General features: G+C 35.3%; 58 protein-coding genes and 1 CRISPR repeat array (1 of these 59 running past the window's edge). Of the genes, 24 read left to right on the top strand and 34 right to left on the bottom strand.

Going from position 1 to position 57,671, the window contains the following annotated elements; genetic code table 11:
• Window positions 1-5, top strand: the final stretch of a protein-coding gene (locus B5D30_RS07015) for a glutamate synthase subunit beta (RefSeq protein ID WP_078807349.1). The gene continues 1,426 nt to the left of window position 1, outside the view; the window shows 5 of its 1,431 coding nt (coding positions 1,427-1,431); its start codon lies off the left edge, out of view; its stop codon occupies window positions 3-5.
• Between the two features lie 224 nt (window positions 6-229).
• Here B5D30_RS07015 and B5D30_RS07010 read toward each other — a convergent pair whose 3' ends face one another.
• The 26 genes from B5D30_RS07010 to B5D30_RS06890 all read right to left on the bottom strand — a co-directional run bounded on the left by B5D30_RS07010 (window position 230) and on the right by B5D30_RS06890 (window position 25,202).
• Window positions 230-1,492: an ISL3 family transposase gene (locus B5D30_RS07010; RefSeq protein ID WP_078807348.1), complete on the bottom strand. Its 1,263-nt coding sequence runs from the start codon at window positions 1,490-1,492 to the stop codon at window positions 230-232.
• A gap of 396 nt (window positions 1,493-1,888) precedes the next feature.
• Window positions 1,889-2,956, bottom strand: a complete 1,068-nt coding sequence (locus tag B5D30_RS07005; RefSeq protein WP_078807347.1) for a phage tail tip lysozyme — start codon at window positions 2,954-2,956, stop codon at window positions 1,889-1,891.
• 44 nt (window positions 2,957-3,000) lie between these two features.
• Entirely contained in the window at window positions 3,001-5,007 is a 2,007-nt protein-coding gene (locus B5D30_RS07000; RefSeq protein WP_078807346.1) for an AEC family transporter, read from the bottom strand.
• A gap of 10 nt (window positions 5,008-5,017) precedes the next feature.
• Entirely contained in the window at window positions 5,018-7,528 is a 2,511-nt protein-coding gene (locus tag B5D30_RS06995; protein ID WP_078807345.1) for an ATP-binding protein, read from the bottom strand.
• 34 nt (window positions 7,529-7,562) lie between these two features.
• On the bottom strand, window positions 7,563-7,949 hold the full coding sequence (locus B5D30_RS06990) for a TcpE family conjugal transfer membrane protein (protein ID WP_078807344.1): 387 nt from the start codon (window positions 7,947-7,949) through the stop codon (window positions 7,563-7,565).
• An 11-nt stretch (window positions 7,950-7,960) separates the two neighbouring features.
• Window positions 7,961-8,194, bottom strand: a complete 234-nt coding sequence (locus B5D30_RS06985) for a hypothetical protein (RefSeq protein ID WP_078807342.1) — start codon at window positions 8,192-8,194, stop codon at window positions 7,961-7,963.
• A gap of 32 nt (window positions 8,195-8,226) precedes the next feature.
• On the bottom strand, window positions 8,227-9,312 hold the full coding sequence (locus B5D30_RS06980) for a conjugal transfer protein (protein ID WP_078807341.1): 1,086 nt from the start codon (window positions 9,310-9,312) through the stop codon (window positions 8,227-8,229).
• 29 nt (window positions 9,313-9,341) lie between these two features.
• Window positions 9,342-10,430 (bottom strand): hypothetical protein, encoded by a 1,089-nt coding sequence (locus B5D30_RS06975; protein ID WP_078807340.1) that lies wholly within the window; start codon window positions 10,428-10,430, stop codon window positions 9,342-9,344.
• Between the two features lie 9 nt (window positions 10,431-10,439).
• Window positions 10,440-11,747, bottom strand: a complete 1,308-nt coding sequence (locus B5D30_RS06970; RefSeq protein WP_144399521.1) for a replication initiation factor domain-containing protein — start codon at window positions 11,745-11,747, stop codon at window positions 10,440-10,442.
• Between the two features lie 320 nt (window positions 11,748-12,067).
• On the bottom strand, window positions 12,068-12,439 hold the full coding sequence (locus B5D30_RS06965) for a hypothetical protein (RefSeq protein WP_078807339.1): 372 nt from the start codon (window positions 12,437-12,439) through the stop codon (window positions 12,068-12,070).
• A 25-nt stretch (window positions 12,440-12,464) separates the two neighbouring features.
• Complete coding sequence (locus B5D30_RS06960) at window positions 12,465-14,027, bottom strand: hypothetical protein (protein WP_078807338.1); 1,563 nt, start codon at window positions 14,025-14,027, stop codon at window positions 12,465-12,467.
• On the bottom strand, window positions 14,002-14,409 hold the full coding sequence (locus B5D30_RS06955) for a hypothetical protein (protein WP_144399520.1): 408 nt from the start codon (window positions 14,407-14,409) through the stop codon (window positions 14,002-14,004). Before B5D30_RS06955 ends, B5D30_RS06960 begins: the two co-directional genes overlap by 26 nt.
• Window positions 14,410-14,437: 28 nt before the next feature.
• Window positions 14,438-14,758 (bottom strand): hypothetical protein, encoded by a 321-nt coding sequence (locus tag B5D30_RS06950; protein WP_078807335.1) that lies wholly within the window; start codon window positions 14,756-14,758, stop codon window positions 14,438-14,440.
• A 73-nt stretch (window positions 14,759-14,831) separates the two neighbouring features.
• Window positions 14,832-15,602 carry a hypothetical protein gene (locus B5D30_RS06945; RefSeq protein ID WP_078807334.1) on the bottom strand — a complete coding sequence of 257 codons (771 nt, stop codon included), beginning with the start codon at window positions 15,600-15,602 and terminating at the stop codon, window positions 14,832-14,834.
• A gap of 67 nt (window positions 15,603-15,669) precedes the next feature.
• Entirely contained in the window at window positions 15,670-16,128 is a 459-nt protein-coding gene (locus B5D30_RS06940; protein ID WP_078807333.1) for an antirestriction protein ArdA, read from the bottom strand.
• Between the two features lie 27 nt (window positions 16,129-16,155).
• The gene (locus B5D30_RS13185) at window positions 16,156-16,791 is read right to left on the bottom strand and encodes a Phi-29-like late activator (protein WP_144399519.1); all 636 of its coding nucleotides are present in this window, start codon (window positions 16,789-16,791) and stop codon (window positions 16,156-16,158) included.
• 139 nt (window positions 16,792-16,930) lie between these two features.
• Window positions 16,931-21,181, bottom strand: a complete 4,251-nt coding sequence (locus tag B5D30_RS06930) for a SpaA isopeptide-forming pilin-related protein (protein ID WP_078807332.1) — start codon at window positions 21,179-21,181, stop codon at window positions 16,931-16,933.
• 203 nt (window positions 21,182-21,384) lie between these two features.
• Window positions 21,385-21,699 carry a type II toxin-antitoxin system RelE/ParE family toxin gene (locus B5D30_RS06925; RefSeq protein ID WP_078807331.1) on the bottom strand — a complete coding sequence of 105 codons (315 nt, stop codon included), beginning with the start codon at window positions 21,697-21,699 and terminating at the stop codon, window positions 21,385-21,387.
• Window positions 21,692-21,907 carry a hypothetical protein gene (locus B5D30_RS06920; RefSeq protein WP_078807330.1) on the bottom strand — a complete coding sequence of 72 codons (216 nt, stop codon included), beginning with the start codon at window positions 21,905-21,907 and terminating at the stop codon, window positions 21,692-21,694. The genes B5D30_RS06925 and B5D30_RS06920 overlap by 8 nt, the downstream gene beginning before the upstream one ends.
• Window positions 21,908-21,953: 46 nt before the next feature.
• Window positions 21,954-23,123, bottom strand: coding sequence for a hypothetical protein (locus B5D30_RS06915; protein WP_078807329.1), 1,170 nt, complete (start codon window positions 23,121-23,123; stop codon window positions 21,954-21,956).
• 19 nt (window positions 23,124-23,142) lie between these two features.
• Window positions 23,143-23,661 carry a hypothetical protein gene (locus B5D30_RS06910; protein ID WP_159443250.1) on the bottom strand — a complete coding sequence of 173 codons (519 nt, stop codon included), beginning with the start codon at window positions 23,659-23,661 and terminating at the stop codon, window positions 23,143-23,145.
• Window positions 23,618-23,809: a hypothetical protein gene (locus B5D30_RS06905; RefSeq protein WP_078807327.1), complete on the bottom strand. Its 192-nt coding sequence runs from the start codon at window positions 23,807-23,809 to the stop codon at window positions 23,618-23,620. The genes B5D30_RS06910 and B5D30_RS06905 overlap by 44 nt, the downstream gene beginning before the upstream one ends.
• A gap of 283 nt (window positions 23,810-24,092) precedes the next feature.
• Complete coding sequence (locus B5D30_RS06900) at window positions 24,093-24,293, bottom strand: hypothetical protein (RefSeq protein ID WP_078807325.1); 201 nt, start codon at window positions 24,291-24,293, stop codon at window positions 24,093-24,095.
• Window positions 24,294-24,309: 16 nt separating this feature from the next.
• Window positions 24,310-24,474 (bottom strand): hypothetical protein, encoded by a 165-nt coding sequence (locus B5D30_RS13640; RefSeq protein ID WP_159443249.1) that lies wholly within the window; start codon window positions 24,472-24,474, stop codon window positions 24,310-24,312.
• Window positions 24,475-24,508: 34 nt separating this feature from the next.
• The gene (locus tag B5D30_RS06895) at window positions 24,509-24,910 is read right to left on the bottom strand and encodes a hypothetical protein (protein WP_078807324.1); all 402 of its coding nucleotides are present in this window, start codon (window positions 24,908-24,910) and stop codon (window positions 24,509-24,511) included.
• Window positions 24,903-25,202, bottom strand: a complete 300-nt coding sequence (locus B5D30_RS06890; protein ID WP_078807323.1) for a hypothetical protein — start codon at window positions 25,200-25,202, stop codon at window positions 24,903-24,905. The genes B5D30_RS06895 and B5D30_RS06890 overlap by 8 nt, the downstream gene beginning before the upstream one ends.
• Window positions 25,203-25,780: 578 nt before the next feature.
• Between B5D30_RS06890 and B5D30_RS14295 the strand changes: the two genes are divergently transcribed.
• The 10 genes from B5D30_RS14295 (at window position 25,781) to cas2 (ending at window position 35,263) form a co-directional block, all read left to right on the top strand.
• Window positions 25,781-25,915, top strand: coding sequence for a Panacea domain-containing protein (locus B5D30_RS14295; RefSeq protein ID WP_268802103.1), 135 nt, complete (start codon window positions 25,781-25,783; stop codon window positions 25,913-25,915).
• A gap of 282 nt (window positions 25,916-26,197) precedes the next feature.
• On the top strand, window positions 26,198-26,944 hold the full coding sequence (gene cas6 / locus B5D30_RS06885) for a CRISPR-associated endoribonuclease Cas6 (RefSeq protein WP_078807322.1): 747 nt from the start codon (window positions 26,198-26,200) through the stop codon (window positions 26,942-26,944).
• Between the two features lie 14 nt (window positions 26,945-26,958).
• Window positions 26,959-29,268 (top strand): type III-A CRISPR-associated protein Cas10/Csm1, encoded by a 2,310-nt coding sequence (gene cas10 / locus B5D30_RS06880; protein ID WP_234984637.1) that lies wholly within the window; start codon window positions 26,959-26,961, stop codon window positions 29,266-29,268.
• 37 nt (window positions 29,269-29,305) lie between these two features.
• Window positions 29,306-29,707: a type III-A CRISPR-associated protein Csm2 gene (csm2, locus tag B5D30_RS06875; protein ID WP_078807357.1), complete on the top strand. Its 402-nt coding sequence runs from the start codon at window positions 29,306-29,308 to the stop codon at window positions 29,705-29,707.
• On the top strand, window positions 29,704-30,375 hold the full coding sequence (gene csm3 / locus B5D30_RS06870; RefSeq protein WP_078807321.1) for a type III-A CRISPR-associated RAMP protein Csm3: 672 nt from the start codon (window positions 29,704-29,706) through the stop codon (window positions 30,373-30,375). The genes csm2 and csm3 overlap by 4 nt, the downstream gene beginning before the upstream one ends.
• Window positions 30,365-31,267, top strand: coding sequence for a type III-A CRISPR-associated RAMP protein Csm4 (csm4, locus tag B5D30_RS06865; RefSeq protein ID WP_078807320.1), 903 nt, complete (start codon window positions 30,365-30,367; stop codon window positions 31,265-31,267). Before csm3 ends, csm4 begins: the two co-directional genes overlap by 11 nt.
• Complete coding sequence (csm5, locus tag B5D30_RS06860; RefSeq protein WP_078807319.1) at window positions 31,264-32,568, top strand: type III-A CRISPR-associated RAMP protein Csm5; 1,305 nt, start codon at window positions 31,264-31,266, stop codon at window positions 32,566-32,568. The genes csm4 and csm5 overlap by 4 nt, the downstream gene beginning before the upstream one ends.
• Complete coding sequence (gene csm6 / locus B5D30_RS06855) at window positions 32,565-33,824, top strand: type III-A CRISPR-associated CARF protein Csm6 (RefSeq protein WP_078807318.1); 1,260 nt, start codon at window positions 32,565-32,567, stop codon at window positions 33,822-33,824. The genes csm5 and csm6 overlap by 4 nt, the downstream gene beginning before the upstream one ends.
• Window positions 33,825-33,933: 109 nt before the next feature.
• Complete coding sequence (gene cas1 / locus B5D30_RS06850) at window positions 33,934-34,950, top strand: CRISPR-associated endonuclease Cas1 (protein ID WP_078807317.1); 1,017 nt, start codon at window positions 33,934-33,936, stop codon at window positions 34,948-34,950.
• Window positions 34,937-35,263, top strand: a complete 327-nt coding sequence (gene cas2 / locus B5D30_RS06845) for a CRISPR-associated endonuclease Cas2 (RefSeq protein ID WP_144399517.1) — start codon at window positions 34,937-34,939, stop codon at window positions 35,261-35,263. The genes cas1 and cas2 overlap by 14 nt, the downstream gene beginning before the upstream one ends.
• Window positions 35,264-35,374: 111 nt before the next feature.
• Window positions 35,375-36,190: direct repeats of the CRISPR family, unit length 36 nt; unit sequence GTTAAGAACCCTTAAACCCCGAGAGGGGACGGAAAC.
• A 102-nt stretch (window positions 36,191-36,292) separates the two neighbouring features.
• Here cas2 and B5D30_RS06840 read toward each other — a convergent pair.
• Window positions 36,293-37,033: a sortase domain-containing protein gene (locus tag B5D30_RS06840; RefSeq protein WP_078807315.1), complete on the bottom strand. Its 741-nt coding sequence runs from the start codon at window positions 37,031-37,033 to the stop codon at window positions 36,293-36,295.
• 205 nt (window positions 37,034-37,238) lie between these two features.
• Here B5D30_RS06840 and B5D30_RS06835 point away from each other — a divergent pair, with 205 nt between their 5' ends.
• The gene (locus tag B5D30_RS06835) at window positions 37,239-38,753 is read left to right on the top strand and encodes a helix-turn-helix domain-containing protein (RefSeq protein WP_159443248.1); all 1,515 of its coding nucleotides are present in this window, start codon (window positions 37,239-37,241) and stop codon (window positions 38,751-38,753) included.
• A gap of 428 nt (window positions 38,754-39,181) precedes the next feature.
• Window positions 39,182-41,116 (top strand): ABC-F family ATP-binding cassette domain-containing protein, encoded by a 1,935-nt coding sequence (locus tag B5D30_RS06830; RefSeq protein ID WP_078807313.1) that lies wholly within the window; start codon window positions 39,182-39,184, stop codon window positions 41,114-41,116.
• Window positions 41,117-41,157: 41 nt separating this feature from the next.
• Here the strand turns inward: B5D30_RS06830 and B5D30_RS06825 are convergent, their stop codons facing one another.
• Both B5D30_RS06825 and B5D30_RS06820 read right to left on the bottom strand, forming a co-directional pair.
• Window positions 41,158-41,964, bottom strand: a complete 807-nt coding sequence (locus tag B5D30_RS06825; RefSeq protein WP_078807312.1) for a hypothetical protein — start codon at window positions 41,962-41,964, stop codon at window positions 41,158-41,160.
• Window positions 41,961-42,293, bottom strand: a complete 333-nt coding sequence (locus B5D30_RS06820) for a PadR family transcriptional regulator (protein WP_078807311.1) — start codon at window positions 42,291-42,293, stop codon at window positions 41,961-41,963. Before B5D30_RS06820 ends, B5D30_RS06825 begins: the two co-directional genes overlap by 4 nt.
• A 357-nt stretch (window positions 42,294-42,650) precedes the next feature.
• On the opposite strand from B5D30_RS06820, the gene B5D30_RS06815 reads away from it, so the two are divergent.
• Window positions 42,651-43,367 (top strand): GntR family transcriptional regulator, encoded by a 717-nt coding sequence (locus tag B5D30_RS06815; protein ID WP_078807310.1) that lies wholly within the window; start codon window positions 42,651-42,653, stop codon window positions 43,365-43,367.
• Window positions 43,368-43,471: 104 nt separating this feature from the next.
• Here the strand turns inward: B5D30_RS06815 and B5D30_RS06810 are convergent, their stop codons facing one another.
• Window positions 43,472-44,416, bottom strand: coding sequence for an acetylxylan esterase (locus tag B5D30_RS06810; protein ID WP_078807309.1), 945 nt, complete (start codon window positions 44,414-44,416; stop codon window positions 43,472-43,474).
• 285 nt (window positions 44,417-44,701) lie between these two features.
• On the opposite strand from B5D30_RS06810, the gene B5D30_RS06805 reads away from it, so the two are divergent.
• The 10 genes from B5D30_RS06805 (at window position 44,702) to B5D30_RS06765 (ending at window position 55,253) form a co-directional block, all read left to right on the top strand.
• Window positions 44,702-45,649 carry a glycoside hydrolase family 113 gene (locus B5D30_RS06805; RefSeq protein ID WP_078807308.1) on the top strand — a complete coding sequence of 316 codons (948 nt, stop codon included), beginning with the start codon at window positions 44,702-44,704 and terminating at the stop codon, window positions 45,647-45,649.
• 63 nt (window positions 45,650-45,712) lie between these two features.
• Window positions 45,713-47,467 carry an ABC transporter ATP-binding protein gene (locus B5D30_RS06800; RefSeq protein WP_078807307.1) on the top strand — a complete coding sequence of 585 codons (1,755 nt, stop codon included), beginning with the start codon at window positions 45,713-45,715 and terminating at the stop codon, window positions 47,465-47,467.
• Window positions 47,464-47,589: a hypothetical protein gene (locus B5D30_RS14290; protein WP_268802102.1), complete on the top strand. Its 126-nt coding sequence runs from the start codon at window positions 47,464-47,466 to the stop codon at window positions 47,587-47,589. Before B5D30_RS06800 ends, B5D30_RS14290 begins: the two co-directional genes overlap by 4 nt.
• A gap of 585 nt (window positions 47,590-48,174) precedes the next feature.
• Window positions 48,175-49,479 (top strand): ABC transporter substrate-binding protein, encoded by a 1,305-nt coding sequence (locus B5D30_RS06795; RefSeq protein ID WP_078807306.1) that lies wholly within the window; start codon window positions 48,175-48,177, stop codon window positions 49,477-49,479.
• A gap of 76 nt (window positions 49,480-49,555) precedes the next feature.
• Entirely contained in the window at window positions 49,556-50,434 is an 879-nt protein-coding gene (locus B5D30_RS06790; RefSeq protein WP_078807305.1) for a carbohydrate ABC transporter permease, read from the top strand.
• On the top strand, window positions 50,431-51,258 hold the full coding sequence (locus B5D30_RS06785) for a carbohydrate ABC transporter permease (protein WP_078807304.1): 828 nt from the start codon (window positions 50,431-50,433) through the stop codon (window positions 51,256-51,258). Before B5D30_RS06790 ends, B5D30_RS06785 begins: the two co-directional genes overlap by 4 nt.
• Before the next feature lie 2 nt (window positions 51,259-51,260).
• Complete coding sequence (locus B5D30_RS06780; RefSeq protein ID WP_078807303.1) at window positions 51,261-51,791, top strand: hypothetical protein; 531 nt, start codon at window positions 51,261-51,263, stop codon at window positions 51,789-51,791.
• Between the two features lie 80 nt (window positions 51,792-51,871).
• Window positions 51,872-52,864: an L-glyceraldehyde 3-phosphate reductase gene (mgrA, locus tag B5D30_RS06775; protein WP_078807302.1), complete on the top strand. Its 993-nt coding sequence runs from the start codon at window positions 51,872-51,874 to the stop codon at window positions 52,862-52,864.
• Between the two features lie 90 nt (window positions 52,865-52,954).
• The gene (locus B5D30_RS06770; RefSeq protein WP_078807301.1) at window positions 52,955-54,382 is read left to right on the top strand and encodes a glycoside hydrolase family 1 protein; all 1,428 of its coding nucleotides are present in this window, start codon (window positions 52,955-52,957) and stop codon (window positions 54,380-54,382) included.
• Between the two features lies 1 nt (window position 54,383).
• Window positions 54,384-55,253, top strand: a complete 870-nt coding sequence (locus B5D30_RS06765) for an ROK family protein (protein ID WP_078807300.1) — start codon at window positions 54,384-54,386, stop codon at window positions 55,251-55,253.
• Window positions 55,254-55,316: 63 nt separating this feature from the next.
• Here B5D30_RS06765 and B5D30_RS06760 read toward each other — a convergent pair whose 3' ends face one another.
• Genes B5D30_RS06760 through B5D30_RS06745 form a run of 4 tightly spaced genes read right to left on the bottom strand, consistent with a single transcriptional unit; the run spans window position 55,317 to window position 57,561 of the window.
• Window positions 55,317-56,297 carry a polyprenyl synthetase family protein gene (locus tag B5D30_RS06760; protein WP_078807299.1) on the bottom strand — a complete coding sequence of 327 codons (981 nt, stop codon included), beginning with the start codon at window positions 56,295-56,297 and terminating at the stop codon, window positions 55,317-55,319.
• 1 nt (window position 56,298) lies between these two features.
• Window positions 56,299-56,874, bottom strand: coding sequence for a Gx transporter family protein (locus tag B5D30_RS06755; protein WP_078807298.1), 576 nt, complete (start codon window positions 56,872-56,874; stop codon window positions 56,299-56,301).
• The gene (locus tag B5D30_RS06750; RefSeq protein WP_078807297.1) at window positions 56,874-57,278 is read right to left on the bottom strand and encodes a NusG domain II-containing protein; all 405 of its coding nucleotides are present in this window, start codon (window positions 57,276-57,278) and stop codon (window positions 56,874-56,876) included. The genes B5D30_RS06755 and B5D30_RS06750 overlap by 1 nt, the downstream gene beginning before the upstream one ends.
• A gap of 4 nt (window positions 57,279-57,282) precedes the next feature.
• Entirely contained in the window at window positions 57,283-57,561 is a 279-nt protein-coding gene (locus B5D30_RS06745) for a hypothetical protein (protein WP_144399516.1), read from the bottom strand.
• Between the last annotated feature and the right edge of the window lie 110 nt (window positions 57,562-57,671).

Genomic DNA, 57,671 nt, shown 5'->3' with positions numbered 1-57,671 from the left:
GGTAAAAAGAGGAATAATAAACCGCACGAGACTTTTGTTTTGTGTGGTTTTTTGGCTCTTTGTCAACCAATAAGGATAAAAATTTCTATTACAATTCCGTTAAATCCATGTAACGAAACAATTACAAAGAGTAGTAAACATTCTGTTGTCTACTCTCTTTTTTGTTTTGTAAGATTTTTTAATATTTTTGGGCATGACAAAGAAAGGCTTACACCTATTTTTTTTAATATCATGAGTTATTTAATATTAAAAAGATTCTCTTTCTAAAGTTTGCGAAGTTCCGAAAACCAAAAGAGAAACGCTTAATACTCTTGATAATATTGTTTGTTGCCTCTAATGAACCATTAGAATAAGGAAAAATCAAAGCGTTGTGTATCTGTTTCTTATAATAGCGATATGTTCTTATGACTGTTTGAAATCTATTGTTGAATTGATTCACATTCTCTTTGATTAATTCATCAAAGAGTTCTATATCCTTTGTTTTGATTGCTCCTAGAATTTCTTGATAATATTCATAGTGTTGTTTTAATTCTGGTGAATAACTTAACATTTCATCTATCATCGCTTTTTGACTTAGTTGTTTCCATGAGAAAGATTGTCTTGGTTTCCAATCAGAATAATTCAATTTGTCACTATCCATTTGTAGTAATTTCCAATTGTTTTTTAGTCGTCTATATTTCTTAGGTTCATTCTTTCTGAAAGTATTCATCACTTGTATTCTTGTTTGATTAAATGCTCTATTGATATGTTGCACTATATGAAATCTGTCTATGCTTATTTCTGCATTGGGAAAACATTTCTTTATGATGTTTAAATAAGGTTTGTACATATCCATAGTGATTAATTTAACGTTTAATCTTGCTTTTCTATCATATTGTAAAAAGTATTTGATAATGTTGTCTTGATGTCTGTTTGCGACAATATCAATGATTTTTCTTTCTTTTGTGTCTTGAAAAATAAAACTCATTTTTGTTTCTTCTCTGTTCGTACTGTGAAACTCATCAATACTTAAAATCTCTGGTAAGTAATGATAATTCACTTTGTGATATATTGCCAGTTCTTCCAATACACGATATACAGAAGAAGTAGATACTTCACATAATTTTGAAATTAGAGTTAAGTCCATTTTTAATTTAAGATACTTTGCGATTTTTAACTTTACAGCTTGCGTAATCTGACAATTCTTTTGAATGATTTCAGATTGGGCGACAAATGTTCTTTTGCACGCTTTACACAAAAACACGCGTTTTTTTAATTTTAGAAACGTTTTGTATTCTGATACTTGATTTATTTGAATGGTTACATCTTTCCCTATCCAACCATTACGTACAATGCTTTTTTGATTCTCTTTTCGGCAGTGTACGCAATATGTTGGTTGATAGTCTAATGTACCAGTATAAACAAGACAAATTTGTTTCCCTAAACGTTCTTTTCGTACGTTTTCCTCAATTGTGATATGTTCATCTTGAATAGCAAGTATTTCTTTATACATTCTAACAACTCCTCTTTTATCAGTTGTCTAAAGACTAACAAAAAGAATAGGTGTTGTAAATAAAAATAACTATTTTCTTATTTTTTGATTATTTTCTTCTTTAATAAAGCATGCCCCCCTTTTTTTTTCACTTTCTTTTTTCGTGTTCCTTATTTTGCTCTACCATAACAAAAATTTAGATTGTTTTCTAAAATATCTAATGAAAAGAAAGCTCACAAAATCGTCAAATTTAAATTGAATTTCTATGTTTTGTTCTCCCTCTCAATCTTTTTCTCTCTATCCCTTGCGTTTTTTGTATAGAATCGCTCCTACAATAGAACCAACACTTACTGCTAAAACAACTAAAAAGATAGCTCCTAATGTTAAAATCGCATCTAATGACAACATATTCATTCCTCATTTCTTTCTGACTAGGCTTGTTACATTGGGAAATTCTACACCCCATGTTCTCGCATAATAATTTACCATTTTTCCCTCGGCATTTTGTTCATACGTGAAAAAACGATTGTTTTTGCCTACATCTGCTACAATACCTGTATGTCCGTATTCTGTTTTTGCATATCCTCCCATGCCCCAGTTGATAATATCACCTTTTTTCACTTCGCTAAATTTAGGGTTGTGTATCACTTGCCAACCGTGCTTTTCCCAAAGGTAAGCTTTGCCAATATTCCATGCACTCACTGTATCGCTCCCTGTTGTTTCAGTTAAACCATGAGGAGAACCACTCCCAAGATGAATCGGTGTATTGAAACTGTCCACATAAAACGCAGTCAATCCATAACATTGCCCATTATAAACAAAACTTCCTACTTTTTCTTGCAAAAATTTGATTTGTCCACCACTCGCTCCACTTTTGCCACTTGAAAACAACGCAAACCACTTTTGAGCCGAACTTGTTCGTTTGTTTTGTTCTTCTCTGTTATTTTGCGTACCTGCACGTTCCCAATTTTTCAATAAATCAAGTGTTGTTTCTGTCATGTCTTTTCGTGTTGCGTATTTCTTTAAAAGCTCGTTGTCTGGTTTATCAAAATTCCAAACCCACTTGAGCTGAAACTCAATATCTTGCCAATTTTTCTTTTCTTCAGTCGCTTTTTTCAACATAGCAACTCTCCGTCCACCGTCCATTTGAAATAGTCCTAACGCATAGCCATTGACATTTTCGTCCGTAGCCCACGAATTATTGTAAGCGAAACCTCCTTGAATACAATCTGCCTTTAGTCCACTCTCGCCCTCAGCGTTCCCAATCCATGCACACGCAAATTCTAATGTGCCATTTTGAGAAAGAACATAATCTTTGATTGCGACAGCCACTTTTTCTTGTTCAGTACTTGGTGTGAAATTCCCACCGTCTGCCGTTTTATTCATAGAAGTCGCAAGAAAACCACCTCCTAAAAACAAAATCATCAATAACGGCAAAAGAGGTAAAACAAGTAGAAGTAAAACGACAAACATTCCTTTTTTCATTTTCACACCCTCTTTCTAAAAAGAAAAGATAGAGAGTCTCCTCCCTATCTCTTTAAACTATCAGCTTTTTCTTTTGTTGCTTTTTCTACTCCCTTTTTAAGTGAAGAAGTCGTCAATCCTCTGTTTACATCTCCGTAATCATAATTTCGATTGAACGTAGAGAAAGAAAAGAATTTTTTCGCAACAGCTACATTGTCTTGCAAGAGCGTTTGTACTTGCCATTCATGAGTTACTTTATTATTTATTTTTTTCACTTTTCTCTTAGAGAGAGGTTTTGGAGGACTGAATTTTTCCGTGTGTTCCTCTTTCAATCGTTCTAAGTCTTGCCACGTAGACACTTCACCACTTACTACTTTATCCAGGAACTCAACTTCAGATACCCCTGTTTTTCGCCTTTCTCTTTGGAAGAATTTTTCTTTTTCAAGTTCGGTCATTTGTTCAAAATTAAACGAGCGAATATTCCTTTGTCTATCCGTTACATTGAATCGTTCATAAGTAGAAGATTGAGGAGGAGTGTTTCCTTTGTAACGATTTTGAGATTGTAATTCTCCATTTTCATTCCACAATCCCGTTCCTTTTCGTTCTTCTTTTTTTTCTTTCGTTTCTTCAGTTGGTTTTTTCGTGTCTTTCGTGTGCGTTGCATTAGTTAAACTTTGATTGTTCATCAATATTTCGCCTTTTTGTTTTAAAGCAGTAGCACTTGTGCCGAATTGATTCAAAGCCATGTTCGCTCCTTCCATAACTAATTGAGGGTTCGCAAGAGCAACACCTGCACCTGTCATGACTGCACCACTTAAGACTTTTACTCCTTGCGTTGCTTTCTCGTGAATTTTCTGCTCCAATACATTCCCCTCCACCTTGTTGTCTGTAAACAAACCTAAAATCTTATAACGATTTTTAAAGAACACCACAAGAACAACAAATTTAATTAAGAAAATTGTAAATGCAGATACAACCACACCTTGCCCACCTGTTAAAAATGTTGAAATCGAACCTGTAATAGAGAAAATAGGTTTCAATACTGTATCAATCAAATGGTTTATCCATAAAAAACCTGCCAAAATAATGCTCAGAATCAATGGAAAAAACAACAAACTAAATGTCATTTTAAGTGCTCGGAACACCACATTTTGTAACCTAGGGAAAAACGAAAACGATACAAATACAGGAAACAATAAAATCATCATCAACACCACTACTTCCACAAGAGAAGTCATCACATTAATATATGCCACAGGCAAACCCACGACACTTAAATTCGCAAACCCTAAAGAAATTACTGCACTTTTTTCCATGGTCTTATCAAGATTTTGCCTAAAATAAGGATTGTCCTCGACAAGAGAATTGATGTATTTGTGCCGTTCTTCATCAAATTTCTTTCTGTCCTTTTCATTCAACGGCATAATCAATTTAGTACTATCTAACACACCACTACCAAAATTGCCGTCTGTACTCCCACTATTGATTAAGTAGAAAGTTTCTTTAATAACAGAAGAAAACAACGCATTTTCCTCTAAATTCTCACTTGAAAAATTATTGTCACCACTCAATGTAGACAAACTTTTGTTCATTTCACGCTTGAAATCATTCGACAATGTCCGAACGGAAGTAATCAAAAATTCCCCTCCTGTTTGGCTCTTATTGTTTACATTGACTCCCGTTGAAAACCAAAATTGAAACACGAACACCACAAGTAAGGCATGGATACATTTTCGACCAAATTGTCTGTTTTGAAAAAAGAATAAGTAGCCCAAATACAACCCCAACAAACTAAATAGAAATGCAATCAAAGAACCATTTTTCATAGTTGCTCCACCTAGATTGTTAAAAATTTCTACTCCTCTATCAAACGCATTGCCTTGTTGATTGATAAACAAATCAGAGAAATTAAGTTTTTCCAAAATGCTCTCTAAAATATAAAAATTGAAGCGCAAAATAGAATACGGCAAATCTACAAACACCCAATTCACTAATTCTGGCAACTTATCCCAGTTTCCATTCTCAAAATATGGCTTGTAGCTTTCAATATCCATTTTTGTTAGTTCATCCATACTCCACCTCCTAAAAAGATGTGCCTACTTGCAAACTCGCTTTTGTGTCATCAACCGTTTTAAAGAGCAACAAGTATTCTTCAAACAAAATATGAATCGCTATACGATTGATATTAAAAAACATATCTCTGAAAATACATTGCCCTTGTGCCATGTTGCTTACCCATTTTATCGAATTTTCATCAATCGGAATTTCCATAAAGTCTAAAATCTTCTCTGGTTTTTTCTCGCTGAAACAAATCACCTCGCCAAACTCCATACCCTCCTCTTTCGAAAATCTCAAATCGTCCACCGATTGAGAAATAAAGTATAAGAAGTTGTTCATAGAGCGACCGACACGCAACATAGATTTCAAAACTTTCTTCCCGCTATCGCTTGTCAAGAAAATCCAAGCCTCATCAAAGAAGATAACCGTTTCCTCTGTCCTATCTCGTTTTCCAAAATACTCGCAAAATGTACCTAACGCAAACATCAAAGCCACCGACAAACGCTGATTATCACTAATATTATCTTCACGCTCTTTTGGCAAATCAAGGTTTTCAATTTCTAAGACCGTTGCTTGTTCATCAAAAGATAAACCTTTCACATCTCCATAAGAGAAGCACAACTCCAATACAGAACCTTGTACCATAGAACGAATATAACGACCTAAAATTTGTATTTCTTCATCTGTATCTTGCATAAGCAAATCCACAACATGCCACAACCCCACTTTATCGCCGTCTTGTCTTGCTTGTATCACTTGAGCAATTGTTTCATACAAAACAGCACTTTCTTTTCTCGTGTAAGGGCTACTCGGTGGAGTAATATAAGTCAAAATAGATTTTGTTACTTCTAAAGCTTTTTCTCTTTCAAACATCACAATAGGGTCAAGAACTCCTAAGTTTGATTTTTCAGTATTGTCAAGTGTAACAAAGTTGATTTTCTCAATCAATTCAACCATTTCTGGATACTTGTATTGAAAATCTTTGTTTTGTGAGTTGTAGATAAACTCTTTCCGCATTTCTTTTTTAGGGTCGATATAGAGAGCTTTTGCTCCTAGTTTGATAACTTCAATAAAATCACGTTTACACATCACCGATTTTCCTCCTCCAGTAACACCTGTTACTGCAACGTGAGGGTTATTTGTGCGTTTTCCTCTGATTTTATTTTTATTAGACAAGAGGAAATTTCGAAAGATTAATTTGTTTGAGCGTTGCACAATCGCATTGACATTTATTTTTTCGGATAAATCTAAGTCTACTCGCCCAAAATAGTAGCCAATATCATTTCCAGCACGTTGTGTTGTGAAAAAATCCATTCTCGCAAAACTTTTCACCGTTGAGGTGTGTCGCCATTTTTTATTTTCCGATAAAAGAAATTGGCCGTACAGCGTTTGTTGAAATAGATAAGGATTGTCAAACGTTGCTCGATACAAACTGATTTTATTATTGTGAAAAGAATTGAGTAACGCTTTTCGTCTATCTCTACACTCGGCTTTTGTACGACCTGCAATAATGAAATACCCAGACCAATCCAAAACAGGTTCATTGTTGTCTATTTGTTCGTCAAGGTCATTCAATGTTAACATGGAGGAAATGATTTTTTTCTTTTGCACTCCACCACTCACTTCTGTTTCTTCGGCAATTCCTTTCAAACGTGATTTTCCACGTGCTGAACGACCCGCCAAGGCTAACGCTCCTTTTTTCTCTGCAAATTTCGCTTGAAACTTCGCATGAATAGGGAAATCAAATAGTTGTAAATAGCTTAATACGTTGGCATTGCGTAAATCAAAGCCCATATCTCCTAAAGGGAGAATATCTACATAACTCACTCCATTAGCATGTTGCATTTCCAACATACCATTGAATTTCACCTCAATTTTTGTATCAAGTAAATTGTCAAGTTTGCCAACACTTAAAATATCATCTGCACTATGAGGAATGTAATTGACAAATTGTTCGCCTTGTATTCTCTGTATTTCACTCTCTGTTAACCTTTCAACATGAAACTCATTCAGACTTTGAAAAACTTCTTTTTCTTTGTACAACAATTCTTTTTCCCAATCTTTCTCTAAGGCGACTTCGAGACCAAACCCATTGACAAAGCTTTCTACCACTTCATCATATTTATTTTTCATGCTTTCTTTAAAATCGGCTGAAAGCTCTGTTTTTGGCAACGGTACACTCAGTATCCATTTGTATTCATACGGTTGAATCAATTCTTGAATAAGCGATTGTTCTGTACGCATGGCATGGTTCAAAACAATGTTTTCATGTTGAGGATCTGAAATTTCAATGAGTTTTTCCATTTTTTCATGTAAATCTAAATCGAACGGTACTAAGTCGATTTCAAACCCTTTATTCACTTCAAACTTTTCAAGCACCAAACCAACTTTATGTTTCACTCTCTCTGCCTTTTCAAAGTCAACCAATGTCAGACTTTCACTTTCTATTTTGTAAAAAGCTAGAGGTGTTTTATCCGTTGTTAACGCAATATTCCCCTTAATTTCTTTCCTCAATGGGTAAGCGAACGTTGTCATTTTCTCCCACCTTTCCTTTTTTGTTGCTTGTTTCTTAACGTTTAAATGAAAATTCTTTCACCTGTTTCACTCGTTCAAAACGATACATTTCTCGTTTGTCTAAAACAAAATCAATAACAAATTTCAACATATCTTTTAGATACTGAAAACAATTCTTGCCGTCAATTTCTGTTTTCACATATTGATTCGCTAAATAGTATGAACTTGCCATTTCTAAAGCGATTTTTGCCCCAAGCATTTGTCCATTATTTACAAACAATTCTTTTAGTAACCTAAACAACAAAACGAATGCCACGAGAAAACACCCAAAGAACGCTAAAGAAACAGGTTGAGCGAATACCCAAATAATATGTTTTCTTGTACGTAAGACTTGAATAGAATAAGGAGCATTTAAGCCCCTTGAATAATCATAATAATTCATGTTCTTTCCTCTTATTTAAATGTTCCACCAGAAATAGTATTGATTACTTTTGCAAGTAAATCACGTGTAGCCTGTCCTTTGTTCGTTGTAAAATCAGCTAAAATCAAAAACACAATAAGAACACTGCCAATTTTTAACCAGTTACTATTTTTCCATTCTTTAATGATATAAAACGTACCACACGCAATAATCACTGCAAAAATAAAACCACTTAAAATACCTAAAATTCCTGAACCGTCCGTCATAACTGTTTCCTCTTTTCTTTTTTTTTTATTTTCTAATTTTCATTTACCGAAAAATAATGTTTTAAATTTTGCACTTCAAAACTGTTTTTTGTTTCATTCAAAAACAACGTAAAGTGTTCTTTATGCGTTTCTCCTGTATTATTGTTTTGGAACACCACAGACACTAGCACACCCAACGTTGCTTGTTTTGTTTCAAATACTTGCACGTTATCTTCTGAAATTGCTTGAGGTACTTCATTTCCTGCTGTCAATTCCACATGTTTCATCATAAACGTTAATTCTTCCTTACTTGCACTTGCATACTTTGTAAAGAACACACCTAAAAATTGCATAAGTTTTTCTTTTTGCTTAGCAGATAATTCAACAGAATCAAATTTTAGTGCGGTCTGTTTCACGTTCGCTTTCGCAAAACTTACAGCCTTTGTGTAAGGCAAACTATAAATGGTATACCCTCCGCTTGAAATTTTTACAGGCAAGACAATTTCTTCTACTCGCTCACTCTTGATAAGTTCTTTCACTCGTTGTGGTTTCTTGACTGTTTTGTTCCCCTCTTTTACCATTACCAATTTTTCTGTTTCTTTTTGTGTACTCACTTCACAATTCACTCTGTACGTTGTCAAACAAAGACCGTCGACTTCTTTCACTTCGACCATTTCAAAAGAAAGTAATTGACGAGTTATTTTCTCTAGTTTTTCCTCTAAATCCTTTGTTTCAAACGACAAAAAAGAAGATAGATTTTCATTTCTTTCCTTATCTTCTCCGTTCATTGTATTCACGTTATAATACACCTGTAAAAATTGTTTCGTGTAATCTTGCAAACTCATCAAGTCAACACTACTTCCACCTTGAACCTTTGATATTTTCTGTTTTTGCTTGATTTCTTTTACATCTTGATACACTCCTTGTACTTGAGTAACAAGAATATTTGAATGCAAGACAGCTAAAATAGAAAATGCCAACAGCAGAAGAAAGAATACACTTACCACTCTACGAGCTTTCTTAGCGGAAACTTCTTTTGCTTGAGGACTTTTTTTTGCTTTTTCCTTTTTGACAATCCGTTTCTTTTTCGAAAGTCTTTTCTTGTCTTTCCTCTCTGGCTCTTTTAATAAAATCCCCATGTGTTCCACCTTTCTTTTTTTTTCTTCACTTACGCTTTTACAAAGCTAATTTTTGTTTTCACTCTTTCACCGTTTTCTGTGATTAACCATTTGTGAGCGTATTTGTAGACACTGCTATTGTATTTCACTTGTTCATCTTCTAAAAACACGATTTCTAAATGAGAAGAAGTAGAATAGCGAATACTCATGCCAAATTTAGAAATTTTCTCTTGAATCGTTTTTCCAATCGTTTGCCATTCTTCCATTGTCCAAGCTGAACCACTCGGATATAACGGCGAAAGTGTCAAACTTAGCGTACTCGTCTTTCCCTCGCCTAATTCTAATTTTGTGTACCAAAATTCACGAAATTTATTCTCAATAACTGCTTTCGTTTTTTCTGACGAATAATATGCAAGAATGTTTGTTTTATCTCTCAACTCCACGAACCCATGATATTTTTGAACGAACGCTGAAAATTCACGGATACGCAAGAAAAAATCTTCCTCCGAAAGAGCTTGAACACGACTCATATTAAACGTAATGTACACACCTTTCGAGTTTTTTGCTTCCTCGTATTCTTTCTGTAAATAATACGCTTTTCGTCTACCGTCATTTGTGAGTGCAAACACTTCTAACTCATATTTTTTATGCTCAATGACCACCTCAATTTCTTCCAATCGCCTTAACTTTGTTAATAATTCTCTGTAATTCATATCGTCCACCTCATTTTCTTGCTGTGATTTTGTTGAAATAAACACGAAATCATTTGTCCCCTCAAAATCATTCAACACTGTAAATAACCTTTTTGTTTGATTGTTATTGTCTAGCGTGATAAAGATAAAATACATATTTCTTTGTTCATCATATTCTAAACGTACATCATACCCTTTCTGTTTTAACATTCTGTATAACAATTCTTTTTCACTACTTTCATATTTCAAGAGTTGTAATTCTCTCAATCGTTTATCATCAACCATTAGTTGTACGTGCATAAGTCCTGCATATTCTTGCATTTCTTCTAACTGTTCTTCCGTTTCTGGTACAACTTCAAATCGTCCGTAACCGTTATAACGAAATTGCCAATTCATTTCTTGAGCGAACGTATAGAAAAATCGTCCGTATTCTTCTTTCGTTAACACAACACCACCTCACTTTTTTTCTTCTAGTTGCCGTTGTTTTTGAATTTCTTTTTCCCAATACAAAAATACTTCACTTTGTCCGTTTTCAATTAAAGCTAATTCTCCGTTTATCATGTCTTGTTGGGGCTTTGAAAATTCTACTTCATTCATCTGTAAAGCTAAATACTCTTGTAACCATTCATTTCCCTTTATCTCTCGAATTGTCGCAAGTGTTGGCATAACTTGTGTATTCAACCAAATCAGTTTTTTCTCTAGTGTTTTTATCTCTTTTTTGTTGTTTACTTTAATTTTTGTGTAATCGCCAAAAATCGCATAAAATTTTTTATCAAAAACAAACTTGCCGTCCTCTGTTTTTTCATATACTTCAAATTTTGACAAAAACAAATTTAAAGCTATTTTTTCAAGAGAAACACCATGATACAAACGTAATAAAATATGCTCAGCGTAATTACCGCTACATTGCATTTCATAGCGATTAATTACTCCATTCTCTTGTATGACTGTATCGAAATCTTTTTGTTGTTTCTTCATAATTTCTTTTGCTTTTTCATAGATACGCACTAAGAAATGTCCGTGTTTCGAACCAAAATAAAGAGTTAACCCCTGTGTTTTCCCCTCAAAATGTTCTTCGATATTGCGTGCTGTTTTCAAAGAAGTTTCGAGTAAATTGTCATCTCTTTTCTTCAACAACTCATGAATATCATAGTTTGAACCGTCCAAACGGTACAATTCATCTATCGCTATATCAATACGTGAGGACTGTAATTTTGAATACAAACCAACATTTCTTGCCCAATCTTCATTTTGTATCGTTTGTAACCATTCCAAAAGAGAAAACCCACGCTTTTGCAAAATTTCCTCGTATTCTTTCAAAGCCATACCACTCATTTCAAGCAAAATATCTTCTCTTGGGTCGTGATGTTTGCCGTCTTTATCTTGATACGCTAAACCTACGTAAATCTTTATCGCCCCACAAGAATAAATATGCGTGTAACTTTTTGCGTGATTTTCTTCTACACGAAAAAATCTTTTTTCTAACCCTAAACCGTGCGTGATAACTTTTTCTATCGTGCTATCAAAAAACGATAAACGCAAATAGTCTAAGTGAACGTGTAATTTATAATCTAGCCAATCAGAGATACCACTACCGATTTTTTCTTTTATTTTTTGTTCAATTTTGTTAGAAACAGGAGTTTGGTTGTTTTCGATACGTAATATCGTCATTTTTGATACACCAACAAAATCTGCGAATGACTGCATGGTGTAACCTAACTTTAAACGCAATTGTTTCATTGTTAAGTTGTCAATCTTACTCACTTCCTTTACCTTTAATGAAAAATGTTACCGAGCGACTAGTTTCTGGTAACATTTTTTGAATTGCTTGAAACGTTGCTGTTTCAACGTCTCTAAGGTGTCGCACCCGGTTTTACGTGGATTTGATACCCCGTGTTACTAGACGGGGTATTTACAAGGCGAGCTACCGCTCGCCTTGTTTCTTTGCTTTTCCTTGCTTTTACGCTCGAAAAGGCAAAAAATAGCCTTGTGTCGCTTATGCTCACCGTCTATTTTTTTCCTTTATTTTTCGGCTTAGCACAAAAAAAAGCGAAAGAAACACGTAAAGTTTTCTTTTTTTTTTCTCAATCTTCTTTCCCAAACTTCATTTTTTTGTACGTGTTGTACCGAAAATTCACTCGTTTCATCAAAGCATAATCTTCACTAGACAAAAACGCACGATACAAAGAAGTGTTAAACTCTACTTTTTCTTCTAACAATTCTACAAAACGCTCAAATTTTTTCACCTCTTCATCGGTGTAATAAAAATCTTCCCTAGGCTCGTCCGTTCCCTCTTTATAGACAATATGATTTTCATTGACACCTTTTAAAAACTTATAGCCTGTCCGTTCTTCTACATACTGCGACCATTTTCTAATCGTATCTGGCACTCGAAAATAATTGAGTATTTCTGTTAATTCTTCTACCGTATAAGGCACATCATCATACGCACGCATAGCTACACCACCTTTTTTTTTCTAATTATTTACGCTCAAAAGATTGCCCACCTGCAACAATCTGCTCAATACGCTTCTCTTTTTCTTCAAACAAACGATTATTTTCTTCTCGAACAAACTTTTTTTTCTCTAATTCTTCAATAGTTTCAATAGAATCTAAATACTCATTGACTTCTTTTTTTGTTTCTTCATCTAATGAAATATGAGAAACATCTGTATAAGGCATTTCTGGAAATTCTGCCCAATAAGTCATAGGGTCAAATGTTTCTTCAAAAAGAGGAGAATAAAACTCTAAAGGAACACCTGTACCGTTATAAAAATATCCTCGACCCATTTTTTCCCCCTTATTCACAAAACGCTTTTCTTTCCAATCCCCAAACACTGCTGTATAACCGTCTTGTGTTACTGTACCTAAAGTTACACGCAAACCTACATTATCACGCACAATCGAGGGAATAACATCAACTGTTGCTTTTTGTGTCGCAAAAATAAAAAATATCCCACATTGCCGAGCTTTTAAAATTAATGGTGCAAGCAAATTTTGAAAATCATATTTATCTTTTCTTCGTTCGCCATTCGGCAAGCGACCTTTCGCTCCCTCTAATTCACTTACCAAAGCTGCAAATTCATCTAAGATATAAAATTCTGGTTTCATATCATAAAACGAATAATCTTTTCCAATAGTAAAATTAGGGTGCTGAATCATATACGCATAACGTTTTTCCATTAATTCAACAGCTTCTTCATACTGCATAAAAATATCTTCTGTATTTGACACAACCAAATTTTTAAAAGCCTTGAAATGTTTGAATTGGGAAATATCACTTCGTTTAGGGTCTGCTAAATGCACTCGCCCTATTTTGCCAAATGCTGAAATCATTGCATATTGTAAAAATGTTTTTCCTGCACCAGTGGGAGCAAGAATCAAACCGTGAGGAATTTTTCGATATACCCACTTCACACCATTCATCAACACAATTTCATCTTCGTTTGCTTTCACTTCGCTAAACATCATACGCTTAGAAACATTGTCTAGTAAAAAACGAAAAAAAATAAACTCTCTATTTCTTTCACTTGAAACCAAATCTGCTTCTAGCCATTGTTCAAGTAGCTTAGGTAATTCCAAGATTTTTTCAAAATGTTCGTTCACCAAATCAAACGTAATGGTATCGTATTCTTTTTCATGCTTATAATACGTTTTGACAAGTTTTTCAACTTTTTTTATACCTTTTTCTGTTTTTTTCTCTTTCGTTGTCAAAAATCGTTGTAACATCAAATGTCTTGTTACTATTTGTTTTGTTTTTCTTGTGTAAAAAAAACCATGCTTTTGTTCACTTCTTCGAATAACATATAAGGAAAACAAACAACCTAAAAAAAGAAGAAGAAGCGTTACAGCAATCGGCTGAATATAATTTTGCCACACTCGAAGATTCGCCTGTATTCGAAAAATAGGAAATGTTACTTTGTAATGATAAAAACTTAAAACAATCAAAAAAGGTAAAAAAAGCACAAACCCATAATTCAATAGTAAATGCGTATGAAACAATCGCAAACGCTCGCCTTTATATTGCCAGATTGTCTTTAACATACAACCACCTCTCTAATTCTACTATTTGTCTTTTCGCCGTTTTTGATTCTTGTAAATACCCTACTTCCATTAAAAAAATCAAAAAATCAACCACTCGTCGTAACATTTTTTTTAACCGTACATTCTCACAATAAACTTTTTCTACTTTACAAACACCATTCACACTTTTCATTTTATAAAAATCAAAAACTACTATTCTATCGCCATGATAAAATTTTGTTTTTCCCTCGACAACTAAATAAGTTGAATAAGCAGAAGAAGAAAACAACGAAAAATAATAATGTTCAAAACTAAACATTTTATACACTTGAAAGCCTAAATTGTGCATTATCTCGTTAAATTGTTTTATCGAAAAATCTTTTTGTATTTGTTCGTACGACACTACTTTTTCTCTCATGTTCTCACAACTTTCACGATTTTTCCATTCTGTAAAAAGGAAACTCCATTGCATACAACAAATTTTCTTTCGTTGCTTCACACCCCTCACCTGTATATTCATAAAAAGAAAAAATTAATTTTCCTTTTTGTTCATCTAAGACAGATTTTGTAACCACCAATACACTGACTCCTCTAATTTCTTCTAATAACAAACCTGTTTTTCCTTTTTTTATTTCCTCTACACTTCGCCGAAACATATGAGGATAACTTACACCTGCAATTTTTACTTTCGGCTTATTCAAACCAATTGGATTTAAAATAATGATCTCTTTGTTTTTTGTTTCTATTCTCATTTTTTTTCACACCACCTCGCAAAAAGGAAATGAAAAACTACAACCAATTTTCACTTCCTTTTTTTATTTTATTTTATTTTTTCTCTTGATTTTGTGCAGAAGCTTTTAATTGCGTTGGTGTTGATGAAACAAAAGAAGTCGCAAGTTTCACTGAATCTGATGTATAAGCAATTTCTACTCCACCACGCTCAACGCTTGAATTATCATCATAAATAGCAGTCGGACGCATATTTTCAAATGTTACTTTTGATTTTAAACGTGAAAATTGCGTGTAATCTAACTCTGTATCTAAACAATTCACTGTTAATTTTGTTTTTTGTTCAGAAGAAATGACCGTTACACGATAATGCGAAATATCATTCGTACGTTGATTATTTACAACTAAATACTCTGGAATTGCACTCATAAACAATAACTCGCCATAAGTTTTTTCATAATCAGCCACTTTTCCTAAATAACTCAACGTTTCTTGTGTTGCACCTACTACCTTTTGGACTTCTGGAGTACTTTCAAGAAATTCTTTTGGAGCGTTTTTGTCTATTTCTACACTGTCAGCAAGCAACACAGTACCTACTTGTCCATTTTGTCCAATACGATAAGTAAAAGGAACAACACGTAAACCTTTCGCAATAATTATATCCATAAATTCAGTCGGTACTGCTTTTTTTGCATTTGGAACATAAAGATCTACAATCGCTGTTTTTTCTGATACACATTCATAATGCGTAAATTCTTGGTCACCAAAACCTTTTAAACGTGTTCGTCCGTGACACTCAATAACCATTACTTTTCCTAATGTTTTATTTGTTTCTACTAAATCTAATTTTACAAACGTATTCGCCATTTTTTTTACATCCTCATTACTTTCTTTTTTATTTTATTTTTTTTGTTTATTTTGTTTTCTATTTCTATCATGTTTTTCTAACAAAGCCTACATCAGTTTGAATATAATTGCCGTTAATACGCATATCTCGACCATAGCTTTCATAATCAAAATACTGCAATAATTGTTCTCTTGACAAACCGTTCAAATCTACAATGTATTCACCAAATTCTTCATCACTGTTTGCATTGATGATAATTGTATTGGGCAATTTTTCGATACATTCATCAATTGAATCAAACAAAAAATAAACTGCTGATAATTCTTTTTCTAACAAACCACTTTCTTCAATTGAATCTGATAATGCTTGTAATTGTTGAACAGAAATAATTTCTGGTACAGGAACAGGTATACTATCAGAAATTCTCCATTCTACTTTTTCTTCATTCAATCTATTCATATAATCTAAAAAAGAAGAAGTACCAACAGTAAACCAGCCACCTTTAAAGTTAAGATTTTGTGGGTCAATAAATACATCTAAAGACAATTTTCACCCCTCACTTTCTTTTTTTATTCACTTTCTAGAATCTATCACTACACCTTTTTCAATTGTAAACTCAAACCATTTTGCAAAATCTTGTTTGAACCCATTTATTGCATATTTTTGTTGTTTAACACATTCTTCTAAAGAATCTGGGTCTAAATAGGTTGGTTTATCCTTTGGACGTGCATAAACACCTATCCAATTGTGATAATCACCCTCAAAATCACTGTCCAACAAGTAACCTTTTTTATGAATAATTTTTCTCACTTGTTCTTGTAAATCTTTTGCATTATTCGGTACATAGTGCCTTATTTCATCACAAAATAAATCAAATTGTTCTTTTGCTTTCTCTAATTTTGTCAAAGTAGATTTCACTTCATCAAAAGGCATGATATAAATATTTGGCACTTCTCCAATATAATCCATAGACTCCTCTACCCATAGAGAATAAGCAATCCTCGAACGCAAACAATCATGAAAATGAATAATTGAAACTTTCATAAAGCTTTCTAAACTAGGAATATTTGCCATACCCTCATTCACTTTTGATTGATTAATAGAAAATTGGCGAGTGAATACTTTTAAAAAATCTCCCGACTCCTCTAGCCATTCCTCCACTCTTTTTGCTCGAGCTTTAAAATTTTCAATTTCTTCTTGTGTATGCATATATTTAGCTCCTTTTTAACTTACCCTTAAAATTTTTTTCCACTCATTTCCTTCTTACTTTTCAACAACAAGAGAAACAAAAAAACAACATTTTTTCAAACCTTGCTTTCTTTTGTTTCTCTTATTTTAATTTTTATTCTTATTTTGCGTTCTTTTTCTTACGATAGAAGAAGAAACCACCAACTGACAAGAGTGTCATTGCTCCAAAAATTGTAAAAATCGTTGTATTGTTTTCACCTGTTTTTGGCAGGGCTGTTTTCGGTAACTCCGCTTTTGGCGTCACCACTGGGAAAAGACTTTGTTCTTTCACTTTGAAATCGTCATTATGCGTTTGAACAACAGTATTGTCTTTATCCGTCACTTCCTCAACAAACGTAAAATAATCAACATTTGGATATTTAGAAGTATCCACCTGTTTAATCAATTCTTGCGTAACAAATTTATCCGTTTCTACATCAATTACTTTTTTCTCTGTTTGAGCAACTACTTTCGTCGAACCATTTTTCATTACTGCAATAAGAGAAGTTTGATATCGCAAGCCGTCCTCTTTCGTGTAATTCTCTGTTGTGATTTCAATATCATCAAACATATCCACAATATCACCTACTTTAAACGTAGTATTACCGTTTTTGTCATGGGCTTTAGTTTGAATTGTGATATTACCTTTTACTACTTTTACCTTTTGGCTTTCTTCCTCATTGTTCACATTATGTGCACTTAAAAGATAACGAGTGCCACCCTCTACTTGATATAAGTAATAACTCCATGAATACTCAACATTTGGTTTATCTTTGCTTGTATCAAGTGTTGTTTTTTGTTTCGTTAAATATTCTTTATTGTTTTGCGTTTTGAAGTCAACCGTGTTTTTATAAACAATGGTTGATTGTTTTCCTTCGATACGAGTTAAAAGCACATCAAGAGAATAAGAAGAAAAGTCTTGAAGTTCCTTAATTTCTAGCTCGTCTAAGAAAGAAGTTTCCTTGTTGCCTATGAAAAATTGCTTGCCATTGACCGTTGCCTTACTCTCTAGCTTCGGCTCTTGTTTTGGCAAAATAGTAAGAGTTTGTTCGGTGCTATTCACATCTGTATGCGTTGCGACAGGTGCTTTTTTCGCTTTATATTCTTCTTCTGAATTGTAAAGATATTGGAAAAATACTACATCATGACCTGCTAAATCTTGTGTATTAATAGTAGTTGGTATTTTCCACGTTCCCTCATACGCAACATTTTTCACTGAAGAAGAAACTTCAAGCAAGACAGGAGAAGCATTCAAATCTCTTGCGGTATCTTGTTCTTGGTCTATTTTTCCTAAATCTAACACTTTCGTCACTAAAAACCAATCTTTGCGTTCAGATAAACTATAACTTACTTCATCATAGGCTTTTTGAACTCCGAACGGTAACGTTGTTTTTTCGTTGCTTGCCCAAAATGCATGAGTAGATAATTCATAGTTTGGTTTTTGTATCGCATTGTCTAAGAAAGTAACATCATACATATCCACAACAAAAGAAGAAGTAGCTTTATCTGTTAAATCTTTGATTGGTACAGTGACTGTTTTAGCTGGGTTCGTGTTTCCTTTTTTCATCAAAGTAAACACGTAATTATCGTTTTTTTGTCGCATAGTTATTACATGAGGGTCAATTTTCGCATAGCCACTTGGTGCAGACACTTCGGTAATTTCCCAATCGCCATAAACTAAGCCCTTAAATTGACCGTAACCGTCGTAATGAAGATTGCCATTAGTAAACGTACCAGTTGTAACAAGTTGTTCTTTTCCTTTGGTGTTATTGATAGGAGTAGCTTTAAGAGTTACTCCGTTTAGCCCACCAATTGAACTGTTTTCAACAAATTTTTTAAAAAATTCTAGGTTAAATTTGATTACTTGTTCTTTACTTGTGACGGTTTGAACGTCCACCGCATTTTTCGGGTCATCATTTGTTTTCTTAATTTCAAACGGAATTTTACGTGTTTCAATAGCATAACCCTCTGGCGATTTCGTCTCTTGTAAGTAATACTTTCCTACGGCTAAGTGTTCTAGTCCTAATTGTGCTTTATCGTCCACTTCTATTACAATCGTGTCATCACTCGTTTTAACTTTTGTACCTTTGAGTAATTTTGGAGAGAAGTTTTCCGTCCATTTTACTTTGTCGCCTTGTTTGTGAGTATAAATATCTTCATCATAATAAAGACCAAACTCTGCACCTTTGAATGTTGCCAACCCTTGCGTTTCGGTTTTACCTAGCTCACTATCCGTTTTCGTGAGAGTTACTTGACCTGTCACTTCTTGATTTGTCCCTGTTCCCTCTGCATACACAATCTCTGTTTTGTTGTCTTTCCACGTAAGTGTAACACGTTGTTTTTTGAATGTGTTCACAAAACCATTGCTTGCCTTAATTTCCGTAATGTCATAATCACCTAAAGGTAACTCTGTGCTTGTTTTAGCCAATCCTTGAGCGTTCGTTGTAATTGTTTCTTTGTATTTTCCGTCTGTACTCACCACATCAAACACATTGCCTGCAAGTGAATAATGGCTATTCCATAAATTCAAACCACTCTCCAACCCTTGTTTTTTTACTGTGATTTGTCCTGTAACAATTTTATTCATTACTTTTGTATCGTGCAAAACAAGCTCGGTGTGGTCGTCTACCCATTTTAACGTTGCACGGAAAGTTGTTGTATTGACTGTTTGACCTGTGGCACTTGTAACAGAGTTTGCGACTTCTTTTACATCATACTCGCCTAGTGGCATATCACTTGGTGTTTTCGCAATTCCGTTTTTGTCTGTTTGAATGGTGTATTGTTTTTTGTTTTCAATGTTTGTCAACAAAAACTCAATACCGCTTAAATTATAATGTCCATTTGGCAGTACTTTTCCATATTTTTCAAGCGACTTATCAAAGGTAATCTCACCATGAACGGCTTTATTCTCTACCGTTTTACTTTCGATAAAATCAGCTACTGTTTGCCCTTTGTAGTTTAAAACAATATGATAAATATTGCCATTTGTGAGTTGTCCTGTACTGCTTGACACGGGTTTTTCTTTTACATAATAATCACCTAATTCATAATATTGAGAGAGATTGCTAACCCCTTTATCATCAAGTGTTAACGTTTCAAGAGGTGTTCCTGTTGCTTGTGCATTGTTGAAAATGTCAAACTGAATACCCTTGAAAGAATATTTGCCGTTCGGTAATTGTTTCCCTCCTCCGTCTTGAACAACATTTGCGAGTAATTCTTTGTTGAGTTGAATCCGTCCTTTTTGACGATCGTTTTGTTTAGTGATTGTAACTGTTTCACCTGCCTTGATTGTGGCTGTTTGAGGTGTTGAATCCAGTACATAAGGACTTGGTACATAGATTTCTGTTACTTTTAAATTTTCTCCGTCATCTGCGACATCAGAAAGGATTGCTTCTCCGTTTGAATCGGTGGTTACTTCTTTAGATTTTGTACCGTCTGCAAAATTCCCCTCTACCTTGAACTTTGTATTCGGTACGACTGCACCACTTTGTTTGTCGACTTTGCGGATTTTTAGGTTACCTGTTTTGATGACACGAACATTAAGGGAAAAAGTATTTTTAAATGGGTCACCTATTGAAAACATAGTTTGTGCTGGATTCCCTAAGCCGTCATCTGTTTTCCATACAAGAGAAGATATATTCAATTCCCTCCAACCAAGTGAAAAAGAAGAATCTCCTTGAATAGAACTACTATCAGCAGTTAAAACTAATTTATCTCCATTAACAGAATATTTTAGTTTGTTCGGATTAGAAACTAAAACATTATAATCAGCAACACGATTATTCATATCCGTCAATGTTACAGGTTGCCCCATTTTGACTGTGATTGTTTGACCGTTAAAACTTGGAAGTTTCAACCGTTGATTGACTTCGTTTGCGATCTTTGTTTTGTAATCAATGATACGATTGTAATCTCCACCAAACATATAAGAGATTGTACTTGCCCCAACAACTTCTTCCCAAATGAGCCATTGAGCAGCAGCAAAGCTGTCGTTGTCGACTTCCGCATTGTAGAGCGTTTCAGCAACTAAACCTATCATATTGATTTTTTCTTGCGTTGGTTTTGGTTGTTCGGAATAGGCATTCCCTCCGTGATAGCTTGGAACACTCGGCTCTATACAATACGCTACTCGTCCATTTATTTTGTAGCGAATAATTAAGTCTCCACCAGAAAGCCCCCCTTGAACATTCAAATAAATTCCTGTGCTATCTGTTCCGTCAACCGTGCTAGTTACAGCATGAGCCATTATTGGCGATAAAGAAGAAAAAAATACACCTCCTATTGTTGTAAGCAACGATAACCATGAAGAAAGTTTTTGTTTCTTTTGGTACTGTTTTGTTTTTTTAAACAAGTTTTTTAGTTGTTTTATCATGATAAATTTTTTGTTCCTTTCTTCTGAAATTTAGATTTTCTTTTTTTACAAGAAAAATCTTAAAGACTCTTTTTTTATTTCTTTCTTTTTGAGGGAGAGCGTATATTTAGCACTTTTTCAATTCCTTTCGTGTTTTTTTGTATTTTAGGGTAACTAAAAAGACAACTTCTTGGGGAAGTTGTCTTTTGGAATTGTATTTAATTTTAACTCAATTCTTCTTTTAACTTGTTCAACCAATCTTCGCTTTGATGAAAAATATGAGTAATAGAAATGTAGTCTTGAACTTCTACATAAAATATAATATATCTCCAAACAATTTTCTTTCTCATCGTACTTTCTTCAAAAGCCTGTGGATATAATTCTGGAAAATCTTCTATTTCTTTTAAAGCATTCTCTATTTCATCATCAAACTTTCGAAGTACTTCGTATGATTTTGTTTGATAATACAAAAAATCTCTCAACCGTTCTAAATCATCTTCGGCAGTAAGGGTTAAACGTACATTTTTAAACTCAATCATATCTTTTTGCTCTCAAACGTTGCAAAACTTCATTTGCTGATTTTGTTTTCCCTTCAACCATTTCTATTAAAGGTTGTTGCATTTCTTGAAAAAAACGAATTTTAGCTTTATTTCGAGCAAGTTCCTTTTCCATTTGTTCATATTCTTTTTTACTTAGAATAACAATTTCATCATTGTGAAGGTTTTCCACCCTTAATGCTTGTGCCATTTTAAACACCTCTTTCGCTTATTTTATATTTTTATTATAACACATATCAACTTAATTGTGTAACACCGAAATTCGTAGCACTATCCCAATCATTGTCAGTCATAGCTACAAATTTATCTCTAGCCCATGTTTCAGCCTCTCCCCATGTTCCAAATGTTGCAGAGGCAACAACAACTCCATTATTTTTAACCCACCCCATAAATTGAGCTTGTGGTTTAGGTTGCTGTGGCTGAGGAGTACTTGGTTGTTGCGTTTGTGGTTTGTTTGTTGAACCACTAGAGCTACTGTTAGAAGAATTTCCTCCGTTAGATTGAGGAGTTGTCGGTTGTACATAACCTCCAGTTTGTTCATTGTAGACAGGTTGCCCTGTTTCATTTGCTTTTGCAAGTGCTATTTCTTCGTTGCTCGCAACTTCTGAACCTTGTTCTTCAGCTTTCGCTTTTTCTTCTGCCTTACGTTTTTCTTCCTCAGCTTTTTTCTTTTCTTTGATTGCTTTTTTGATAGGGTCAAGTTTTGTTTGTAATTCTTTTTTCACCTCTTGATTCTTGATTTTATTGATTGCGTTTTGTGCGTTGTTCGCTTTTGTTTCATTCCCTTTGTCTTTTTCACTTTCAACTAGGGCTTTTTTCGCATTTTCGATATCAGTAAATTGTATACGTGCATTTTTTACGATTTCAGCGACTTTATCGCTAAAAGGTGTTTTTTCCTTTTGTTTTTCTAAAGCTTGAATATCTTCCGTTTTTACGTCTTTTTTGATGATGATTTCTTTTGTGACTTCATTACCATTTAAAACAGGTTTTGTAAATAACGCATTGAGTTTCGTTTGTGTGTCAAGCATTGTTTCAGCTTTTTTGATTCGCTTGCTTACTTCTTTATCAGCAGTCGTAAATTCATTGACAGCTTTTTCATATTTCTTGCTATTAAAGTCTTTTACTGTCTTTTCGCTTGAAGTCAATTCTTTTTGAATAGCTTTGATTTCATCAGCTTTTAAGTCTTTTCTCAAAAATTCTTGTTTTTCATCAAAAAGTTCTTTTGCCTTTGCTAAAAGATTTTGTGTATTTTTCGTTGTTTGTGCAATTGTGGTTTTTACTTTTTCTTCTTGTGCATAATCAGCTTGCACTTTGAAGAATACTCCTCCACCAATCGCAAGGATTGCTACAACACCACCAATAGCTATTTTCCCCTTTGTTGTTTGAATAAATTCTTTTGTGTTCATTAGATTTCCCTCCGTGTTTTCAATTTTCAACTAATGTCTTTTTTAATACAGCTTTCAGACTTTCAATATTTTCTTGCCCCTCTTCATATAAAAAGTCTAATGCTTGTTCTACTTTGTTTCTTTTTACTACCTCTGAAAATTCACCCATAAACATAATTTGTAATGAATCATTTTTTTCTTTATCCTTGTATTCCTCACGAAGATTTTTATGTTCAAAATATATATCAACTATACCATTTGATATTCTCGCAAGCTTTTGATGAAAAACCATTAATTCATTACTTTCATCATCATTTAAATACAAGCGTGCGTACAACACTTCTTCATCAACCTGTTTTCTATAAATAGATATGTTTCTATACATTATTTCAACTGAATCTGAATTAGAAAAAACTTGTTCTGTCAATGCCTCAAAGTGTGTCAATAGATTTGCCATTTCCGAGTAATAAAGAGACAAATTTTTATATAAACTCGTTAATAACTTTGCTCTTTCCTCATAATAAATAAACGATACCTTTTTTTTGCTTTTCAACATCAACTTTAAATACTTCAAATTTCTTATTGAAATAAAAAGTATTAACAAATGCCGTTGCCACTACAATAAATAAAGTATTTATAAGTGTTCCCATTAATACTTTCTCCATTTTTTTTACCTTTATTATGTCTTTCTTTTTATATTTTGTCAATCACTACCACCGTTTTCTCTCAAAAAGAGGAGAGGGAGGAGGAGTCTCCCTCTAAAATCTAATGAAACTTCTGGTTGTGAGTGCTAGGGGTTGCACTCCATACAAACAGGAGGACTCAAACCTCAATCTTAGAATATCAAGTTGTTTTTATTTACCTACAAAATAACAGACTGGTATATTCTACGCTTTACTCTTTAAGCTATGTTTGTGTAATTTCTGTTGTTGCAAGTTTTCAAGATATTCACGAGTAGAAACACAAATGCAATAAACAAGATAAAAGCATTTATGACTTTTCAAATCTCACATTTCTCTTTTTTACAGCAATTCTAAAACAGTAGTCTTTGACTTTCATTTCATCTACATCCTCGCATTGAATAATTTCCCCTACATAAACATTTTTGTACTCTTGTTCAATTTTTAAAATAAACGGTTTTTGTAGTAAAACTGAATTTGCTAGAACTTTTCTACCTATTTTATTTTTCATCTTCTTTACCCCAACATTAATTTCTACTAAGATTTTCAATATATTGTCTTTTAATTTTCGCCTCGCTTACTGATTCTGTATAAGGAATTTCTTCTGTGGATAACCAATACAAAAACAATGTCAACACAGATAAAAAGATAATCCCTACAATGATTAATGCTGTAATAACAATAGTTGTCATAAAATTTTCTCCTTTAATTGTTTTTTATTTTTTTCTAATCAATACAATGATTAATCTCGAAAGTTTGAACATTTTCACGTTCTCTATCAAAACCTATTCGTTCAGCAAAAAAATTTACTTTCGCTCGGTAATATTCATAGCTATCCTCATATTCTAGAATTTCTTTATAATAGTAGCCAAGTTCAAAATAAAAATCTTCAAATCTTTTCATTATTACAGAATCAGCTTGATAATCTTCTTTCGGCACTAAATGCAAATAATCATCAGCCACCCAATCACCCGTAGAATACTCCCCCAAATCACGATCCATTTCATCTAGATAACTATTATACATAGCATATGAAAATGACAATTTTTCTTTCATTTCAATAAATAAATCAAGATAAAACGAATGATTCTGAAAATCATCTCTTATACTTTCATTTACTTTACGCATTTTTTATCCTCTTACTTTCTTTATTTTCGATATACCAATTATCAAAATCTTCATTGACTTCTTCCATTAAACTATCAATTACTCGTTTCATATAATCGTCAAATAATGATTGATTATAAAATCTTATCTGTTTTTTCCAATGTTTGACAGTATAATCGAAATCTTCAAATACATTCTTTGATACTTTTTGATGAAATTCTTTCCAAACCCTAAAAGTATCAACTTTTAATCTCAACATTCCTTTAAATATATCACTCCGTTTCTCGAATTGCTTTTCTTCTTCGTTTGTCATTTCTGTTTGCGTTTTTTAACCTTTCTATAAAAATAAAAAAAGCAATCACTTTTTATGATTACTTCTTATTCGCCAACTAACAGGCAATGTGTATCTTAGGAATCGAACCTAAATAATGCAACCATGCACACACAAAATAAAATTCGGAGTGGAACTATGTCATGCGAACCTTACCCCTAAGTTTTTCACTTTCGATGAACTTTAACACCGCAAGGATTATCACCTTGTTGCATATTAATTTGTCAAAGAACTATTTGAATGATTGCTCCAAGTTTTTTTGTTTTGAAGTAATTTATTCAAAGTAAGTGTTTATTTCCTTATCCTTATCAAAAAGTATACAGCCGGTTTTTTTGATATATCTCATCTAAAATGTTACAAAAATGGTTCAAAAAGAGGTACAGTGAACATTAAGTAAATTAAAACAACTCATGAATGAAAAATAAATTTGAGTTTGTTATGAGACGAGATAGAAATAAATCTTCAGTCACTTCCATGCTCTCAAAGGTTATTGTTGAAAACTTAACGCTCGATGAATTTCGCTTGAAAGAGTTGGATAGAAATGGTAATGGCGAGTAGATATGCTTGTTTGGAAACGATATGGAAAATATGAAGTATCTTATTTGAGAAAAATGAATCATCAACTCGGTGGAGCAGGGCAAAAAAATTATCGCGAGGGAGTTCCAAATACCACTATTCCTAATGAAGATATTTGAGCTGAAAGAATAAGAATTTAAAAGCATCAAAAACGGAGCTTTTTCCGTACGGATTCAATTCAGTATGGAAAAACTTTTCTCTTATTTTTCCTATACATTTCCCAAATTACTTCACATATTTCTTATTTTTTTGGTATAATAAACAAAACACTATTAGCATGTATTTTAGAAAAGCGGAGAGTGGCGTTCAGGAGTTTGTCGTAGTGAGTCATGGCAATGCGAACAGCGACCAAAATCCTGCACTTCACAGCTAGACAATAAGAAAAGCGAAGAGGTGAAAAAATGAAAAGGTTTACTTTTATATTAGAAAACGAAAAGAAAAAGAAGTTGTATCCTAGAGATTTAGCTCCAAAATTGCAAGGTGTTTTAATGCAAAATCTTCCGAGTGAGGTGGCGGAAAGTTTGCACCAAAGGGAAATTAATCCTTATTCTACATGGGTTAGCCGAATAGATGAGGAGTATAAGTGGGAAATTAATGTCATCGACGATAAATTGGCTCAAAGAATAGAAACGATATTTTTTGACAATGATTTTAAGGAAATTGTTTTGCGTTCTTATGGTGATTTAGTGATGAACATTAAGGAAAAGAAGAAAGAGGTGCATAATATAGAAAAATTAAGTCGCAATTTTTATGAAAAGGAGGCACCAAGTAAATTTTCAATTTCCTTTTTATCTCCGACATCGTTTAAATCGCAAGGAGAGTATGTTTTTTTCCCAGACATTCGACTTCTTATTCAGAGTGCGATGCGGAAATATCAGGCTTTAAATGAAAATGATAAGGAAGTTGATGAACATTTGTTACAAGAGCTTGAGAGTAGAGCGAGAGTTACTTCGTATCGAACGAAAAGCCAGTATTTCAAGGTGCATCAGTCGTCAATACCAGCATTTGAGGGGGAAGTGACGATTTCTGTTAACGGAAATCAGACGTTGAAAAATTATATTTTCATGCTGTTTTCTTTCGCTGAATATTCTGGTGTAGGCATTAAATCCTCTATGGGCATGGGAAAAATTAAGTTGGTGAGCAAATAGAAAGTAGGTGTAATATGGTAAAAGAAATGGAAGAAAAACAGGTAGCCTTATTTTTTGGTGCGGCTTTGCATGATATTGGAAAAGTGGTGCAACGTGCGACAGGTGAAAAAGTACGGCATAGCAAAGTAGGGTGCGACTTTTTAAAAGATTATACGAAGAATAAAGAGATTTTAACGAGTGTAGCACATCATCATTATCAAGAAATTTCTCAGAGCAAAATTGCAGACAATGATTTGGGGTATATCACGTATATTGCTGACAATATTGCAAGCGGAGTGGATAGAAGAGAATCAGAGGAAGAAGGAAATATTTCTTGGGATACTTATACCAACCAAGAAGATATTTTCAATACATTTGGTGAAAAAACAACTGAAAGATATTACAAGCCCGTCATGCTTGATGATACGAAAGAATATAACCAAGCAAGAGAAGAAAATCATAAATTTTCTCAAGGAGATTATGCGGGAATTGTGACGAAAATAAAGGATACACTTACAAAAATTCAGTTTGAAGAAAAGTATGCAGACTCTTTATTAAATATGCTTGAGGGGACGTTATCATTTGTGCCAAGTTCAACGAATACAAAGGAAATTGCAGACATTTCTTTATACGACCACATGAAGTTAACCGCAGCCATAGCCAATGCGATTTATGAATATGCCAAGGAGAAAGAAATCACTGATTACAAAGAAAAATTCTTTGAAAAGGCAGAGGAATTTTACGAAGAAGAGGCGTTTTTACTTTACAGTTTCGATCTTTCTGGTATTCAAGACTTCATTTACACGATTGTCAGCAGCGGGGCTCAACAACAGCTTAGAAGTCGTTCGTTTTATTTGGAGATGATTGCAGAAGTTGCAGTGGATAATTTGCTGAGGGAAAACTCTCTTACAAGAGCGAACTTGCTTTATTCTGGTGGTGGTCATGCGTATATTATTTTGCCCAATACAGAGTTTGCAAGAACAGCGATAGAAAAAGTTGGTCAAGAGATGAATGAGTGGCTTATGGAAACATTTGGTGCCAAGCTGTATTTTGCGTTTGGTTATACTCATTTTTGTGCCAACAAAGTAATGCAAGGCAATGATCCAAAGGAATATAGTAAAATTTTCCGAAAGGTAAGCAAGCAGATTTCAGAGAAGAAATTGCACCGCTATGATGCGGAAACGATTGAAAAACTAAATCGTGGAGGCAAAAAAGAAGGTCGAGAGTGTCGAGTTTGCCGAAGTATAGACAATTTACCAGAAGTGGACGAGGAAGAAACTTCTATTTGTCAAATGTGCAAGAACTTGGAAAAATTTTCTAAGGATATTCAGAAAGAAAAATATTTTGAGCTGAATGAACAATTTGGGTTAGAAGTCGGAAAAAATCAGTTTTTGAAAGTGGTATCTGAGAAAGCTATAAAGGCTGGTGAGGTAAAAGGAAAAATCTACGTAAAAAATCAATTTGCAACAGGTGAAAGTATCGGGACACACATTTGGGTGGCGGATTATGCGAGTGAAAAAGATATTGGCGAATATGCAAAAATGGAAACGGTTATTAGAGAAAATGAGAAACTTGGGATTCGGCGATTGGCTGTTTTGCGTTGTGATGTGGATAATCTAGGACTTGGATTTATGATAGGTTTTTCCAAACAAAATGGCGGAAAGTTTCAAACGCTTTCCAGAACGGCGACATTTTCCAGAGTGATGAGTCAGTTTTTCAAACTTTATATGAACCAATTTGCCAAAGACTATGAGGTTACCATTGTCTACTCTGGTGGCGATGATGTGTTTGCGATTGGACAATGGAAGTCTGTGATAGATTTTGCGATCAAGCTAGATGACGAGCTGAAAACATTCTCGAACCACAAGTTGAGTTTATCAAGTGGTATTGGGATATTTGGCGGGAAAACGCCTGTTAATATTTTGGCACATCAGACTGGGGAGTTGGAGGAGAGTGCGAAAGGGGTGGATAATAAGAATGGAATTGCTCTTTTTTCTAGTAAATTCACGTATTCCTATGAGCTATTTGTAGAGAAAATTTACAATGAAAAATTGCCGTTTATTCGCAATTTCTTTAACAATCAGAATGAAAAAGGGAAAGCGTTTATTTATAAGTTGTTGTCATTAATTCGAGAAAGAAATGAAAAGGAGAGAATTACGTTTGCAAGACTAGCTTACTTTTTAGCAAGGCTAGAAGATTCTATGAAAAAGGATGACAAAAAGCTTTTTAAAGAGTTTAAGGAACAATTCAAGACTTGGTTTGATGACAAGGAAAATGCAGAACAGTTAGAATGTGCGATTATGCTTTATATTTACGAAACAAGAAAGGACGGAGAACATGAATAATAATTTTACTCATTCAAGAAGAAGTTACCCAAACAATATGCAGAATAAAAAAGAAGAAATCAAAGAATGTATCAAAGAATTTCAAGATGATACTTATGTTGATGAGGCGGAGGCAGTCTTTGAAAATCTTAGTCAAGAAAAGGAGTTGAATAAGTTAACCACTACTCAAATCAGAAATCTTTTAAGTTTAACAGCGAATTTATATGATGAGATTCAAGTGAAAAAATTTGAGGAATTGACGGATAAAATTAATTATTTGAGAGTGCAATTTGTTTATCAAAGTGGTAGGAATAAATCAGTAGAATATTTTGTAAAGAAAGCTGGGATTATTGACCTTTTGAAAAACAGAGTGAAGAACAAAGTGACTTTGATTCGTTTTTGTAGATACATGGAGGCTTTAGTAGCATACTTTAAATATAATGGAGGAAATGACAAATGAGTAATTACGCAAAGGTTAAAATTGAGGCAACACTGGTATTGGAAAGTGGATTACACATCGGTGGAAGTAGTGCATTTGCAGCGATTGGTGCGACAGATGCGCCGATTATCAAAGACCCTTTGAGTAATTTACCGATTATTCCAGGTAGTTCGTTGAAAGGGAAGATTCGTTCACTACTTGCAAAAGCAGTGAATGAAGGAGTAGCCAATTCTCCAAGTAGCGATCACGAGAAAATTCGCCGTTTATTTGGAGATGTTGAAAAGTATAAGGACGCTAGACTATTATTTAGAGATTGTGTTTTAAGTAATGATAAAGATCTTGAGAAAAAAGGAGCTAGAACGTTTACGGAAGTGAAATTTGAAAACACAATCAATAGAGTTACAGCAGTAGCCACACCTCGTCAAATCGAGCGTGCAATTCGTGAGAGTGAATTTCGGTTTGAATTAATTTATGATGCCTATAATATTTCTGATGAAAAAGAAATAGAAGAGGATTTCCAAACGATTTTAGATGGTTTGGAATTACTTGAAATGGACGCTTTAGGAGGAAGTGGTTCGAGAGGGTACGGAAAAGTGAAATTTAAAGACCTTCAGGCAAAGGTAGTTTTTGGTGATGAAAAAATAGATTGTTCTATTTTTGAAAAACGAGGTAAGGCAAATGAATCTTAAAATCTATAAGATGCAATTTCACAACGCTCACTTTGGCAATGGAGTTTTAAGCGAAAGCGAAACGACTTTCACAAGCAATCGCCTTTTTTCTGCATTGATTTTAGAAAGTAAGAAAATGGGGAAATTGGAGGAGTTTTTAGCTCTTGCAGACCGAGAAGATTTTGTGCTGAGTGATGCGTTTCCATATAAGGGAGAGCCTTTTCTACCAAAACCGATTGGCTTTCCTGATTTTGAAGATGAGGAAAAAGATTTAGAGGCTAGAAGGAAAAATGCAAAGACAGCGAAAAAATTAAAGTATATTCCTTTTTCTTTATTTCATGAGTATCTTAATGGGACAGATAGGCTTGAGGATTTTGTTGAGAAACAAAGCGAACTTTTTGAAGTTGTAGAACAGACGAAAAAAGGAGTAGACCCGTATCAAGTCGGTGTGAGTTATTTTGGAGATACTCAGCTATATTTCCTTGCACCGAAACATGAATTATTCCAAGAATTGATGAAAAGCCTACAATATAGTGGACTTGGTGGAAAACGAAAAAGTGGTTTTGGCTCATTTGAACTTTCTTGCGAGGAAGTAAGTGAAGAATTTTCGGCAATCCTTTCTTCTAAAAAAGGCGGAAAATTTGTGGCATTAGGCAATTTTTATCCGGAAAATTTAACAGATGAGTTGCTTACTGGAGCAAAATATTTGCTAGAGAAACACTCAGGTTTTGCGTTTTCCACTGAGGTTAAGGAAACGTATCGAAAACAAGATGCGTTTACGTTTAAAAGTGGTTCGGTATTTTCGCAAGATGTAGCTGGGAAAATTTTAGATGTTCGCCCAAGTGATTTTCCTCATGCAGTTTATCATTTTGCAAAACCTGTTTGGTTGAATTTGGAGGTGAGTGAGAGATGACGTTGAAACAATATACATTTAAGCTTTTGACGCTTGCTCCTGTGCATGTTGGGAGTGGAGAAAATTATTCGAAAAAAGAAGTATTTTTCGATGGGCAAAAAATTTATTTTCCCGATTTAGGGGAAATGTATAAGGTGTTTTGTGAAAATGGCTTAGAACGAGAATTTGAACGATTTCTGCAAAATGGAGATACCTTGAGTGACTTTTTGTTAACAAAAACGACAGTGAAAGAGAAAATAAAAGCTATTTCTAAGATTTCGAGTAGTTATCCTTGGGCGCTTAAAAAGAATAAACAAGGAAAATTAATTTTACCAAGAATGAATGTAGTTGCCGCTCAAATCAAAGACCCTTTCGGGAATCCTTATATCCCAGGTAGCTCGCTGAAAGGAGCATTGCGAAATATTATTTTGCAGTATTTGATAGTTGAAAAAAGGAAAGAAAATCCTGAAGAAATTCGGAAAATGATGGAACTTTCTTTAAAAGAAAAGTCGGATAAAGAATTTACACGACAATTTTTACAAACTCTGATTTTAGATGGGAAAAACGAACCTGATGCAAAGTACGATATCATGAAAGGAGTCATTGTTTCTGATAGTAAACCGCTGAAAAAATCAAGTTTAATTATGGTTCAAAAGTTTGATAAATTAGGCAAAGGGACTAGAGAGGGCGATAATGGGCATGAGATTTCAACATTTCGTCAAGCGATAAAACCAGAGGTGGAAGTTGAGTTCTCTATTACGATAGATACAAGCGTTTATAAAGATCAGGAAGTTGCACTGAATCTAGCTGAATTTTTTAAGAAAAGGAACTATCGGAGGTGTGGAGAAGAGGAGACATTTGAAAGTTCTCGATTTGAACTTTTTGTTAAGAGCTTAAATCATCAGTACACGAAAGAATATCTTAGAAAATTTGAACTTAAAAATTTGGATAATATAAAAAAGAATACTATTTATCTTGGAGGTGGTAGTGGTTTCTTGACCAAGACTATTTGGATGAGCTTGTTAGATGAATTAGATCGCTTTGATAAAGTAGAAAGAATTTTAGATGGGCAATTTTCGGCTAGACGAGCAAAGGTTTATCGTGATGAAAATAGAATTGTAAGAAAAGATTTAGATGGGGAAAGTGTACCACAAGTAATAAAGATTGGAAAAAATAAAGGAAAAGACAATATAGCTTACGTTGTAGAAGATAGACTTCATCACGGAGCAAGTCCGAGGAATGTGAAGTTGGTTCAATATAATGGTAGGGAATATGAAATGGGTAAGTGTTGTTTTATTATAAAGGAGTGTGAGAAACGATGAGATGCTTAATCACTTGTGTAGGAGATACAGATCCAATCCGTAATTTGCATGATGGTGGAATTCTTCATATTGCGAGAGTTTATCGTCCAGAGAAAATTATTCTTATTCATAGTGAGCGTTCACTAGCGAAACATGAGAATGTTGTAAAAGCTCTGAATGGGATTGCTCATTATCAACCAGAAATATTGCAAGAAGAACATGTATTGAAAAACAGTGAAGTTTTTCTATTTGATAAAATGTTTGAACAAATTTCGAGTATAGTTACAAAATATAGACAGACGTTTTCAGAAGATGTTGAGATTTTGCTGAACCTTTCAAGTGCAACGCCTCAAGTGATTAGTGCAATGTTTGCAATCAATCGAATTGAGGAGATGAACACACAAGCGATTCAAGTGGCAACTCCTGTCAAAAACTCAAATGAGGGTGTTGGACATGATAATAAAGAGGATATTCAAGATTTAATTGAAACGAATCTTGATAATCAAGGAGATTTTGAGAATCGTTGTGTAGAAGATGAGGGAGTGAACTTTTCTCAAGCTCTTTTAAAGAGGAAGTTACGACAATTTATTGAGGAGTATGATTATTGTGCTGCCTATCAGTTAATACACAAAGAAAAAGGAATACCAGCGAGAAAAATATTATTGAAAGAGTTGGAATGTCTAAAAAACGATATTCAAACGCAGTCCATTCCGGAAAAAATTAAAAAGATGAAATTTCCAGAGGAGATAAAAAAATCTTTGAATGCTTATCTGTTAATTGATTTGAAGCATAAGCGTGGCGAAGTTGCAGAAGTGTTAATTCGAGTAAAGAGTTTTGCGGAGTTTGTTTTAGAATGTTTTTTTAATGAGGAACAATCTAATTTGATTATAGTGAAAGAAGATAAGCCTTATCTTAACGTTCAAGATTTTCCTAAAATTAAGGAAAATCTTGATAGAATGTCGAGGGAAAAAGGGTATGAAGAATTTCGGGAAAGTACAATATTGAGTTTGCCAATATACATGAATATTTTAAAATTTTTATATCCTGAAGACTCGAATAGAAAGAAGTTAAACAAGATTCAACAAATTAATGGTCTTCGTAATAATGTTGCACACAGATTGGATGGTTTTGATAAGAAGAATTTGAAGAATGTAAATGGAGCGGTAAAGGCTTGTAGAGAATTACTATTAGTGGTTTTCAAGCTAGATGAGAAATATTTAAATTACTACGATGATCAAAATAAATTATTGTTAGAAAGGCTAGAAGATAATCATTAATGTGTTATTGAGGTGATTTCTTGAGAATATACTTTTCAGAAATCACTTCTTTTTAATAGTGAAACTATAAGATTTATTCATTTAAATTTTTCATTGGGGGTAAAAGTCTATGAAAGAAATCCTACTAATCACCGACCAATACAAATTAAGAAAAAGAGAAACAAGTATCGTTTTGACAACGCTTTTAGGCGAGGAAGTCCAAGAAGTGGCAATGGGTATGATTGACTCAATCAGTGTTTTTGGCAATGTTCAACTCTCAACGCAGTTGTTGAAGTCGTTGAGCAAAGAGGGAATTGAGGTTTATTTCTTTTCGAAAAGCGGAGGATATTTGGCTCATGTAGAGAGTAGTTATAAGGACAATAGTGTTGCACAACGTCATCAAGCAAGAGCGACAGATGATTTTTATTACTGTTTGGCGATGAGCAAGAAAATTATTTCTGCAAAAATTCGTCACTCTAAAGAGTTGTTGCTGTCCTACAATGAAGACGGTCTCTTAGATGAGGAAGATTTTCAAGTGTTCGAGCAGTCGCTTGTGCAAATTGAAGAGGCGAAAACCATTTCTGAAGTGCTTGGGTTTGAGGGAAAATGTGCGAAAAGCTACTTTTATTATCTGGGGTTTCTTGTGCCAAATGAATTTCGTTTCAAAGGGAGAAGTAAACGTCCGCCTAAAGATTTATTCAATGCGTTCATTTCTTTTGGCTATGCCAATTTGTATAAATATCTCGTTGGAGCGATTCGTCGTCACGGTTTGCTCCCGAGTTTTGGCATAGTACATCAAGATAAGCCTGCTCATGCAAGTTTGGCGAGTGATTTAATGGAGGAGTGGCGAAGTATTCTCGTAGATGATGTGGTCATGAGACTTTTGCGTGAGGAGGTAATCACGAAAGAGGATTATACGGTGAATGAAAATGGCGGGATTTATCTTGAAAACCGCTTGAGAACAGTATTTTTGCAAAGACTTTCGCAAAGAATGAACGAGGCACATCCTTATTTGTTTTCAGATAAAAAACGGTATGATTTTTTCTATGCTGTTGATCAGCAAGTCAATGCGTTAAAGCGATCGTTTGAGGAAAAAGATGTGGAGTTGTTTCATACGATTGGGGAGGGCAAAGATGAGGTTGTTTAATTTAGATGAAAACGAGATTTTCCTTGCCAATAAAAAGCCAACACATTGGTTATTGATTTACGACATTGTAAGTAATAAAAGGCGAGTAAAACTTTCTAAAATTTTAGAGGGTTACGGTGTGCGTGTTCAAAAATCTTGTTTTGAGGGTCGAAGTGACGAGCAGACGTTTCAACGGTTAAAAAGAGAAATGCAGGAATTTTATATGAAACATGAGGGAGACAATATCGTCTTATTTCGTCTGACAACGAAATCCATTGTACGATTTGGCGAAACACAAAATCCAGAAGTCAATGATGGGGTGATGATTTTTTAATTTTTTTTGCAAAAAGTAAGTTACTTCTCTCGTTTTTTATGGTAAAATAAAGAGAGGTTTGGTGGAGGACACAATATATTGTGTGTCATTTTCCACACCCACAAAATGTGGGTTAAGAACCCTTAAACCCCGAGAGGGGACGGAAACGGTAACTGGCAATAACGTTTGAGTTTTCTCTTTCGTTAAGAACCCTTAAACCCCGAGAGGGGACGGAAACCCCTGTAGGTGTTTCGTTAAGCGTAGTTGGTTACGTTAAGAACCCTTAAACCCCGAGAGGGGACGGAAACGTATGCATGACTTTACAGACGTTTGACAACCCTTGTTAAGAACCCTTAAACCCCGAGAGGGGACGGAAACATTTACGCCTTTTATTTCAGCTACTTCTTTACATAGTTAAGAACCCTTAAACCCCGAGAGGGGACGGAAACTTTATCACTTCATATACAGTTGCGTTTTTCTTTATGTTAAGAACCCTTAAACCCCGAGAGGGGACGGAAACTAGCTTTCTTTTCAACGTCAATATGCTTGCGTTGAGTTAAGAACCCTTAAACCCCGAGAGGGGACGGAAACCTTAATCATTATAATGTACCATTGCTATATATATGTTAAGAACCCTTAAACCCCGAGAGGGGACGGAAACAGTCTGAAATTACTTCTTGAGTCATTTCGTCATCACCGTTAAGAACCCTTAAACCCCGAGAGGGGACGGAAACAACTCATAATCATTCACCACCGAGCCAATTCACTGGGTTAAGAACCCTTAAACCCCGAGAGGGGACGGAAACAAGTTGACCTCAACGTACATCTCGTACTTTTCCAGTTCAGAACCCTTAACCCCCGAGAGGGGACGGAAACGCTTTTGGTTTATAACGGTTAATGACATTTCCTTCCGTTCAGAACCCTTAAACCCCGAGAGGGGACAAAAAAATGCTATCCCTCAAAAAAGGTGATAGCATTTTATAAAAAACGAAATATTCTGAAAATAAAGTGAATCTTTCTTTTTCAACCCAAAAAAACAACCTCCGCCATTCATCTCCCAAAATGAATGGCGGAAGTTGTTTGTTTTTCTCCTCCGAATTTCCAAAGTTTCGCTGAGCAGATTTTTCTTTTGGTATCGCTCAGACACGTTTGTAATGTTATGCGTTCTTCGTTCCCCTTTAGTATATACTCGCTAAAAATTCGAACGCCTGTTTTTTCTTCGATACCAAGCTCGTTGACAATGGAAATTTTGTCGATGACATAGGTGTAGGCGACTCCTTTGTCATCTGTTACTGTTATTTTATCGTCCAATCTCGCCTCGACAAATGGGTCGAACGCTCCCATGTGATGTCCGATAAAATAGGTGTTTTGATTATCCGTGCCAGAAAAATGGTTGGCTCTCCCCCACGTTGATGCGACAGTGTCTGGCTCATTGTCAATAATTTCTTGCCCATTCCCGTTATTTGCCTCTTTAAACGGAATGGCTTTGTCAGAATAATAAATCGTATCTCTTCTAAGAATTTCATTCTTTATTCCGCCGTTTTTTGTAACAATTTGTTGCTGAAGACTATTCAAGTTTTTGTTCTCCTCCCCATTTTGCAAAGCAACCAATGCTTGTCCCTCTGCAAATGTGATTTGATTCTCTCCCTCAAAAGTAATCAAATATTCTATCCAAAAACCAATTGCCAAAAGGAAAATCCCGAGCAAAAGAAAACGAGCATTTAATAATGTAAGGAATGTGAAATCTTTTTTGCGAATATGTCTACTCTTCTTCTTCAAACGAAAACTCATTTTCTTCCGCCCTTTCTTGTGGGAAACGATAAAAATTTCCTCTAAAAATAATCTCCATTAAACAGTATAGAATCTCTAGCAAATTTTTGCTTTTGTTTTTTTTTAACAAATGGAAAATCAAACAAAAATCGCTCGGTTTCATTTTAAAAAGCAAAAGAAAGCGTTTATAATAAAGGTAGAGAAAAAACACGAGGAGGTGAATGTCATGTATTTTCTATTTGACAAGCAAGATGTGCTGAAAATCAAGATTTTGGAGCTAATGGAAAGCCGACGACAGCCGATTTTTACGCTATCCTCACTGCAACGGAAATTTTCTTCGTCTGCCTATATCATCAAAAAAACGATTGAGGCACTTTTGTACGACATTGAGTCATTCGGGCTAAAAGAAGAAATCCCCCTTTCTTTTACATTGGACGGCAAGAGCATTTTCATTCCACAAAGTAAAAAAATCAACCTGCTTGAACTGCGGAATTTTTACTTAGAGGAGGCGAAAAATTATGTGCTGTTAAAACGCTGTTTTGATGAGAATTTGAAAAGCTATCAGCAATTTTCAGACGAAGAATACCTCAATATCGAAACGGCATTTTCCATGAAAAAGAAGTTGGACAAAGCGTTTAGCGACTACGATTTTGAAATTGATAAAAATTTTCACATTGTTGGCGACGAGCGAATGATTCGCACGTTTTTTTACGATTTATTTCACCAGTATTTTAGCAACGTCAATTATCTTTATGAGCAAGAGCTTGAAGACGAGGCAATGGAGTTGATTGCTATAATCTCCCCTTTTTTGAAAGAGCCGTTTCGGAAAAGTCAAACGCTTACGTTCTGTTATGCGTACTATATCACGCAACACCGCATGACTCACGGGCATTTTCTACTTCATTCTAAAAATAAATTGGCAATGTTGGAAGAGGAAAAATTGGAGAGCGACCGGCTTTTCGGGCTTATTTTGCAGCACTTAAAAAAACATTGTGCCACGTTTACAGACGAGACAGGAAAAAAAGTGGAAGTGCCAGAAGACTGTATGAAATCTGAGGCACAATCCGTTTTGCTTTACCTCTATATGATGGGATTTAACCCGAAAGATAACAAATTTCATAATTTTTCATGGGAAAGACGGAAACAACTTTCGCAAATTGTGGAAATATGGGAGGAGTGCTATGTAGATTTCTTTGAAAAACGACTTCCCTCACGTATTCGCAGACGGTTAAAACGTAGGTTATTTGCTATCAACTTGCGATTGCTTTATCTGTACTCGCCACATTACTATATTGCAGAAAATATGAGAATGTTAAATTTCCCCGTTGTAATTGCATTTACAGCAAAAGTGGTTGACAAAATGGCGAAAAATTTTTCACAAGCCGAGGGTGACTATCTTCAGCTCAGCAATTTTTTGTTTCAAGATTATTTTTATGTATTTTTAGAAACCTTGCCAACAAAGGATATTTTGCCTGAAGTCTATTTTATGATTGATTTTCAAAACAGTACACGTGTGACGCATACGAAAAGTTTTTTAAATCAAAAGAAATACGACAACTTCATTTTTACAGATGATATAGAAAAGGCAGATATTTGTTTGACCGATTACTTGGTGGTAACCGATAAACCTACGATTTTAGTAAATTGGCTCAACCCTCCAACAAACGAGGATTATTTGATTTTGTACGATTTGATTAATGAAATTAAGGTGAACAAATTTTTGAGGCATCAACATAAATAAAAGAAAGCACATGGCTGAAGTGAGGTAAGTTCCATGTGCTTTCTTGTAGGGTATCAATAGAGTGCTTAGAATGAGGAGGCTTTTAGAAATGAAAACACCAAAAGTAAAACTGTCGCTACAATATTTGCCCCAATAAACAATCCAACAATACGCGTTTCTAACTGTTATCTTTTTAGTACCTTTTTTGTATCTTTTGTTGTTTTCATTTTGAACTCTCCTTCTTCTAGCTATCTCTATGGAAAAAGTATATCGCTTAAACTTTCCGTTTTGAATTTGAAAAAATTTAGCTTTTTGGAAAAAAGACAAACGCAAGCTGAGATGACTTTTCAAATAAAAAAATCAAGAAATCCACAAAAACACTTTGTTTCTTAAAAATTATGTATTATATTATAGAGAGCTTAATATTAGACAAAGGACGAAAAAAAACAATGATTCTATTATCAGCAAACAATATCGCTCGTTATTTTGGTAGCGAGGTTTTATTTGAAAATATTCAATTGGAAATTCAAGATACTTCACGGTTGGCACTTGTTGGGCGAAACGGTGCGGGGAAAAGTACGTTATTGAAAATTATTTGTGGCAAGGAAATGGCAGATAAAGGGGAAATTACGCAAAAACGTGGGATTTCGATTGGCTACTTGGCACAAAATACCGGACTTGAAAGTGAGGAAGTGGTCTATCAAGAAATGCTCAAGGCGTTTGCTCATTTGCAAGAAATGGAGCAGAGAATGCGTTATCTCGAGGGTGAAATTGCAAGTGGTGCAGAAAATATGGAAAGTATTTTGAGCGAATATGACCGCCTGCAACATGATTTTAAAGAACAAAATGGCTATGGTTATGAAAGTGAAACACGGAGCGTTTTGCATGGTTTTCAGTTTGACGAGAGCTTTTATGACCGCAAAATTTCCGAGCTTTCTGGAGGGCAACGGACACGTTTGGCACTGGCGAAATTGCTTTTACAAAAGCCAGAAGTGCTGATATTGGACGAGCCGACCAACCACTTGGATATTGAAACGCTAAGCTGGCTAGAGGGATATTTACAAAACTATCGTGGGGCATTGCTGATTGTGAGCCATGACCGCTATTTTTTGGACAAGGTGGCAACGGAAACACTAGAGCTTTCACGTAGAAAACTTAGGAAATTTACAGGGAATTATTCAAAATACCTAGAATTAAAAGAGGAATTGCTCCAAAGTGAGTTAAAAGAATATGAAAAGCAACAAAGTGAAATTGCAAAACTAGAGGATTTTGTTGCTAGAAATTTGGTGCGTGCCTCAACGACCAAACGAGCTCAGAGTCGTCGCAAACAATTGGAGAAAATGGAACGCATGGAAAAACCACTTGGCGACGAAAAAAGTGTTCATTTTGGTTTTCAAATCGAAAAACCTTCTGGCAATGTGGTGTTGCAATTGGAAAATGGTGCGGTAGGCTATGACGGAGAAATTTTATCCGAGCCGATTGACCTTGACATTCGCAGGACGGAGGCAATTGCACTTGTCGGACCCAACGGAATTGGCAAATCTACTCTTCTAAAGTCGATTGTTGACAAACTTCCTTTGATAAAAGGGGAAATTCGTCTAGGTGCGGGCGTTTCAATTGGTTACTACGACCAAGAGCAAGCGAATTTGACAAGTAATAAAACGGTATTGCGTGAGCTTTGGGATGAACACGCAACAACGCCTGAAAAGGACATTCGCAATGTGCTAGGTGGCTTTTTGTTTAGTGGCGAGGACGTTGAGAAAACCATTCCGCTTCTTTCTGGTGGTGAAAAAGCACGTGTGGCACTGGCAAAATTATCCATGAATCACGAGAATTTCTTAGTGCTAGATGAGCCAACCAACCATTTGGATATTGACAACAAGGAAGTGCTGGAAAATGCGTTGATTGACTATGCAGGAACGCTACTTTTTGTCAGTCACGACCGTTATTTTATCAACCGCATAGCGACAAAAATCATCGAGCTTTCTGAAAAAGGGACGAAAGTGTACCTTGGTGATTACGATTATTATTTGGAGAAAAAAGAAGAAGAAGAGGCAATTTTAGCTCTTGAGCAAATGGAAAATGGAGAAATGCCACAAGTAGAAGGCAACCAAAGCATTGCCAAGCAAAATTATCAACAATCAAAAGAGAGTCAAAGGCAACTACGTGCATTGACAAGGAAAATTGAACAAATTGAACAAGAAATGTCTGAGAAAGAAGATAGCCTATCGAAAATACAAGAAGAACTCGAGCAAGCAAGTTATGAAAACAATCTTGAAAAATTGACAAAAAGCGATAAGAACATGAAAGAAACTCAAGAGAAATTAGATGAATTAATGGAAGAATGGGCGAGCTTGAGCTTGGAGCTAGAAGAATTGGAATAGAGAAAAAGCGTGCGAGTGATTGCACGCTTTTTTAGAGAAGTCTATTGTTTTTTGGGTTTCACATAAAGTTTCACGAAAAGTACAATTCCTACTGCAGCTAAAATGCTACCAACGATAGAAATACCTGATACAAGAGAGAGTATGTGAATTTTTTCAATAAAAGCTGTTGCTAACGTAAAGCAATAAACAGCTACAAGAGTGAGTGCCAAACGACTTTCTTTTTCTGCAGTATAAACAGTAACCAAAAGAACGAGAGTCCAGCAAATGATTTTTAGATAAAATAACACGATTTCACTTACTGGCACCTCCCAAAAATGAATGAATTTCCCACCTATAACGAATAGGGTGATGATAGGTAAACATGATACTGCTAACAATACCCAATAAAATACTTGTTTTTTTCTTGCATAAACGAGTTTTCCTAATAAATAAAGTATCCAAGTAAATAACAGGCATATCGCTATTGAACCAACTAAAAGAAACCCGAAATTCAATGTTTTTTCAGTAAACAATCCGAAGTAAATCCCGCCAGTGAGTAGGAAAAAGATATAGTATGCTCCGCTAGTTTTTAGGATTTTAAGCCAATTTTCATTTGGCAATTCTTCCAAGATTTCATTTGCGATTTTTTCAGGATTTTTGCCAAAATATTCTTCAGCAGATTGTTCATTTTCTTGAGCGGTCAAAATATCTTGTAAGATTTCAAATAAGGTTTCTTCTACTAATTCCTCTTTTTTTACATAAGATTTGCTACGAAGATAGAGTAACAAATCTCCATAATATTTGGCGTTTTGCTCATTTAGTTTTTTCCGAAGTTCATCATTTTTTTGAATTAATTCTTTTGTATTCATTCCGCACACCTCCATAATTCATTCACAGCTTTTGATAATTCTTGCCATTGCAAGAAAAATTTTTCTTTTTCTATTTTTCCTTTTTCAGTTAATGTGTAATATTTTCTCATAGGCCCTTCATCCGATTTTTTTAGCGTACTTGTAATCAGCTCTTTCTTTTGCATTTTCAAAAGTAAAGGATAAATCGACCCCTCAGAAACAGCATCTAGTCCATAGCTTGCGAGTTTTAGATTCATTTCATAGCCATACACTTCTCCTTGAGAAATAATTTGCAAAAGACACCCCTCTAAAATTCCTTTTAACATTTGTGAAGAAATTTTTTCATTCATCATCACACCACCTTTCGATAATTATTCACTATCTTGTAAAACAATATAGCATAGAACTGGTAGCTTGTAAAGCAAGATAGCTCAGCTAAAAAACTTTTATTGTAAAATCCCTTGCATTATTAAAAACGCTCTGATATGATTAGCATAAACAAATCTAAGTAAGCATTGAGTTTTGCAGAGCTTAGTGTCAAGAGTGATATAAAAAACTCTTGTTTCATCGTGCATGATTGATATGTAAAAAATGAGGAGGAACAAGATGAGAGGGAACTCTTCTTTTTTTATACCATTTAATCCCTAGATTATTTGTAGATTTTTTTGAAACGAGTTACATAAAAGTTTTTTTGATAGGGTGAGAAGATGAATAAGTATCAGATAATATACAATGATTTTCGTAACAAAATTGTCACAGGTTTCTATAAAGGTGGGGAAATCTTACCTAAGGAAACTGAAGTAGGCAAAGAATTTTCAGCTAGTAAATTGACGGTAAAAAAAGCGTTTGATATGCTTGTGGACGATGGATTTATCATCAAGCAAAGAGGTAAAGGGACGTTTGTTCAAGAAATTTCGCCGTCAGAGATAGAAATTTTAGCTGAAGCGAACCAATTTTTAGGAACAACCGCTCTTAATCCCAAACAAAACGTTACTTCACAAGTTTTTGTTTTTGAAACGGTAACGGTGCCTGAAAATGTGGCGGATAGACTGAATATGAATCCTAAAGGAAAAGTTTATAAAATTGTCCGTGTCCGTCAGATTGACGGTTTTCCAACGGTTTTGGAATATACCTATATGCCAGTGACTGTTATTCCTGATTTGAAACTAAAAGATGTCCAGCAGTCAATTTATCACTATATTGAGCATAAAGTTGGGTTGAAAATTTCTTTAGCACGACGAACGATTACCGCTCGTAAGGCGACAAAAGATGAGGCTGAAAAATTGCAACTTGAGGAAAATGATCCAGTAGTTGAGGTGAGGCAAATTGGTTATTTAGCAGATGGTACAGCGTTTGAAAGTTCGACAAGTGTGCATCGCTACGATAAATATGGTTTTGAAATCGTACTACATCGAAAGATTTAGAGACTCCTAAAGGGTGTCACTAAAAATAAAATCGCATGAAATCGTTCATTAGAACAGATTTCATGCGATTTTTGGCTCTCTCAAACGGTTGTTTTCCTTATTGGTTAGTCAAAAAATCCTTGAAGTTCATCAGAAACTTTTGGAAGATATTCGTGACCGTATTCAGGCAACGCTATCAGTCGTTTTTTACTGGTAATGTTGTTGTAAGCTGAAAGCTGTGTTTCAGGAGGCACGATTGTATCTTGCATTCCCATAACCCAGACGACCTCCGCCTTGATTCGAGGAGCTAAATGCTGCAAATCAATATAGGAAAGTGTGTTGAAGATTTCCTCTTCACGTTTATGCAAAGGGTCTCGAAATTGAAACCAGTAAGGAATTTCCTCAAATGCAGAAGTTTGAGCTCCTAGATTAAACGCTTTGCGGTAATCGCATAAAAAAGGATAGGTTGCGATAATTTTTTTGATTTGAGGAACAAGAGCCGCACAGGCAACTGTCAATGCACCACCTTGTGAGGCACCTTGAGCGAAAATGCGTGTTTCGTCAACGAAATCAAAAGCCATCAAGATTTTGGCAATATGTGCACAATCAAGGTAAACACGTTTGTAATAAAGGTTATCGCACCCTTCTTCCATGCCACGAATGATCAGACCTTTTAAAACACCACCACTTGTCTTAGTGTTATCCTCAGACAACCCACCTTGACCACGAGCATCAAGAGCAGCAACGACAAACCCTTCTGCCACGGCACCTATTTTATCTACCCAATCTCCGCTATCACCATGATACCCATGAAATTGGAGCAACCCTTTGAATTTTTTTCCAGCTGTTTCCTTTGGAGTTAGAAGTTGAGCGTGAATACGTGCACCGTCAGGTGAAGTAAACCAAAGATGATAAGCACGTGCCACATTTGAGTGAAACTCAATTTCTTCCAATTCGTAATTAAGCGGAAATTCGGCAAGTTCAGCGAGTGCTGTATCCCAATATTGCTCAAAATCATCAGGCTTATTTCCAGTTCCTTTATAATTTTCCAATTTTGTTAAATCGATCATTTTTTACTCTCTCTTTCTTTTGTTTAGCTACGAGGAGTTGGAGTTTGGCAACTGTTTACAACGTTGAATGCAACGGAACAACGTAGATTACTATTCCAAACTCCACACCACCTCTCTTTTTCTTTCTTGACAAATTTTGTAGTTTAAATTAAAATAGAACCTCTGGATTAAGTATATACTTTTGAGAGGGAGTGTCAAGAAGAAACTAAAATTTTTAAGGGTGCAGGTGGAAAAAGTTTAAAGCGATTACAAGAGCTGGGAAAAATTATCGAAAAAGGAGACATCATGAAATTTATTAATGGTATTACTTTTGGATTTATGAACAAACGTGGTGAGTGGGATAGAGCGTCCTCTTACGAATCATTGGCACTGCTAAAACAAAGGACGCAAGCCAATTCTGTTATTTTAGCGGTCGTTGCAGAGCAAGATACACCTTGGTCAACGAAAATTCATTATCAAGAAGATTGGAATTTGGCAGATGAAGAAGTCATCAAAATGATTCGCTATGCACAATCCCTTGATTTGCAAGTGATTTTAAAACCTATGGTCAATGTAAGTGACGGAACATGGAGAGCACATATCAACTTTTTTGATCATGCAGCACCTGTTGAACCAGCTTGGTCAGAATGGTTTGAAAGCTATAATAAATATATTTTGCATTATGCGGATATTGCTGAAAAGACAAATGTCGAGATGTTTGTTATTGGTTGTGAATTGGTGAATGCAGATCGCCGTGACAAAGAGTGGCGTGATTTAATTTCCTTGGTTCGCAAGCGTTATACTGGTTTGTTAACGTATAATTGCGACAAATTCCAAGAAGATGCGGTGACTTGGTGGGACGCACTAGACGTGATTTCTAGTTCAGGATATTATTCTGTCAAGATTTGGGAAGAAGAGCTGAATAGAATAGAGGCAGTGGTGAAAAAATTTGAAAAACCATTTTTCTTTTGTGAAGTAGGCTGTGCCAGTAGAACTGGCAGTCAATATTTACCAAATGATTGGCAATTTGACGGTGAAACCAACCTTGAGACACAAGCGACATTTTATAAAACAATGTTTGCCGCTTGTAAAAAACGTGATTGGGTTGGAGGGTTTGGAATTTGGGATTGGAAAGCAGATATTTATCCGATAGAAAAAGCTGCGACAGATAATGACTATGCAATTTATGGCAAACCAGCAGAATCAATCGTTAAAGAATATTTTATAAAGTGGGCGGAAAAAGATTTCACCTAGAAATTTCCCTAAAGCCACAGAGATTGTCGCTTGAAACTATATTAATTTGAAAGAAGTGCTCACATGACAGGGAATATCCAAGAAAATTACGAAAAAAATAAAGGAAATCCGCTCAAAACCTTGTTAGCCTTATATCAAGGGAATTATAAACGTCTATTCATTTCAGCTTTGCTTTACATTGTCAAAGATACGCCAGCGTGGATTTCACCTTTGGTTATGTCGATTGTGATTGATAATATCACAAAAATCAACAATGATAGCTTAAAAAACGTAATATTTTGTGGCAGTTTCATGATTTTTTTGATTCTACAAAACATCGTCTCCAACTATTTCCACACAAAATTTTATAGCACGGCTATTCGCAATGTGGAAGCAAATCTGCGAGGTGCTTTGATTAGAAAATTACAGCAGCTATCCATTTCCTATCAAAAGGATTTGAAATCGGGTGTTTTGCAATCAAAAATCATGCGAGACGTTGAAACAGTGCAAACTCTCTCTTCGCAGATTTTCATTAGCTTGCTCAGCGTTTCGGTAAATATGATTGTAGCACTTGCGATTACGCTTGCTACCAGTCGAGTTGTGTTTCTCTTTTTTATCGCCACAATTCCGATAGCAACGTTTTTAATTAAACTTTTTTCTAAACAAATCGAATCGAGCAATTCTGAGTTTCGTCATGAAATGGAACAGACATCAGCTAAGGTGATGGAAATGATAAATTTTGTTCCTATGTCACGTGCTCACGCATTAGAAAATCGAGAAATTCAACGTTTGCGACTACAATTTGATAAAGTTTTTAAAAAAGGAATAAAACTGGATGTTATACAGGCTTTTTTTGGTTCTATATCATGGTCAGTTTTCCAGTTGTTTCAGATTTTTTGTCTTCTCTTTACTGCGATATTGGCAATAAAGGGGAAAGTTACGCCGGGAGAAGTTGTAATGTACCAAACGTATTTTGGGACAGTTGTGGCATCTGCGGCTAATTTAATCAATCTTATTCCAATGGTAGCCAAAGGAATGGAGTCGGTCAATTCGATTGGAGAAATTCTCGTGTCAGATAAAGTGGAAAGTCATCACGGGCGAATAAAAGTCTCTACTATTCAAGGTCAGTTTTTGTTTGAAAATGTGTACTTTTCTTATGAGACGGGGAAAAATATCATTGCAGGACTTGATTTGACTGTCCAATCAGGTGAGACAATCGCTCTAGTGGGAGAATCGGGGTCTGGTAAGTCTACTATTCTTAATTTAGCAATCGGTTTTATAACACCTTCTTCAGGAAAGATTTTCCTTGATGGAAAAGATATGACAACTCTAAATCTCCATTCTGTAAGAAAACATATTGCTGTTGTACCACAAAATTCGATTTTGCTGTCTGGTACGATTCGTGACAATATCACGTATGGAGCAGACGATGTGACAGATGAACAGCTTGAAAAAGTGCTGAAGATGACCAATCTAAAAAGCGTAATTGACAAATTTCCTAAAGGTGTTTACACAGAGATTGGAGAAAATGGAGGAATGCTCTCAGGCGGGCAAAAACAACGGATTTCAATTGCTAGAGCATTAATACGTGACCCGAAGGTTATTGTAATGGATGAAGCGACTTCAGCTCTTGATGTTGTTTCTGAGAGAAAAATTCAAGAATCGCTCGTTGAAATGCAAAGAAATCGCACGACATTCATTGTTGCTCACAGACTTTCGACGATTAGAAATGCTGATAGAATAGCGGTAATTCAAGACGGGAAATGTATCGAACTCGGTACTTTTGACGAATTAATGACTCGAAAAGGAAAATTCTACGAAATGCAAACTTTACAATGAACAAGAAAAGCGGAGAGGGGCGGTTTGAAGTTTGCAACAGCGAACCATGTCGTTTATTCACTCGAAACGAAGTTTCGAGCGACATTGTGAGTAGTTGCCAGACTTCAGCCCCTCGTAGCTAGACAAAGAAAAGCGGAGAGGGGCGGTTTGAAGTTTGCAACAGCGAACCATGTCGTTTATTCACTCGAAACGAAGTTTCGAGCGACATTGTGAGTAGTTGCCAGACTTCAGCCCCTCGTAGCTAGACAAAGAAAAGCGGAGAGGGGTGGTTAGGAGTTTGTCGCAGTGAGCCGTGCCATTTACTTGCCTGAAGTAGAGCTTCAGGTGGCATTGTGAACAGCGACCAAACTCCTGCCCCTCGCAGCTAGACAAAGAAAAGCGAGAGAGGTGTTTTGAAGTTTGCGACATCGATCAATATTTAGCAAGATAAAAAACGTATGAACTTCAGTCTTTGATTTCATGCGTTTTTTTGTCTTGTTTAATCTTTTTTTAGGCAGGATAAGTTTTTTGAATTTTAGAGGTGCCCTTTATTTATTCTATCAAAAACAAAGAAGTGGAATAAATTTTATTACAAAAAAATATTTTGAAACTTTTTTAAAAAAGCATTGACAGGAAGAATGATAAAGTATATACTTTAAGTTGTAAGCGGGTTCAAACTTGCGAAAAATAAAGTGCATACTATCTGCACGAAAAAGGAGACCTATATTATGAAACTGAAAACTGTATTTGGAACACTTGGTGTCGTGGCAACTTCAGCATTGTTGATGACAGGTTGTGGTAACAAAGAGGAGGAAGCAGAAGGTAAAACTTCCATTACTTTTATAAACCACAAGACTGATTGGCAAGCAGACGGTACATGGGATAAGTACGTTAAGAAATTTAATGAAGAATATCCTGACATCAAAGTCAACATTCAAACGATTACAGATTACGGCGGACAAATGAAAACTCGTATGAACTCTAAAGACTACGGTGATGTTTTGATGATTCCTGCTGATATTAAGCCACAAGATTATGGCAATTTCTTTGAGCCACTTGGCAAATCGAAAGATTTAGAAGAAAAGTATGTGCTTTTAGCTGACCGTCAATATGAAGGTGTTCAATACGGCTTGCCGTCTCAAGCAAACGCAACTGGATTTTTGGTAAATAAGAAAGTCATGAATGACGCAGGTTATAAGGAATTTCCTACAACAACGGCGGACTTTATCAAATTAATGGAAGCGGAGAAAAAATTAGATGGTGTGACACCTTTCTATACAAACTATGCAGCAGGTTGGGTGCTTTCTAACTGGGATTTCATTCGTGCAGGTGTTTCAGGGAATCCAAGTATCACATTTGATATGGCAAATGACACGAAAGCATTTACAGAAGGAAGTACCATGTGGACAATTTATGACACCTTGTACCAATTGGCAAACAAAGGTTTAATTGAAAATGATCCTACAACAACGGATTGGGAACAATCTAAAATTGATTTTGCTAATGGGAAAATTGGTTGCTTATTGCTTGGTTCATGGGCGATTCCACAACTTAAAGATGCAGATGATAATAAAGACAATGATAGCGATGTAACATTCCAAGCATTTCCAAATCAAGTAGATGGAAAAACCTATTTAGCAATTGGTGGCGATTACAACTACGGTATCAATAAAAATTCATCTGATGCGAAGAAAAAAGCAGCACGTCAGTTTATAGATTGGATGGTTGATAAATCAGATTATGCAGAAGTCAATGGTGGTCTTTCAGCAGTGAAAGGTGCAGATTTACCAGTTGCCCTTCAAGGTCTTGCTGATGCAGGGGTTGTCTTAATGGAAGAAAAACCAGCACCAGCAGGGAAAGAGTCCCTCTTTACAGACGTAAACAACGCCTCAGAAGTAGGTGTTGGTACAACTGAAGACCAAAAACGTCGTATTGTTGATGCGGGGATTGGGAATACGAAAGAAAGTTTTGCTGACATCATGAAAGATCTCAATACAAAATGGGCAAAAGCAGTAGAAGAAAACGCTAAATAAAGAGTGACAGGGAGCAAATGAGGCTGGTATATACTGGCTTCATTTGTACCTGTTCAATACTAGAAAGGGATTGCTTATGTTTAAATTTCAAGCAAAAACAGAGAAAAGAATTCTAATCTTTTTGTTTACGGTTATTCCTGTTGCTTTGCTTTTAACCTTTACCTATTACCCGCTCGTTAAAATGATTCAATATTCATTTACAGACTGGGATGGCTTTTCGCCTACACATAATAATGTTGGAATTGAAAATTACAAAAAAGTCCTTACAGATCCGAACTACTTTATCGTATTTAAAACGAGTTTGTATTATTTTCTATCAGGATTTGTTCAACTTGGTCTAGCACTTCTTTTTGCGACATTGCTTTCATTTAAAGTGAAATTCGCTAATTTTTGGAAAGGAATCCTTTTCTTTCCGTACTTGCTTAATGGGGTGGCGATTGGATTTATTTTCCTGTATTTCTTTAAGGAAAATGGGACGTTAGATTCTGTTCTGAACATGATTGGTCTAGGTGGATTCAAGCAACTTTGGCTAGGAAATCGAAGTATTAATAATATCTCACTAGCATTTACTTCTACTTGGAGATATATCGGATTTAATTTTTTGATTTTCCTAGGTGCGATTCAATCCGTTAATCCAGAGGTATATGAGGCGGCAGAAATTGATGGCGCAAACTCATGGAATATTTTCAAATACATTATTATTCCTGCGATTAAACCGATTATTTTCTTGAATATTATTTTATCAGTAGCAGGTTCGTTGTCTGTATTTGATATTCCGTTTATCATGACAGGTGGTTCAAATGGAACAATGACATTTGTTATTCAAACGATTAATACAGCCTTTAGATATAATAAACTTGGACTTGCTAGTGCTATGGCGATTATCTTATTGGTTATCGTGGTAGTTGTAACGCTTGTTCAAAGATTGATTACTGAAAGGGGCAAAAAAGCATGAGAAAAGAAAGATTGACATTTGGCACAATTGTCAAATACATTGTTTTAATTCTAGGAGCACTTACTGCCTTAATGCCTCTTTTAGTTGTTTTTATTGGTAGTCTAAAGTCAAATAATGAATTTCTTACGACAAGTGTCCTTTCCTTACCCAAAAAATTAGATTTTAGTAACTACAAAATGGCATTTGTTCAAGGGCAAATGTTGACAGGGTTTAAAAATACTTTGCTCATCTTTGTCATTTCAATGTGCGGGAAAATGCTTATCGGGTCAGCTTTTGCGTATGTGATGAATCGCTTTGAATTCCGTGGGAAAAAATTGATTTTATTTGCTTTTACAGCAGCTATGCTAATTCCAGCGATTACTAGCCAAGTTGCAACGTTTAAAATTATCAATTCATTAGGATTGATGAATACAATTTGGTCAGTTATTTTATTAAATCTAGGATCAGACGTTATTTCGCTTTATATATTCATGCAATATTTGGATGAAATTCCAGTTTCTCTTGATGAGTCGGCGTTTCTTGATGGTGCAAGCTATTTCCAAATATTCTACAAGATTATTTTACCAAATCTTAAAGCACCGATTGTGACAATGCTTATTATTAGTGGTGTAGGTCTATACAATGACTTTTACAATCCGTATCTTTACATGCCAGATCCTAAATTGAAAGTTATTTCAACGGCTTTATTTGCTTTCAAAGGTCCTTACGGTAGCAATTGGCCTGTTATTTTGGCAGGTGTTGTGATAGTGGTTATCCCAATTCTTGTAGTTTTCTTATCACTTCAAAAGTACATCTACAATGGTGTTGCAGGGTCGGTTAAATAGCGATGAAAAATAAACATAAAATTTCAGGATTGGTTGACAAATTTTACATGATTGTAATGAGTTCTACTCGTTTTTGGTGGATATTACTCAAGAATGGAATTGTCTACGGTGTGCTTGCAGGTATTTTTGCGATGCACAAATCGGAAAAATTAGCGTTAGAAAAACAACGTGTGGTTTCGCTTTGCTGGAGTAGTATGGTCATTTTGACGATTACTAGCTTTCTTTTGATTGGAGAAGGGCGGGAGTTTATGGCAATTCTTTTTCTATCGTTGTTAGTTTTAACAAGTTTGTCAACAATTTATTTATATGAAGTAGTAAATCTTGTCGGAGAAGAGAAAAAAGGATACCAAGAAATTTACGCTCAAGCTTTTCTTAATATGTGGAAAAAATTCCCAATCAAGATTTGTTTTTTCGCTCTAGGCTTGTGTCTTTTAAAATTAAATTTGATTGCCTTTGTTTTTATTTTTCCAAGGGTTTATCAATTGTTGTTGATGAAAATGATTCTATTAAAAAAGACGACTAGTTTTTCTTGACAAGTGACAGACTTTTTTGGGAATAAAAATTGAACAAAAAATGTTTTTAGAAGTATCTTTAATACGAAAGGGGAAAAACAATGCGTACAAAATATGTGCCAAATGAGAAACGTTATGAAAAAATGATTTACAATAAAATTCAAAAATCGGGATTGAGATTGCCAGCTATTTCACTTGGTTTTTGGCATAATTTCGGGAGTGGGACACCGCTAGAATTACAACAAGAAATTGTTCGTGGTGCTTTTGACATGGGGATAACTCATTTTGATTTAGCGAATAATTACGGTCCTTCTTACGGAGCTGCGGAAGAAAATTTTGGGAGGATATTTGCAGAGGATTTGGCTCCATATCGTGATGAACTTATTATCTCGACAAAAGCTGGTTATGATATGTGGCAAGGACCATATGGCGATGGAGGAAGTCTAAAATACTTAGTTGCAAGCTGTAATCAATCGTTGAAACGTCTTGGACTTGAGTATGTTGATATTTTTTATTCACATCGTCGAGATGTTGAAACACCACTTGAGGAAACGGCTTATGCTCTTAGTAAAATCTACCATGATGGCAAAGCACTTTATGTTGGTGTTTCAAATTATTCGGCAGAAGATACAGAAGAAATGGCGAGATTACTAGATGATTTGAAAACACCATTTGTTATTCATCAGCCCAGATATAATATGCTAGATCGCAGTATTGAGGCGGAATTGAAACCTACATTGGCAAAACTAGGACTTGGTGGTATTGCTTTTTCACCATTGGAACAAGGGATTTTGACAGACCGCTATTTGAAAGAGATTCCTAAAGATTCACGTGCCTATTCGAATAGTCGATTTTTGACGGAAGATAGCGTTCAACAACATATTGAAAAAGTTCGTAAATTAAATGAAATCGCAAAACGTCGCGGTCAAACGATGGCGGAAATGGCGATTTCTTGGATATTGCGTGACGGTGTGATTACGTCCGTTCTTGTTGGTGCTAGTCGTTTGTCACAATTGGAAGATAATGTGAAAGCACTAGAAAATCTTATTTTTTCAGAGGAAGAACTAGCGGAGATTGATGAAATACTATTGTAGTAGAAAATAAGGAATAGCTCTAAAAATGTACGTGGCACAGAATTTTTAGAGCTATCCACAAATAAAAAGAATAGAGGAAGGATTATATAGATGACAATTTTAAAGTTTCCAGAAAATTTTTGGTGGGGTGCGGCTACATCAGGCCCTCAAACAGAGGGAAGATTCTATAAACCTCACGCAAATATTTTTGACTATGATTTTGAAAAGAATCCACAAAATTATTGGCACGGGATTGGACCGGATACGGCTTCCAATTTCTACAACGATTATAAAAATGACATTGCATTGATGAAATCAGCAGGGTTAAACTCTGTTAGGACGTCAATTCAATGGACACGTTTAATTGACGATTTGGAAACAGGAACGCTCAACCCAGATGCTGTTAGGTTTTACAATGATGTGATAGATGAATTTATTCAACAAGGGATTCGTCCGATTATGAACTTGCACCATTTTGATGTGCCTGTTGAACTGTTGCACAAATATGGAGGATGGGAATCTAAACGTGTTGTGGAACTTTATGTTCAATTTGCTGAAAAATGTTTTGAACTTTTTAGCGACCGAGTGACAGATTGGTTTACACATAACGAGCCGATGGTCGTTGTTGAAGGAGGGTATCTCTATCAATTCCACTATCCAGATCTTGTTGACGGTAAAAAAGCCGTACAAGTAGCATATAATTTACAATTAGCGTCTGCAAAAGCAATTGCAGCTTTTCGTAAGCACAATAAAAATCCAAATGGGAAAATAGGTGTTATTCTTAATTTGACTCCCAATTATCCAGCGAGTGATTCAAAAGAAGATAAGGCGGCAGCACATTTTGCAGATTTATGGCAAAATAGTTTGTTCATGGAGGCGTCCGTTAAAGGCGAATTTCCGTTGGAACTTGTTGAAATTTTGACAAAAGATGGAGTGATTTGGGATTCTACACCAGAGGAGCTTAATTTGATTCGTCAAAATACAATTGATTATTTAGGTGTGAATTTCTACCACCCAAACCGTGCCATTGCACCGAAATATTCTTCAGATTCTCTAGCGGTTGACTGGTTGCCAAATAAATATTTTGAAGAATATGAAAAACGTGGAGTGCGTATGAATGTTGATAAAGGCTGGGAAATCTATCCACGAGCGATTTATGATATTGCAAAAAATATTCAAGAAAATTACGGAAATATTCCTTGGTTTGTATCGGAAAATGGAATGGGTGTAAGCCGTGAAGAACGTTATTTTGATTCGGAGACGAACCGAATTAATGATGATTATCGGATTCAGTTTATAAAAGAACATCTTTACTACGTTCACAAAGGAATTGCAGAGGGGAGTAATTGTTTTGGCTATCACCTTTGGACTCCGATTGACTGCTTTAGTTGGCGAAATTCTTATCGCAATCGCTATGGGTTGATTTCAGTGGATATTCATACTCAAGTAAAAAGTTTGAAGAAGTCAGCTTATTTCTTTAAGGAATTGGCGGTGACATCAAGCGTTGAGTTGACGGAAGTAGAAATGGAGAAAGAATAAAATGGCACTTTTGACAATTGACATTGGCGGTACAACGATCAAATACGCAAGTTTTGATAATGGGAAATTATCACAAAAAGGATCGAAAGATACTCCAACGACGTTAGAGGAGTTTTACAAAGTTTTAATTCGCATAAAAGACGAAGTTTCACAAAAGGTGAAAATAACAGGTGTGGCAATTAGTAGTCCCGGTGCTGTGAGCAAGAAAGATGGTGTGATTTATGGTGCTTCGGCTATCCCTTATATCCACAATTTCCCAATACAAGCTGAACTTGAGGCAAAATTTGAGTTACCAGTTTCAATGGAAAATGATGCTAATTGTGCAGCTCTTGCCGAAGTGGCTTTTGGTGCAGGGAAAGAATATGATGATTTGCTCTTTTTCGTCATTGGAAGTGGTATCGGTGGCTCTGTTGTTCTCAATAAAAAAATTCGACATGGTGCTCATCTTATGGGTGGTGAGTTTGGTTATATGCTCATGAATGAACATACGTTATCAGAAAATGCTAGCCCTGTTCAAGCAGCAAGAAGATATAATGAAGCACAGCAAGCGAGTGTGAGTGGTAAGGAATTGTTCTCATTAGCAGAAAATGATGAGAATGCTAAAAGAATTGTTGATGCGATATTTGATAACCTTGCTCGTGCAATTTTTAATCTACAATATGCTCTTGACCCTGAGATTGTCTTGCTTGGAGGGGGCATTTCCCAAGCGGATTTTCTAATTCCAAAACTGCAAGAGGCATTAAAAAATGTTTACGACAAGGTTGAAATTGGAACAATTATGCCGAAAATTGCAGTCTGTCAATTTCAAAATGATGCCAATTTAATCGGGGCAGCGGCAGATTTTTTGAGTGAAGAAAAATTAAATTTCTAAAGAGGACTTCTAAAAACAAATCGCAAGAAACATAGAACATTTCTTGCGATTTTTATAGTTCCCTTAACGTTTTCGTTCCACCAAACTCTTGGTCAATTCATACAAAATTTCACGTGAATTTGTCTCTTCTAAGGGCAAGCGTTTGATTTTTTTTAAAGATTTCTCAGTGTAGTGATTTGCCAATTGTTCCGCACGTTCGATAGCGTTTGTGTCGTGGATAATTTGTTCGATTTTTTCTATATCAAAAGAAGTCATCTCATGCTTTTTCTGTAAAAACGACGTTAAATCCGCACGTTTTTCTTCTAATGCAAGGAGTAACGGCAAGGAATAAACGCCTTGTTTCATATCCTCGAGAACAGGTTTGCCAAGGGTGTCGCTGTTTTGTGTGTAATCGAGCAAATCGTCCAAAATTTGAAAAGCAATGCCACAATTTTTGCCAATTTCATAAGCAAGGCGACTGATAGTAAGGCTTGCTTTGCTCTCGCTTGCTCCAACAAAAGCACTTAGAGCAAATAATTCAGCTGTTTTTCCAGAAATATTTTCAATATATTCGTCAACAGTCATATTCAAGTTGTAACGATTGTTCATTTGCCCAAGCTCGCCAGTGAGGATTTTTTCCAAACTTCCTGCGTGCTGTTCAATGTTTTCCAGACTAGCCGAGTGTTTTGCTAAAATTTTAAATACCGTCACGAAAAGATAATCACCTGCATACACCGCAACATCACTGCCAAATTGGTGAGCGATACTTTTTTGCCCACGACGAATAGTTGCTTTATCCACCACGTCATCGTGAATTAATGTCGCCGTATGTAGCAGTTCAATACTTGCTGCTAAGCTCAAACGTTTTTCTCGATTTTTTTCTTTGCCAAAGTTGGAAAATAACAGCTGATACGCAGGACGTAGCATTTTTCCGCCATGCTCCAACATTTCCAAAATTGCGTTTTCCACCTCTTTGTTTTTCAAAGAAATAGAATGTTTCATCAAATCTCTTACTTCCGCCAACTCCGTTTGTAGCGAGGGAATATTTGCCCAATAATCTATCATGTTACTCTCCGTTCCTATGAGAAATTTGCTCTAACCATGTACTTTTACCATTTTCCTGCATAACTAAATGTGCATTTCGTAAAGTTTGAATATTCGCAAGGAGATAATTTCCAGCAATGCCGATGAAAAATCCTGCCAAAATACCGAAAATACTCAGCACTGGCAAGTAGTTCATGATAGCAGGTGTGCCAGCAATCATGCAAGCTACTGCAAGTTGTCCGACATTGTGAAAAAAGCCACCAACGCTAGAAATGCCGATAATGCTCACTTTCCTTGCACCGAGCATTTTGACGAGATACATCGCAAGACAGCTGAGAATCGCACCACTTAGGCTATACAAGAATGTCGAGGCAGTGCCACCAAGTAGCATTTGTAAAAGAAGTCGTAACGTGAGAAAGAAAGCTACTTCTCTTTTTTTCATTGTAAAAAGAGCCAAAACTGTAATCAAATTGGCAAGCCCCAATTTTGCCCCCGGTGCGAAAGGAAATGGTGGTGGAAATACATTTTCCGCCAGTCCAATCACAACAGCAAGAGCGGTGAGAAGGGCGATATAGGTCATTTTTTTCGTTGATTTCATTAGTAAATCACGCTCCCTTCTTGATTTCCGTCGCTTGCGATCACTTCGATTACAAGTTTATGTGGCAAGCAGACAATGGTTTGTCCGCCTTGTGAAATCCAGCCACGGCGAACGCATATTTGGTCAGCACAATTTGCCTCCACAATGCGAATTTTTCCGTCTTTGACGACAATTTTATTATAATCTCCGTCTTTGTCTTTATATTCAAAAGTTGTATTTTTTGACAAATCAAAGGTGCGTATCTTTTTATTATTCGCACGCAATTCTGCGACATAAGTAACCTTTGAATTGTTTTGATGTTGAATACTTGTAATGACCCAAGGAGTAAAACTTGCTAGTAACAAGCAAGTCAAAATAATTATATCCCAAGTCTTTATCTTTAATTCAAGTAGTTTTTTGTGCATTTTTTCACCATAGTTTATTAGATTTATGGGAGTTTCTTTGTACAGATTTCAACTTGCACTTCTCCGCTTTTCTTTGTCTAGCTACGAAGTGCTGAAGTCTGGTGGCTGTTCGCAGTGCCGCTCGAAACTTCGTTTCGAGTAAATGAACGGCACGGCTCACTGCCACAGACTTCAACCCGCACTTCTCCGCTTTTCTTGATCCAGCTACGAGGGGCAGGAGTTTGGTCGCTGTTCGCAATGCCACCTGAAGCTGTGCTTCAGGCGAGTAAATGGCATGGTTCACTGCGACAAACTCCAGACCGCCCCTCACCGCTTTTCTTTGTCTAGCTGCGAGGGGCTGAAGTCTGGCAACTGCTCACAATGTCGCTAGAAACTTACGTTTCTAGTAAATGA

It is taken from the genome of Pilibacter termitis, assembly GCF_900167335.1.
Classification (GTDB): Bacteria; Bacillota; Bacilli; order Lactobacillales; family Streptococcaceae; genus Pilibacter; species Pilibacter termitis.
This window is presented reverse-complemented; position numbering and strand designations above follow the sequence as displayed.

Excerpts from the sequence above, each read along its gene's own strand:
- B5D30_RS07010 (WP_078807348.1), bottom strand. The coding sequence starts at position 1,492 with ATGTATAAAGAAATACTTGCTATTCAAGATGAACATATCACAATTGAG.
- B5D30_RS07005 (WP_078807347.1), bottom strand. The coding sequence starts at position 2,956 with ATGAAAAAAGGAATGTTTGTCGTTTTACTTCTACTTGTTTTACCTCTT.
- B5D30_RS07000 (WP_078807346.1), bottom strand. The coding sequence starts at position 5,007 with ATGGATGAACTAACAAAAATGGATATTGAAAGCTACAAGCCATATTTT.
- B5D30_RS06995 (WP_078807345.1), bottom strand. The coding sequence starts at position 7,528 with ATGACAACGTTCGCTTACCCATTGAGGAAAGAAATTAAGGGGAATATT.
- B5D30_RS06990 (WP_078807344.1), bottom strand. The coding sequence starts at position 7,949 with ATGAATTATTATGATTATTCAAGGGGCTTAAATGCTCCTTATTCTATT.
- B5D30_RS06985 (WP_078807342.1), bottom strand. The coding sequence starts at position 8,194 with ATGACGGACGGTTCAGGAATTTTAGGTATTTTAAGTGGTTTTATTTTT.
- B5D30_RS06980 (WP_078807341.1), bottom strand. The coding sequence starts at position 9,312 with ATGGGGATTTTATTAAAAGAGCCAGAGAGGAAAGACAAGAAAAGACTT.
- B5D30_RS06965 (WP_078807339.1), bottom strand. The coding sequence starts at position 12,439 with ATGCGTGCGTATGATGATGTGCCTTATACGGTAGAAGAATTAACAGAA.
- B5D30_RS06960 (WP_078807338.1), bottom strand. The coding sequence starts at position 14,027 with ATGTTAAAGACAATCTGGCAATATAAAGGCGAGCGTTTGCGATTGTTT.
- B5D30_RS06950 (WP_078807335.1), bottom strand. The coding sequence starts at position 14,758 with ATGAGAATAGAAACAAAAAACAAAGAGATCATTATTTTAAATCCAATT.
- B5D30_RS06945 (WP_078807334.1), bottom strand. The coding sequence starts at position 15,602 with ATGGCGAATACGTTTGTAAAATTAGATTTAGTAGAAACAAATAAAACA.
- B5D30_RS13185 (WP_144399519.1), bottom strand. The coding sequence starts at position 16,791 with ATGCATACACAAGAAGAAATTGAAAATTTTAAAGCTCGAGCAAAAAGA.
- B5D30_RS06930 (WP_078807332.1), bottom strand. The coding sequence starts at position 21,181 with ATGATAAAACAACTAAAAAACTTGTTTAAAAAAACAAAACAGTACCAA.
- B5D30_RS06925 (WP_078807331.1), bottom strand. The coding sequence starts at position 21,699 with ATGATTGAGTTTAAAAATGTACGTTTAACCCTTACTGCCGAAGATGAT.
- B5D30_RS06920 (WP_078807330.1), bottom strand. The coding sequence starts at position 21,907 with ATGGCACAAGCATTAAGGGTGGAAAACCTTCACAATGATGAAATTGTT.
- B5D30_RS06915 (WP_078807329.1), bottom strand. The coding sequence starts at position 23,123 with ATGAACACAAAAGAATTTATTCAAACAACAAAGGGGAAAATAGCTATT.
- B5D30_RS06900 (WP_078807325.1), bottom strand. The coding sequence starts at position 24,293 with ATGAAAAATAAAATAGGTAGAAAAGTTCTAGCAAATTCAGTTTTACTA.
- B5D30_RS13640 (WP_159443249.1), bottom strand. The coding sequence starts at position 24,474 with ATGACAACTATTGTTATTACAGCATTAATCATTGTAGGGATTATCTTT.
- B5D30_RS06895 (WP_078807324.1), bottom strand. The coding sequence starts at position 24,910 with ATGCGTAAAGTAAATGAAAGTATAAGAGATGATTTTCAGAATCATTCG.
- B5D30_RS06890 (WP_078807323.1), bottom strand. The coding sequence starts at position 25,202 with ATGACAAACGAAGAAGAAAAGCAATTCGAGAAACGGAGTGATATATTT.
- B5D30_RS14295 (WP_268802103.1), top strand. The coding sequence starts at position 25,781 with ATGCTTGTTTGGAAACGATATGGAAAATATGAAGTATCTTATTTGAGA.
- cas6 (WP_078807322.1), top strand. The coding sequence starts at position 26,198 with ATGAAAAGGTTTACTTTTATATTAGAAAACGAAAAGAAAAAGAAGTTG.
- cas10 (WP_234984637.1), top strand. The coding sequence starts at position 26,959 with ATGGTAAAAGAAATGGAAGAAAAACAGGTAGCCTTATTTTTTGGTGCG.
- csm2 (WP_078807357.1), top strand. The coding sequence starts at position 29,306 with ATGCAGAATAAAAAAGAAGAAATCAAAGAATGTATCAAAGAATTTCAA.
- csm3 (WP_078807321.1), top strand. The coding sequence starts at position 29,704 with ATGAGTAATTACGCAAAGGTTAAAATTGAGGCAACACTGGTATTGGAA.
- csm4 (WP_078807320.1), top strand. The coding sequence starts at position 30,365 with ATGAATCTTAAAATCTATAAGATGCAATTTCACAACGCTCACTTTGGC.
- csm5 (WP_078807319.1), top strand. The coding sequence starts at position 31,264 with ATGACGTTGAAACAATATACATTTAAGCTTTTGACGCTTGCTCCTGTG.
- csm6 (WP_078807318.1), top strand. The coding sequence starts at position 32,565 with ATGAGATGCTTAATCACTTGTGTAGGAGATACAGATCCAATCCGTAAT.
- cas1 (WP_078807317.1), top strand. The coding sequence starts at position 33,934 with ATGAAAGAAATCCTACTAATCACCGACCAATACAAATTAAGAAAAAGA.
- cas2 (WP_144399517.1), top strand. The coding sequence starts at position 34,937 with ATGAGGTTGTTTAATTTAGATGAAAACGAGATTTTCCTTGCCAATAAA.
- B5D30_RS06840 (WP_078807315.1), bottom strand. The coding sequence starts at position 37,033 with ATGAGTTTTCGTTTGAAGAAGAAGAGTAGACATATTCGCAAAAAAGAT.
- B5D30_RS06835 (WP_159443248.1), top strand. The coding sequence starts at position 37,239 with ATGTATTTTCTATTTGACAAGCAAGATGTGCTGAAAATCAAGATTTTG.
- B5D30_RS06830 (WP_078807313.1), top strand. The coding sequence starts at position 39,182 with ATGATTCTATTATCAGCAAACAATATCGCTCGTTATTTTGGTAGCGAG.
- B5D30_RS06825 (WP_078807312.1), bottom strand. The coding sequence starts at position 41,964 with ATGAATACAAAAGAATTAATTCAAAAAAATGATGAACTTCGGAAAAAA.
- B5D30_RS06820 (WP_078807311.1), bottom strand. The coding sequence starts at position 42,293 with ATGAATGAAAAAATTTCTTCACAAATGTTAAAAGGAATTTTAGAGGGG.
- B5D30_RS06815 (WP_078807310.1), top strand. The coding sequence starts at position 42,651 with ATGAATAAGTATCAGATAATATACAATGATTTTCGTAACAAAATTGTC.
- B5D30_RS06810 (WP_078807309.1), bottom strand. The coding sequence starts at position 44,416 with ATGATCGATTTAACAAAATTGGAAAATTATAAAGGAACTGGAAATAAG.
- B5D30_RS06805 (WP_078807308.1), top strand. The coding sequence starts at position 44,702 with ATGAAATTTATTAATGGTATTACTTTTGGATTTATGAACAAACGTGGT.
- B5D30_RS06800 (WP_078807307.1), top strand. The coding sequence starts at position 45,713 with ATGACAGGGAATATCCAAGAAAATTACGAAAAAAATAAAGGAAATCCG.
- B5D30_RS14290 (WP_268802102.1), top strand. The coding sequence starts at position 47,464 with ATGAACAAGAAAAGCGGAGAGGGGCGGTTTGAAGTTTGCAACAGCGAA.
- B5D30_RS06795 (WP_078807306.1), top strand. The coding sequence starts at position 48,175 with ATGAAACTGAAAACTGTATTTGGAACACTTGGTGTCGTGGCAACTTCA.
- B5D30_RS06790 (WP_078807305.1), top strand. The coding sequence starts at position 49,556 with ATGTTTAAATTTCAAGCAAAAACAGAGAAAAGAATTCTAATCTTTTTG.
- B5D30_RS06785 (WP_078807304.1), top strand. The coding sequence starts at position 50,431 with ATGAGAAAAGAAAGATTGACATTTGGCACAATTGTCAAATACATTGTT.
- B5D30_RS06780 (WP_078807303.1), top strand. The coding sequence starts at position 51,261 with ATGAAAAATAAACATAAAATTTCAGGATTGGTTGACAAATTTTACATG.
- mgrA (WP_078807302.1), top strand. The coding sequence starts at position 51,872 with ATGCGTACAAAATATGTGCCAAATGAGAAACGTTATGAAAAAATGATT.
- B5D30_RS06770 (WP_078807301.1), top strand. The coding sequence starts at position 52,955 with ATGACAATTTTAAAGTTTCCAGAAAATTTTTGGTGGGGTGCGGCTACA.
- B5D30_RS06765 (WP_078807300.1), top strand. The coding sequence starts at position 54,384 with ATGGCACTTTTGACAATTGACATTGGCGGTACAACGATCAAATACGCA.
- B5D30_RS06760 (WP_078807299.1), bottom strand. The coding sequence starts at position 56,297 with ATGATAGATTATTGGGCAAATATTCCCTCGCTACAAACGGAGTTGGCG.
- B5D30_RS06755 (WP_078807298.1), bottom strand. The coding sequence starts at position 56,874 with ATGAAATCAACGAAAAAAATGACCTATATCGCCCTTCTCACCGCTCTT.
- B5D30_RS06750 (WP_078807297.1), bottom strand. The coding sequence starts at position 57,278 with ATGCACAAAAAACTACTTGAATTAAAGATAAAGACTTGGGATATAATT.